This is a genomic window from Streptomyces sp. Q6 (assembly GCF_036967205.1).
Lineage (GTDB): Bacteria > Actinomycetota > Actinomycetes > Streptomycetales > Streptomycetaceae > Streptomyces > Streptomyces citrinus.
Genome location: NZ_CP146022.1, coordinates 2,040,966 through 2,098,636, shown reverse-complemented (window position 1 = coordinate 2,098,636; position 57,671 = coordinate 2,040,966). Strand labels below are relative to the sequence as shown.

47 protein-coding genes and 1 pseudogene (2 of these 48 cut by a window edge) are annotated in these 57,671 nt (G+C 70.2%); 33 read left to right on the top strand and 15 right to left on the bottom strand.

Annotated elements, in window-relative coordinates:
- From V2W30_RS09815 to V2W30_RS09805, 3 genes are all read right to left on the bottom strand, one after another.
- On the bottom strand, nucleotides 1–430 hold the 5' portion of the coding sequence (locus tag V2W30_RS09815) for an ABC transporter substrate-binding protein (RefSeq protein ID WP_338695408.1). 452 nt of this gene lie to the left of the window's left edge; only the first 430 of its 882 coding nucleotides appear in the window; the start codon lies at nucleotides 428–430; its stop codon lies beyond the left edge, outside the window.
- A 114-nt stretch (nucleotides 431–544) separates the two neighbouring features.
- The gene (locus tag V2W30_RS09810) at nucleotides 545–1,201 is read right to left on the bottom strand and encodes an MBL fold metallo-hydrolase (protein WP_338695406.1); all 657 of its coding nucleotides are present in this window, start codon (nucleotides 1,199–1,201) and stop codon (nucleotides 545–547) included.
- Between the two features lie 9 nt (nucleotides 1,202–1,210).
- The gene (locus tag V2W30_RS09805; protein ID WP_338695404.1) at nucleotides 1,211–1,897 is read right to left on the bottom strand and encodes a maleylpyruvate isomerase family mycothiol-dependent enzyme; all 687 of its coding nucleotides are present in this window, start codon (nucleotides 1,895–1,897) and stop codon (nucleotides 1,211–1,213) included.
- Nucleotides 1,898–2,196: 299 nt separating this feature from the next.
- On the opposite strand from V2W30_RS09805, the gene uvrA reads away from it, so the two are divergent.
- On the top strand, nucleotides 2,197–5,280 hold the full coding sequence (gene uvrA / locus V2W30_RS09800; protein ID WP_338695402.1) for an excinuclease ABC subunit UvrA: 3,084 nt from the start codon (nucleotides 2,197–2,199) through the stop codon (nucleotides 5,278–5,280).
- A gap of 81 nt (nucleotides 5,281–5,361) precedes the next feature.
- On the opposite strand, the gene V2W30_RS09795 is transcribed toward uvrA, so the two are convergent.
- Nucleotides 5,362–5,949: a YceI family protein gene (locus V2W30_RS09795; protein ID WP_338695400.1), complete on the bottom strand. Its 588-nt coding sequence runs from the start codon at nucleotides 5,947–5,949 to the stop codon at nucleotides 5,362–5,364.
- A gap of 101 nt (nucleotides 5,950–6,050) precedes the next feature.
- Between V2W30_RS09795 and V2W30_RS09790 the strand changes: the two genes are divergently transcribed.
- A complete protein-coding gene (locus tag V2W30_RS09790) occupies nucleotides 6,051–6,908 on the top strand; it encodes a helix-turn-helix domain-containing protein (RefSeq protein ID WP_338695399.1) in 858 nt (285 codons plus the stop codon).
- A gap of 60 nt (nucleotides 6,909–6,968) precedes the next feature.
- Here V2W30_RS09790 and V2W30_RS09785 read toward each other — a convergent pair whose 3' ends face one another.
- Entirely contained in the window at nucleotides 6,969–7,913 is a 945-nt protein-coding gene (locus tag V2W30_RS09785; protein ID WP_338695398.1) for a carbohydrate kinase, read from the bottom strand.
- Nucleotides 7,914–8,188: 275 nt separating this feature from the next.
- Between V2W30_RS09785 and V2W30_RS09780 the strand changes: the two genes are divergently transcribed.
- The gene (locus V2W30_RS09780; protein ID WP_338695396.1) at nucleotides 8,189–8,620 is read left to right on the top strand and encodes a Rieske (2Fe-2S) protein; all 432 of its coding nucleotides are present in this window, start codon (nucleotides 8,189–8,191) and stop codon (nucleotides 8,618–8,620) included.
- A gap of 83 nt (nucleotides 8,621–8,703) precedes the next feature.
- Here V2W30_RS09780 and V2W30_RS09775 read toward each other — a convergent pair whose 3' ends face one another.
- On the bottom strand, nucleotides 8,704–9,681 hold the full coding sequence (locus tag V2W30_RS09775; RefSeq protein ID WP_338695394.1) for a hypothetical protein: 978 nt from the start codon (nucleotides 9,679–9,681) through the stop codon (nucleotides 8,704–8,706).
- 293 nt (nucleotides 9,682–9,974) lie between these two features.
- Between V2W30_RS09775 and uvrC the strand changes: the two genes are divergently transcribed.
- From uvrC to V2W30_RS09725, 10 genes are all read left to right on the top strand, one after another.
- Nucleotides 9,975–12,056, top strand: coding sequence for an excinuclease ABC subunit UvrC (uvrC, locus tag V2W30_RS09770; protein ID WP_338695392.1), 2,082 nt, complete (start codon nucleotides 9,975–9,977; stop codon nucleotides 12,054–12,056).
- Nucleotides 12,053–13,033 carry an RNase adapter RapZ gene (gene rapZ / locus V2W30_RS09765; RefSeq protein WP_338695390.1) on the top strand — a complete coding sequence of 327 codons (981 nt, stop codon included), beginning with the start codon at nucleotides 12,053–12,055 and terminating at the stop codon, nucleotides 13,031–13,033. Before uvrC ends, rapZ begins: the two co-directional genes overlap by 4 nt.
- Entirely contained in the window at nucleotides 13,030–14,067 is a 1,038-nt protein-coding gene (locus V2W30_RS09760; protein ID WP_338695388.1) for a uridine diphosphate-N-acetylglucosamine-binding protein YvcK, read from the top strand. The genes rapZ and V2W30_RS09760 overlap by 4 nt, the downstream gene beginning before the upstream one ends.
- Nucleotides 14,058–15,059 carry a DNA-binding protein WhiA gene (whiA, locus tag V2W30_RS09755; protein WP_338695386.1) on the top strand — a complete coding sequence of 334 codons (1,002 nt, stop codon included), beginning with the start codon at nucleotides 14,058–14,060 and terminating at the stop codon, nucleotides 15,057–15,059. The genes V2W30_RS09760 and whiA overlap by 10 nt, the downstream gene beginning before the upstream one ends.
- A 285-nt stretch (nucleotides 15,060–15,344) precedes the next feature.
- Nucleotides 15,345–18,263, top strand: coding sequence for a M14 family metallopeptidase (locus V2W30_RS09750; RefSeq protein WP_338695384.1), 2,919 nt, complete (start codon nucleotides 15,345–15,347; stop codon nucleotides 18,261–18,263).
- Between the two features lie 190 nt (nucleotides 18,264–18,453).
- Nucleotides 18,454–19,464 carry a type I glyceraldehyde-3-phosphate dehydrogenase gene (gene gap / locus V2W30_RS09745; protein WP_338695382.1) on the top strand — a complete coding sequence of 337 codons (1,011 nt, stop codon included), beginning with the start codon at nucleotides 18,454–18,456 and terminating at the stop codon, nucleotides 19,462–19,464.
- Between the two features lie 138 nt (nucleotides 19,465–19,602).
- Nucleotides 19,603–20,814 (top strand): phosphoglycerate kinase, encoded by a 1,212-nt coding sequence (locus V2W30_RS09740; RefSeq protein WP_338695381.1) that lies wholly within the window; start codon nucleotides 19,603–19,605, stop codon nucleotides 20,812–20,814.
- Between the two features lie 6 nt (nucleotides 20,815–20,820).
- Nucleotides 20,821–21,609, top strand: a complete 789-nt coding sequence (tpiA, locus tag V2W30_RS09735; RefSeq protein ID WP_338695380.1) for a triose-phosphate isomerase — start codon at nucleotides 20,821–20,823, stop codon at nucleotides 21,607–21,609.
- Nucleotides 21,610–21,745: 136 nt separating this feature from the next.
- A complete protein-coding gene (secG, locus tag V2W30_RS09730) occupies nucleotides 21,746–21,976 on the top strand; it encodes a preprotein translocase subunit SecG (RefSeq protein WP_111666919.1) in 231 nt (76 codons plus the stop codon).
- Between the two features lie 241 nt (nucleotides 21,977–22,217).
- Nucleotides 22,218–22,553, top strand: a complete 336-nt coding sequence (locus V2W30_RS09725) for an RNA polymerase-binding protein RbpA (protein WP_003976875.1) — start codon at nucleotides 22,218–22,220, stop codon at nucleotides 22,551–22,553.
- A 126-nt stretch (nucleotides 22,554–22,679) separates the two neighbouring features.
- Here V2W30_RS09725 and V2W30_RS09720 read toward each other — a convergent pair whose 3' ends face one another.
- Entirely contained in the window at nucleotides 22,680–23,552 is an 873-nt protein-coding gene (locus V2W30_RS09720) for a MurR/RpiR family transcriptional regulator (RefSeq protein WP_338695335.1), read from the bottom strand.
- A 262-nt stretch (nucleotides 23,553–23,814) separates the two neighbouring features.
- On the opposite strand from V2W30_RS09720, the gene V2W30_RS09715 reads away from it, so the two are divergent.
- The 4 genes from V2W30_RS09715 to V2W30_RS41540 all read left to right on the top strand — a co-directional run bounded on the left by V2W30_RS09715 (nucleotide 23,815) and on the right by V2W30_RS41540 (nucleotide 27,812).
- Nucleotides 23,815–24,600, top strand: a complete 786-nt coding sequence (locus V2W30_RS09715) for an N-acetylglucosamine kinase (protein ID WP_338695333.1) — start codon at nucleotides 23,815–23,817, stop codon at nucleotides 24,598–24,600.
- A 76-nt stretch (nucleotides 24,601–24,676) separates the two neighbouring features.
- A complete protein-coding gene (locus tag V2W30_RS09710; protein ID WP_338695331.1) occupies nucleotides 24,677–25,441 on the top strand; it encodes an SIS domain-containing protein in 765 nt (254 codons plus the stop codon).
- A 131-nt stretch (nucleotides 25,442–25,572) separates the two neighbouring features.
- A complete protein-coding gene (pgi, locus tag V2W30_RS09705; RefSeq protein ID WP_338695329.1) occupies nucleotides 25,573–27,240 on the top strand; it encodes a glucose-6-phosphate isomerase in 1,668 nt (555 codons plus the stop codon).
- 89 nt (nucleotides 27,241–27,329) lie between these two features.
- Entirely contained in the window at nucleotides 27,330–27,812 is a 483-nt protein-coding gene (locus V2W30_RS41540; protein WP_425244514.1) for a DUF2087 domain-containing protein, read from the top strand.
- A gap of 48 nt (nucleotides 27,813–27,860) precedes the next feature.
- On the opposite strand, the gene pgl is transcribed toward V2W30_RS41540, so the two are convergent.
- From pgl to tkt, 5 genes are read right to left on the bottom strand one after another with little or no spacing between them, the layout of a single operon-like run.
- Nucleotides 27,861–28,595, bottom strand: a complete 735-nt coding sequence (gene pgl / locus V2W30_RS09695) for a 6-phosphogluconolactonase (RefSeq protein ID WP_338703543.1) — start codon at nucleotides 28,593–28,595, stop codon at nucleotides 27,861–27,863.
- A gap of 41 nt (nucleotides 28,596–28,636) precedes the next feature.
- The gene (gene opcA, locus V2W30_RS09690; protein WP_338695327.1) at nucleotides 28,637–29,707 is read right to left on the bottom strand and encodes a glucose-6-phosphate dehydrogenase assembly protein OpcA; all 1,071 of its coding nucleotides are present in this window, start codon (nucleotides 29,705–29,707) and stop codon (nucleotides 28,637–28,639) included.
- A complete protein-coding gene (zwf, locus tag V2W30_RS09685) occupies nucleotides 29,704–31,239 on the bottom strand; it encodes a glucose-6-phosphate dehydrogenase (RefSeq protein WP_338695325.1) in 1,536 nt (511 codons plus the stop codon). Before zwf ends, opcA begins: the two co-directional genes overlap by 4 nt.
- 4 nt (nucleotides 31,240–31,243) lie before the next feature.
- The gene (tal, locus tag V2W30_RS09680) at nucleotides 31,244–32,362 is read right to left on the bottom strand and encodes a transaldolase (RefSeq protein ID WP_338695323.1); all 1,119 of its coding nucleotides are present in this window, start codon (nucleotides 32,360–32,362) and stop codon (nucleotides 31,244–31,246) included.
- Nucleotides 32,363–32,396: 34 nt separating this feature from the next.
- A complete protein-coding gene (gene tkt, locus V2W30_RS09675) occupies nucleotides 32,397–34,484 on the bottom strand; it encodes a transketolase (protein ID WP_338695321.1) in 2,088 nt (695 codons plus the stop codon).
- A 428-nt stretch (nucleotides 34,485–34,912) separates the two neighbouring features.
- Between tkt and V2W30_RS09670 the strand changes: the two genes are divergently transcribed.
- From V2W30_RS09670 to V2W30_RS09660, 3 genes and pseudogenes are all read left to right on the top strand, one after another.
- Entirely contained in the window at nucleotides 34,913–35,875 is a 963-nt protein-coding gene (locus V2W30_RS09670; protein WP_338703542.1) for a heme o synthase, read from the top strand.
- 113 nt (nucleotides 35,876–35,988) lie between these two features.
- Nucleotides 35,989–36,324: a hypothetical protein gene (locus V2W30_RS09665; RefSeq protein ID WP_338695320.1), complete on the top strand. Its 336-nt coding sequence runs from the start codon at nucleotides 35,989–35,991 to the stop codon at nucleotides 36,322–36,324.
- Between the two features lie 93 nt (nucleotides 36,325–36,417).
- Nucleotides 36,418–37,541, top strand: a pseudogene (locus tag V2W30_RS09660) (amidohydrolase family protein).
- Between the two features lie 52 nt (nucleotides 37,542–37,593).
- Here V2W30_RS09660 and V2W30_RS09655 read toward each other — a convergent pair.
- The 3 genes from V2W30_RS09655 to V2W30_RS09645 all read right to left on the bottom strand — a co-directional run bounded on the left by V2W30_RS09655 (nucleotide 37,594) and on the right by V2W30_RS09645 (nucleotide 40,412).
- Nucleotides 37,594–38,604, bottom strand: coding sequence for a COX15/CtaA family protein (locus tag V2W30_RS09655; RefSeq protein ID WP_338695319.1), 1,011 nt, complete (start codon nucleotides 38,602–38,604; stop codon nucleotides 37,594–37,596).
- Between the two features lie 120 nt (nucleotides 38,605–38,724).
- Entirely contained in the window at nucleotides 38,725–39,492 is a 768-nt protein-coding gene (locus V2W30_RS09650; protein ID WP_338695318.1) for an ABC transporter permease, read from the bottom strand.
- Nucleotides 39,489–40,412 (bottom strand): ABC transporter ATP-binding protein, encoded by a 924-nt coding sequence (locus V2W30_RS09645; protein ID WP_338695316.1) that lies wholly within the window; start codon nucleotides 40,410–40,412, stop codon nucleotides 39,489–39,491. Before V2W30_RS09645 ends, V2W30_RS09650 begins: the two co-directional genes overlap by 4 nt.
- Before the next feature lie 277 nt (nucleotides 40,413–40,689).
- Between V2W30_RS09645 and V2W30_RS09640 the strand changes: the two genes are divergently transcribed.
- From V2W30_RS09640 to V2W30_RS09580, 13 genes are all read left to right on the top strand, one after another.
- On the top strand, nucleotides 40,690–41,610 hold the full coding sequence (locus V2W30_RS09640; RefSeq protein ID WP_338695315.1) for a helix-turn-helix transcriptional regulator: 921 nt from the start codon (nucleotides 40,690–40,692) through the stop codon (nucleotides 41,608–41,610).
- 235 nt (nucleotides 41,611–41,845) lie between these two features.
- Nucleotides 41,846–45,427 carry a S8 family serine peptidase gene (locus V2W30_RS09635; protein ID WP_338695314.1) on the top strand — a complete coding sequence of 1,194 codons (3,582 nt, stop codon included), beginning with the start codon at nucleotides 41,846–41,848 and terminating at the stop codon, nucleotides 45,425–45,427.
- A gap of 96 nt (nucleotides 45,428–45,523) precedes the next feature.
- Nucleotides 45,524–49,093, top strand: a complete 3,570-nt coding sequence (locus V2W30_RS09630; protein ID WP_338695312.1) for a S8 family serine peptidase — start codon at nucleotides 45,524–45,526, stop codon at nucleotides 49,091–49,093.
- 167 nt (nucleotides 49,094–49,260) lie between these two features.
- A protein-coding gene (locus V2W30_RS09625; protein ID WP_338692566.1) for an IS5 family transposase occupies nucleotides 49,261–50,078 on the top strand; the annotation gives its coding sequence in 2 pieces (ribosomal slippage) (nucleotides 49,261–49,603 and nucleotides 49,603–50,078; 819 coding nt in all).
- A gap of 84 nt (nucleotides 50,079–50,162) precedes the next feature.
- Nucleotides 50,163–50,924, top strand: coding sequence for a helix-turn-helix transcriptional regulator (locus V2W30_RS09620; protein WP_338695310.1), 762 nt, complete (start codon nucleotides 50,163–50,165; stop codon nucleotides 50,922–50,924).
- Nucleotides 50,921–52,345, top strand: a complete 1,425-nt coding sequence (gene sufB, locus V2W30_RS09615; RefSeq protein WP_338695308.1) for a Fe-S cluster assembly protein SufB — start codon at nucleotides 50,921–50,923, stop codon at nucleotides 52,343–52,345. The genes V2W30_RS09620 and sufB overlap by 4 nt, the downstream gene beginning before the upstream one ends.
- Nucleotides 52,346–52,402: 57 nt before the next feature.
- Nucleotides 52,403–53,584: a Fe-S cluster assembly protein SufD gene (gene sufD / locus V2W30_RS09610; RefSeq protein WP_338695307.1), complete on the top strand. Its 1,182-nt coding sequence runs from the start codon at nucleotides 52,403–52,405 to the stop codon at nucleotides 53,582–53,584.
- On the top strand, nucleotides 53,584–53,904 hold the full coding sequence (locus V2W30_RS09605; RefSeq protein ID WP_338695306.1) for a non-heme iron oxygenase ferredoxin subunit: 321 nt from the start codon (nucleotides 53,584–53,586) through the stop codon (nucleotides 53,902–53,904). Before sufD ends, V2W30_RS09605 begins: the two co-directional genes overlap by 1 nt.
- A gap of 7 nt (nucleotides 53,905–53,911) precedes the next feature.
- Nucleotides 53,912–54,703, top strand: a complete 792-nt coding sequence (gene sufC, locus V2W30_RS09600) for a Fe-S cluster assembly ATPase SufC (RefSeq protein WP_338695305.1) — start codon at nucleotides 53,912–53,914, stop codon at nucleotides 54,701–54,703.
- Nucleotides 54,700–55,956, top strand: coding sequence for a cysteine desulfurase (locus V2W30_RS09595; RefSeq protein ID WP_338695304.1), 1,257 nt, complete (start codon nucleotides 54,700–54,702; stop codon nucleotides 55,954–55,956). Before sufC ends, V2W30_RS09595 begins: the two co-directional genes overlap by 4 nt.
- A gap of 12 nt (nucleotides 55,957–55,968) precedes the next feature.
- Complete coding sequence (sufU, locus tag V2W30_RS09590; RefSeq protein WP_338695303.1) at nucleotides 55,969–56,427, top strand: Fe-S cluster assembly sulfur transfer protein SufU; 459 nt, start codon at nucleotides 55,969–55,971, stop codon at nucleotides 56,425–56,427.
- Nucleotides 56,424–56,762, top strand: a complete 339-nt coding sequence (locus tag V2W30_RS09585; RefSeq protein ID WP_338695301.1) for a metal-sulfur cluster assembly factor — start codon at nucleotides 56,424–56,426, stop codon at nucleotides 56,760–56,762. Before sufU ends, V2W30_RS09585 begins: the two co-directional genes overlap by 4 nt.
- A 230-nt stretch (nucleotides 56,763–56,992) precedes the next feature.
- On the top strand, nucleotides 56,993–57,671 hold the 5' portion of the coding sequence (locus V2W30_RS09580; RefSeq protein WP_338695299.1) for a DUF3616 domain-containing protein. Its footprint extends 641 nt past the window's final position; the window shows 679 of its 1,320 coding nt (coding positions 1–679); it begins with the start codon at nucleotides 56,993–56,995; the stop codon falls past the right edge of the window.

Here is a 57,671-nt window from a genome sequence, read left to right as displayed (position 1 = left end):
CGTAGTAGCCCGACGAGAACGCGACGGCCTTCTTGCGGGCATCACTGATCGACACCTGGTTGATGTCGAAGTCGAACTTCTTCGCGCCCGGGGCGAACGAGCTGTTGAACGGAACGGTCTGCCACTCCACTTGGGGCCTGGAGTAGCCGAGCCGCTTCGCCACGGCGTACGCGACCGCCGACTCGAACCCCTGGCCGTTGGCCGGGTCGTCGTCCTTGAACCACGGCGCGTAGGCGGGCTTGTCGGTGCCCACGGTGAGCTTGCCGGAGGCCACCGTCGGGAGTTTGCCCGCAGGGCAGGAGGCGGCCGTGGCGGGCTTACCGGAGGCCTTGTTCCCGGAGTTCTCGGGTTCTGGGGCGCAGGCCGCCGCGGCGACCAGGACGAGGGCGGAGCAAACGGCAAGACGCGCGGCGCGGTGGGCGAGATGCATGGCCGGAGACTGACAGCGCTCAGCCCTGTTTGTCGAGGTCAGGACAGCAAGTGTCCGCATGGTGGGAACATGTGTTGCGGCCGTGTGAACAGCGGCCGCCCGCCGCGGCGTCGGTCACCAGCCCCGCGCGCGCCACTCCGGAAGGTGCGGCCGCTCGGCGCCCAGGGACGTGTCGTTGCCGTGTCCCGGATAGACCCACGTCTCGTCCGGCAGCGGCCCGAAGATCTTCGACTCCACGTCGTCGATGAGGCTCGCGAAGGCGTCCGGGTCCTTGCGCGTGTTGCCGACGCCGCCCGGGAAGAGGCAGTCACCGGTGAAGACGTGCGGGTGGCCGTGCGGGTCGTCGTAGACCAGCGCGATGGAGCCGGGCGTGTGGCCGACCAGATGGCGGGCGGTCAGCGAGATCCGGCCGAACTCGATCGTGTCGCCGTCGGCGACGAGCACGTCCGTCGCCACGGGGATGCCCGCGGCGTCGTCGCGCCCCGCGTACGTGCGCGCGCCGGTCGCTCCGACGACCTCGGCGAGCGCCTGCCAGTGGTCCCCGTGCTGGTGCGTGGTGACGACGGCCGTGATGCCGTCGTCGCCGATGAGCCGCAGCAGCGTCTCCGGCTCGTTCGCCGCGTCGATCAGAAGCTGCTGGTCGGTCGCGCGGCACCGCAGCAGATAGGCGTTGTTGTCCATCGGTCCGACCGCGACCTTGGAGATCATCAGGTCCTGCAACTCGTGCACGTCCGCCGGGCCGCCGACCCTCACCGTTCCGCTGTACGTCATGGGCTCAGCCTATAGCGGGGGCAGGGCGGGCAGCAGGCCGCCGTCGACGGTCAGCCCGGTGCCGTCCCGGCGGCCGCAGAGCCAGCCCAGCAGGTCCGCCGCCCGGCCCCGGACCGCGAGGGGCTTGCCGTCGGCTCCGCCCGACGTCCAGCGGCGGTCGGAGTCCGTCGCCAGCGCGAGCGGCGGCACATCCTTGTGCCCGGTGAACCGATCGGCCAGGAAGTCGATCTCCCGGTGGGTGAAGTCCGCGGGGAGGTCCTCCAGCCCGTACCCGATCCCGAGGTCCACGTGGTGCAGCTCCACCTCGGCGAGCCGCCGGAAGGGGATGCGGGAGGCGGCGTCGGTCACGCCGTTGCGCAGCTCCACGGTGCGCGACCAGTCCGCGTCCACGGCCCCGACGCGCTGGAAGCGCTCGGCGCTCTCCCGTACGTCGTCGACCTGCGCGCGCAGCCCGCGCGGGGCGTCCCGTTCGATGTCGGCGTCGCGCGCCTCGCCGCTCACGTACATGGGACGGCCCTCGAGGACGTTGACGAGCGCGTCGGCGTTCCGGGCGAGGTGGGCGAGCACATGGCCGCGGCTCCAGCCCGGAAGCCGTGACGGCTCGGCGACGGCGGCGTTGTCCAGGGTGCTGACCGCGGCGAGGAGCCGGTCGGTCGCTTCGCGTACAGACACCAGGTCGCGCACATGATCACTCATGACGCCGACGATAGCGGCGCCACACGTTCGGGTGAAGGTGGCCGACCTGGCGCCTTAATCGAATGTACGTGCTATAAGCTCGACGGCGGCATCGGGCATTCTTGGTGGTCCGGGTTTGTTACCAACCAGGGAAACCAACCGGCGCTGTCAGTGGCTCCCCCTACTCTTCGAAAGACAGCCATCTCACGACTTCTCCGTCAGGCTTCCCGTCGCTCTCGACGGCGTCGTCTCCGAGAGTCAGACCTCGAGAGGCGGGGGCCCCGCCCCTGTCACTTCTCCCAAGAAAGGTGCGGACCGGCGTGACCGACCGTCTCATCGTCCGTGGCGCGCGCGAGCACAATCTCCGGAATGTCTCGCTCGACCTCCCGCGCGACTCCCTCATCGTCTTCACCGGTCTGTCCGGCTCCGGCAAGTCCTCGCTCGCGTTCGACACGATCTTCGCCGAGGGCCAGCGCCGGTACGTCGAGTCGCTGTCGTCGTACGCCCGCCAGTTCCTCGGCCAGATGGACAAGCCCGACGTCGACTTCATCGAGGGCCTGTCGCCGGCCGTCTCGATCGACCAGAAGTCGACGTCGCGCAACCCGCGCTCCACGGTCGGCACCATCACCGAGGTCTACGACTACCTCCGTCTGCTGTTCGCGCGCATCGGCAAGCCGCACTGCCCCGAGTGCGGCCGCCCCATCGCGCGCCAGTCGCCGCAGGCCATCGTCGACAAGGTCCTGTCGCTGCCCGAGGGCAGCCGCTTCCAGGTCCTGTCGCCGCTAGTGCGCGAGCGCAAGGGCGAGTTCGTCGACCTCTTCAGCGACCTCCAGACCAAGGGCTACTCCCGCGCGCGCGTGGACGGCGAGACGATCCAGCTGTCCGAGCCGCCGACCCTGAAGAAGCAGGAGAAGCACACGATCGAGGTGGTCGTCGACCGTCTCACCGTGAAGGACTCCGCCAAGCGCCGCCTGACCGACTCCGTGGAGACCGCGCTCGGTCTCTCCGGCGGCATGGTCGTGCTCGACTTCGTCGACCTCCCCGAGGACGACCCCGAGCGCGAGCGCATGTACTCGGAGCACCTGTACTGCGCGTACGACGACCTGTCCTTCGAAGAGCTGGAGCCCCGCTCCTTCTCCTTCAACTCGCCCTTCGGCGCCTGCCCCGACTGCACCGGCATCGGTACGCGCATGGAGGTCGACCCCGAGCTGATCGTCCCGGACGAGGACAAGTCGCTCGACGAGGGCGCCATCCACCCGTGGTCGCACGGTCACACCAAGGACTACTTCGGCCGCCTCATCGGCGCGCTCGCGGACGCCCTCGGCTTCCGCACGGACATCCCGTTCGCCGGACTGCCGCAGCGCGCCAAGAAGGCGCTCATCTACGGCCACAAGACGCAGATCGAGGTCCGCTACCGCAACCGCTACGGACGTGAGCGGGTCTACACGACGCCCTTCGAGGGCGCCGTCCCGTTCGTCAAGCGCCGCCACAGCGAGGCCGAGTCGGACGCGAGCCGTGAGCGCTTCGAGGGCTACATGCGCGAGGTGCCCTGCCCCACCTGTGAGGGCACGCGCCTCAAGCCGATCGTCCTCGCCGTCACGGTCATGGGGAAGTCCATCGCCGAGGTCTCGGCCATGTCCATCAGTGACTGCGCCGACTTCCTGGGCGAGCTGACGCTGAACGCGCGCGACAAGAAGATCGCGGAGCGCGTCCTGAAGGAGGTCAACGAGCGACTCAAGTTCCTCGTCGACGTGGGCCTCGACTACCTGTCGCTGAACCGGGCCGCGGGCACCCTCTCCGGCGGCGAGGCCCAGCGCATCCGGCTGGCCACCCAGATCGGCTCCGGCCTCGTCGGCGTCCTGTACGTCCTCGACGAGCCGTCCATCGGCCTGCACCAGCGCGACAACCACCGGCTCATCGAGACCCTCGTACGGCTGCGTGACATGGGCAACACGCTCATCGTGGTCGAGCACGACGAGGACACGATCAAGGTCGCCGACTGGATCGTCGACATCGGCCCCGGCGCGGGCGAGCACGGCGGCAAGGTCGTGCACAGCGGTCCCTTGAAGGAGCTGCTGAGCAACAGCGAGTCGATGACCGGCCAGTACCTGTCGGGCAAGAAGTCCATCCCGATCCCGGACATCCGCCGCCCGGTGGACCCCGGACGCCGCCTCACGGTGCACGGGGCCAAGGAGAACAACCTGCGGGACATCGACGTGTCCTTCCCGCTGGGCGTCCTGACGGCCGTCACCGGCGTCTCCGGATCCGGCAAGTCGACGCTGGTCAACGACATCCTGTACACGCATCTGGCGCGCGAGCTGAACGGGGCGCGTTCGGTCCCGGGCCGGCACACGCGCGTGGAGGGCGACGACCTCGTCGACAAGGTCGTGCACGTCGACCAGTCGCCCATCGGCCGGACCCCCCGGTCGAACCCGGCGACGTACACCGGAGTCTTCGACCACGTCCGCAAGCTGTTCGCCGAGACGACCGAGGCGAAGGTCCGCGGCTACCTGCCGGGGCGGTTCTCCTTCAACGTCAAGGGCGGACGCTGCGAGAACTGCTCGGGCGACGGCACGATCAAGATCGAGATGAACTTCCTGCCGGACGTGTACGTCCCGTGCGAGGTCTGCCACGGCGCGCGCTACAACCGCGAGACGCTGGACGTCCACTACAAGGGCAAGTCCATCGCCGAGGTCCTGGACATGCCGATCGAGGAGGCGCTCGACTTCTTCGAGGCGGTCCCGGCGATCTCCCGCCACCTGCGGACGCTCAACGACGTGGGCCTCGGCTACGTCCGCCTCGGACAGTCCGCACCCACCCTGTCCGGCGGCGAGGCGCAGCGCGTGAAGCTGGCGAGCGAGTTGCAGAAGCGGTCCACGGGCCGCACTGTCTACGTCCTCGACGAGCCGACCACCGGTCTGCACTTCGAGGACATCAGCAAGCTCATCACCGTGCTGTCGGGCCTGGTCGACAAGGGCAACTCGGTCATCGTCATCGAGCACAACCTCGACGTCATCAAGACCGCCGACTGGATCGTCGACATGGGCCCCGAGGGAGGCAACGGCGGCGGCATCGTCGTCGCCGAGGGCACCCCCGAGCAGGTCGCGTCGGAACCGGCCAGCCACACCGGCAAGTTCCTGCGTGACGTCCTCGGCGCCGACCGGGTCAGCGACGCGGCGGTGCCCGCGGCGCGTAGCCGGAAGACCGCGGCGAAGAAGACCGTCGCGGCCACCAAGGCCCCGGCCAAGAAGACGGCCACGGCGAAGTCGACCGGCACGGTGACGAAGACAGCGGTGACGAAGACCGCGGCGAAGAAGACGGCAGCCAAGAAGACCACGGCCGTCAAGAAGACCGCCGTGGCCAAGAAGACCGCTGCGAAGAAGACGACCGGCCGGAAGTCCTGACGCTCCGTACGGTCCGGTCACGCTGAGTAAAATTGATGGCGCCCCACGGGAACTCCCCGTGGGGCGCCGTGCGTTCAACGATCAACCGGCCTGGTCCTGCGGTTCACGAGGCGCCACGAACTGCATGTCCAGTTGAACCTTGACAACATCACCGAGCAGGCCACTGCCGAAATCGAGCCCGAAGTCGCTGCGCCGGATCTCCCCCGTCGCCTCGAACCCGGCATGCCGGCTCCCGTCCACCGGCACATCGACGACCCCGCCGAACTCCACGTCGAGCGTCACCGGACGGGTCACGTCACCGATGGTCAACTCGCCTTCCAGGGACCAGTCATCGGCCGATCCGCTCACGCCCGTCGAGCGGAAGGCCATGGTCGGACGCCGCTCCACATCCAGCAGATCCGCCGAGCGGGTGTGGGCGTCGCGGTCGGCATTGCCCGTGTCGATCGAGGCCAGCGCGATGGTGGCCGTCACCCGTACGTCGGCCAGGGTCTCCCCGACGTACAGGCCGGCGTCCACCTGGGCGAAGCGGCCGCGCACCTTCGCGATCCCCAGGTGCCGGATCGTGAAGTTCACCGCGGAGTGCAGCGGGTCCAGCGTCCAGGCGCCGGGCGCGAGCGGCAGCGCGGCGGTCGAAGTAGTCGTCGCGGTCACAGAGTTGTCGTCAGCCATGCCTTCACCCTGCGCCCTGCGCGGCAGTCGAGGGAGACCGGGCCAAGGCTGGTAGTGACAGGGCCACGATCCGCACACCCCGGCGTTGGTACGTTCGAGGCGTGGCTGACAACGAGTTGGGGACGTATCTGCGCACCTGCCGTGAAGCGGTCGCGCCGACCGAGGTCGGGCTGCCGAGCGGGACCCGACGCCGCACCCCCGGGCTGCGCCGCTCCGAGCTGGCCACGCTCGCCGGTATCAGCGTGGAGTACCTCACCCGGCTCGAACAGGGCCGCGACCGCAACCCCTCGCCCTCGGTGCTCGGCGCCCTGTCCGACGCGCTGCGGCTCACGATGGAGGAGCGGTTGCTGCTGCGCCGCCTCGCCAAGGCGAGCGGACACGACGCGGTGCTCTGTGCCGGGGCCACGGTGCCGTCGCCCACGGTGCGGGCCACCGTCCGCGCGGTGCTCGCCCGCCTGGAGCCGACCCCCGCCGTCCTGGTCAACTGGGTCGGCGACATCCTCGCCCACACCGAGGGGTACCGCCGTTTCGCCGCCGGTCTCGGCATCCTGGACGTGGACCGGCCGAACATCGTGCGCTATCTGTTCACCGACCCCCGGGCCCGCGCGTCCCACCCCGACTGGGACCGGGTCGCCGACGACCAGGTGGCGCGGTTCCGGCAGGGCGCGCCGCTCGTCGATCCCCAAGTCGCCGCCCTGGTCGACGAATTGACCGTCACCGCCGGGGCGCCCTTCACCGACCGGATGGCCGCGGCGCCGGCTCCGCCCCGGCGTGAGGGGCACGATCTGGTGATCCATCCCGAGGCGGGTGCCCTGCGACTGGCGCACGAGGCGCTGGCGCTGCCCGACGCCGACGCGCAGACGATCCTGGTCTACCTGCCCGCCGACGACGCCACGGCGACCGCCCTCGACCGGCTCAACGGGCGCGCGCCCGGAGCCCTCCGCGCGGTCGGCGGCTGACGAGGAACCGCCCTGCCGCGTGGAGCGGCGCGCGGGCGGCAGGCGTCGGGCGGGCGGGAGTCACAGGGTGCCGGCCTCGGAGGCGTACGGAGGTTCCGCGCCCGCCCGTGAGCACGTGATCGCCGCCGCGCGTGCCGCGAAGCGCAGCAACCGCGCCCACCGGTCGCCGCCCAGGCCCGCGACCGCGGCGGGGGAGAGGGCGTCCAGGTGGTCGAGGGCGTGCAGCAGCGCCGCGTTGACGGTGTCTCCGGCGCCGATGGTGTCGACCACGTCGACCGGCTCACCCGGCACCGCGTACGTCCCGCCGTCCTGGGTGAAGACGGAAAGTCCGTCACCGCCGCGCGTGACCACGACGGCGGCCGGGCCCAGGGCCAGCCACTCCTGGGGCGTGCCACCGAGCCACTGGGCGTCCTCCTCGGAGAGCTTCAGCAGAGCGGTCGACGACAGCCAGCTCTTGAAGCGGGCCCGGTAGGCGTCCGCGTCCTGGATCAGACCGGCCCGGATGTTCGGGTCGAGTGCGGTGAACACGCCTCGGGAGGCAGCCGCGCGCATCAGCTCCTCGTAGGCGGTCGCCCCCGGTTCGAGGACCAGGGAGCACGTGCCGAACGACACGGCGCGAGTGCCGCTCGGGAGGGTGTCCGGCGCCGTGAAGAGCCGATCGGCGGTCCCCTCGACGTAGAAGGAGTAGCCCGCCGAGCCGTCGGCCCCGATGGACGCGACGGCCAGCGTCGTCGGTTCGTCGCCCCGCTGGACCACGGAGACGTCCACCCCGGCGGTGCGCAGACCCTCGAGCAGCGCCTCCCCGAATGCGTCCGTCGAGACGCGGGAGCAGAAGGACACGGGGGAGCCGAGTCGGCCGAGCGCCACGGCGGTGTTGTACGGGCCGCCGCCGAGCCGCGGGGCGAGGGCGGCCGGCGCCGCGGACCGCGCCGGATCGGGGGCGGCGTCGGGGCCCGTGGTCTGGGGCACGAGGTCGATCAGGGCCTCCCCTGCGACGACTATCACGGTGATTCCTCTCGGGCGGCGGACGGGTGTCGCTCCGGGCAGGCTAGAGCGTCTCAGCTCGCGGAGCAGCACACCTCCTCGTGCGGGCACGACCTTGCCCCTGGCCGCTGCCCTGCGACCTGGCTCCTGCCCACAGCCCGACAGCTCTTCCCAGGGCCCCCACAAAGTGCCCGGATCCCCGCCGGTATCGTCTGATCTGTCACCCCGCGCCAGCTCAACCCCTCGCTCGCACCACCCGCTCACCTCGCCCGTCCCGCCCCTCCCGTGGAGCTCTCATGTCCGGCACGACCCCTTCCCGCATCTCCCGCCGCACCGCACTGCGGGGCGCCGCCGTCGCGGGGACGGCCGGTCTCGGCCTGACCGCGTGCTCCACCGGTTCCGGCGGGGGCGCCGCCGCGGCGCCCACCGCGCCGGTCGACCTGGGCAAGGCCGACGAGGTGCCGGAGGGCGGCGCGAAGCTCTACAAGGACGAGCACGTGGTCGTCAGCCGGACCGAGGACGGCCGGTACAAGGCGTTCAGCACGATCTGCACGCACGCGGGCTGCCCGATCGGGATGCTGAAGGGCACCGAGTTGACCTGCAACTGCCACGGCAGCAAGTTCGACGCCACGACCGGCAAGGTGCTGCATGCGCCGGCGACCGCGCCGCTGGAGGAGCTGTCGGTGACGGTGGAAGGCGGCAAGATCGTGGCGGGGCCGCAGAAGTAGGCGCGGCGGGGCCGCGGAAGGGGACGGGCCCGGCGGTTCAGGCGCCCCGCAGCGGCGACCGGGAGTGCCGAGCGCCGCCGAACTCACTCCCAGTCCCAGCCGATTCCCAGCAGTCCCGCCCGGACCTGCGGCTCCACCACGTGCACCGTTCGATGGCGGCCGTTGAGCGCGAGCTCCTGCCGGCTGCCGCGAGGCGCCGCGGCCGACTGCTGAGCGAAGCGGTGGCAGCTCACAGGCAGTGCGGCGTCGGCGAACCGGACCTGGAGCGCGTACTGCCCGCCGCCGAAATCGAAGCCGCGGGCGTATTCGGTCGAGGCGCCCGCGGTGCCGTCCTCGAAGCCGTACCGGAACAGCTGCGTGTCCCCGGCCCGCAAGTGCGCGTCGAAGAGCAGTTCCGCCACCAGGACGCCGGTTCCCTCGTCCCAACGCACCCGCCCCGTGCGGCAGTTCTCCACGGCGTCCACCGCCACCTCCGACGGTGAGCAGCCCGGGTCGCCGTGGTGCACGGCCACATAGCGGTCCACCCCGTCGCGGTGCGCGCGGACGATGTGCTGCGAGTCCGTGCCGAGCAGCTCCCTGCGCGCCCCGATCCGGATCCGTTCGTGGTGTCCGACGGTGTGCAGGCCGCCGTCCGGGGGTGAACCCAGCTCCGCGAGGAGCCGTTCGACGACGCTGGAGGCGGCGACGAGCGAGCGGTACGAGCGGGAGGCCGGCCGCCGTGCGGCGGGGCCGCCCACGGGGTCGAGCAGCCGGATCAGCGACTCCTCGGGCAGTTCGAGGATCTCCTCCAGCGCGCGCACGGCCCGCATCGACTCGGCCCGCTGCGGCCGCCGCGCGCCCTGCTGCCAGTAACTCAGGCTCGTCACACCGACCTTGATGCCCTGACGCTCCAGATGGTGCTGCACACGATGGAGCGGGAGCTGCCGCGCGGCGATCGCGGCGCGCAGCGCGACGTGGAACGGGCCGCTGAGCAGTATTGCCTCCAGGGCCGGAGCGGGCGCCACCGCACCCTTCGTGCCGCCGGGGAGCCCTCCACCGACGTGCCGTTCGCCGAGCCGCATCCGGGTCTCCCGCCTCTGCGCGTCGTTGCGCCCGCGCCCGTCCCCGGCCGGCCGCTGTGAGCATTCACACCGCCCTGCCGGGTGTCCGCGCCGGTCGGAACGGGGCGGCCGGTCGGCGTACGGGGGGCGTCCACATCCGTACGACGTCGTTCACCGCTCCAAGTCACCCGGCATTGAAGCGTGTTGACCGGCCTCCGACAAGACTCGATGCCGGCCCGGTCCGCGGGACCTCGCCCGGCCCCAGCGGCGCCGGACACCACGCACTGTCACACCCCGCAAGTAGGGTGTCTGACATGGCCGACCCCTCCAGCTACCGCCCCAAGCCGGGACAGATTCCCGACTCCCCAGGGGTGTACAGGTTCCGCGACGAGCACCGCCGGGTGATCTACGTCGGAAAGGCGAAGAGCCTGCGCCAGCGCCTGGCGAGCTACTTCCAGGACCTGGCGAACCTGCACCCGCGTACGCGCACGATGGTCACCACGGCCGCGTCCGTGGAGTGGACCGTCGTGTCCACCGAGGTGGAGGCGCTCCAGCTGGAGTACTCCTGGATCAAGGAGTACGACCCCCGGTTCAACGTCAAGTACCGCGACGACAAGAGCTACCCGTACCTCGCTGTGACGATGAACGAGGAGTACCCGCGCGTCCAGGTCATGCGCGGCCAGAAGAAGAAGGGCGTGCGCTACTTCGGCCCCTACGGTCACGCGTGGGCGATCCGCGACACCGTGGACCTGCTGCTGCGCGTTTTCCCGGTGCGCACCTGCTCCGCGGGCGTGTTCAAGAACGCGGCGCGCACCGGCCGCCCCTGCCTCCTCGGCTACATCGGCAAGTGCTCGGCCCCCTGTGTGGGGCGTGTCACGCCCGAGGAGCACCGCGAACTGGCGGAGGAGTTCAGCGACTTCATGGCGGGACGTACGGGCACGTACATCCGCCGCCTGGAGAAGGACATGGCCGTGGCCGCCGACGAGATGGAGTACGAGCGGGCGGCCCGCCTCCGTGACGACATCGAGGCCCTGAAGAAGGCCATGGAGAAGAGCGCGGTCGTCCTGGCCGACGCCACGGACGCCGACCTCATCGCCCTCGCGGAGGACGAGCTGGAGGCCGCGGTCCAGATCTTCCACGTACGCGGCGGACGCGTCCGCGGCCAGCGCGGCTGGGTCACCGACAAGGTCGAGGCCGTCACCAGCGGTGACCTGGTCGAACACGCGCTCCAGCAGCTCTACGGGGAGGAGACCGGGGACGCGGTCCCCAAGGAGGTCCTCGTCCCCGCGCTGCCCGATCCGCTGGAGCCCGTCCAGGCGTGGCTCACCGAGCGGCGCGGGGCGAACGTCTCGCTGCGTATCCCGCAGCGCGGCGACAAGAAGGCGCTCATGGAGACGGTCCACAAGAACGCGCAGCAGTCCCTCGTCCTGCACAAGACCAGGCGCGCCTCCGACCTGACCACGCGCTCGCGCGCCCTGGAGGAGATCGCCGAGGCGCTCGACCTCGGCAGCGCCCCCCTGCGCATCGAGTGCTACGACATCTCGCACCTCCAGGGCGACGACGTCGTGGCCTCCATGGTGGTCTTCGAGGACGGCCTCGCCCGCAAGAGCGAGTACCGCCGCTTCCAGATCAAGGGCTTCGAGGGGCAGGACGACGTCCGCTCCATGCACGAGGTGATCACGCGCCGCTTCAAGCGCTACCTCGCCGCCCAGGAGAAGTCGGGCGACTGGTCCGACGAGGAGCCGGAGCTCGGCGAGGACGCGGGCCCCGAGGAGTCGCGGCTCACGGAGGACGACGGGCGTCCGAAGAAGTTCGCGTACCCGCCGCAGCTCGTCGTCGTCGACGGCGGCCAGCCGCAGGTCGCGGCGGCCCAGCGGGCCCTGGACGAGCTGGGCATCGACGACATCGCCGTCTGCGGCCTGGCCAAGCGCCTCGAAGAGGTCTGGGTGCCCGGCGAGGACGACCCGGTGATCCTGCCCCGCACCAGCGAGGGCCTCTACCTCCTGCAACGCGTCCGTGACGAGGCCCACCGCTTCGCGATCACCTACCAGCGCGCCAAGCGGGCCAAGCGCTTCAAGGCCGGCCCGCTGGACGACGTTCCCGGTCTCGGAGACGCGCGCAAACAGGCCCTGATCAAGCACTTCGGTTCGGTGAAGCGGCTACGGTCCGCCACAATTGACCAGATCTGCGAGGTTCCCGGCATAGGCCGTAAGACGGCCGAGACGATTGTCGTGGCCTTCGCCAAGGCGGCCCCTGCCGCACCCGCCGTCAACACGGCGACCGGAGAGATCATGGAAGACGAAGAGCACACCACGGACCACGCGACGGACGCGCGGCCCGCCGAGGAGCCCGCCACCCCGGGCCCCTCGGAAGAACGACGGGGGCAGGAGTCATGAACGAGCACGACCAGGACACCAGTGGCACGGCGGACACCCCCGCCCAACCGGAGCACGGAGCACAGGTGAGTACGGGCACAGGCACCACCAAGGACACCCCGGGCGTCCCCGAGGCCGCCATCCCGGAGCTGGTGATCATCTCCGGGATGTCCGGAGCGGGCCGCTCCACCGCCGCGAAGTGCCTGGAGGACCTCGGCTGGTTCGTCGTCGACAACCTGCCGCCCGCGCTGATCCCCACCATGGTGGAGCTCGGCGCCCGCTCGCAGGGAAATGTGGCGCGGATCGCGGTCGTCGTCGACGTACGCGGCCGGCGCTTCTTCGACAACCTCCGCGAGTCGCTCGCCGATCTGGAGGCCAAGCACGTCACGCGGCGCATCGTCTTCCTGGAGTCCTCCGACGAGGCCCTGGTGCGCCGCTTCGAGTCGGTGCGCCGCCCGCACCCCCTCCAGGGCGACGGCCGGATCGTCGACGGCATCGCCGCCGAGCGGGAGCTCCTGCGCGAGCTGCGCGGAGACGCCGACCTGGTCATCGACACCTCCAGCCTGAACGTCCACGAGCTGCGCGCCAAGATGGACGCCCAGTTCGCGGGCGAGGAGGAGCCCGAGCTGCGGGCCACCGTCATGTCGTTCGGCTTCAAGTACGGCCTGCCGGTCGACGCCGACCTCGTCGTCGACATGCGCTTCCTGCCGAACCCGCACTGGGTCCCGGAGCTGCGCCCCTTCACCGGCCTCAACGAAGAAGTCTCGAACTACGTCTTCTCGCAGCCCGGCGCGAAGGAGTTCCTCGACCGCTACACCGAGCTGCTCCAGCTCATCGCGGCCGGCTACCGCCGCGAGGGCAAGCGCTACGTGACGATCGCGGTCGGCTGTACCGGCGGCAAGCACCGCTCCGTCGCCACGTCGGAGAAGCTCGCCGCGCGCCTGGCCTCGCAGGGCGTGGAGACCGTGGTCGTACACCGGGACATGGGACGGGAATGACGGGACGTACGCTGCGGCTCACGAGCAGGATCGGCCGCAGAAGCTCGACGCCCAGCCGCCGCAGGGGCGCCACGCCCAAGGTCGTCGCCCTCGGCGGCGGCATGGGCCTGTCGGCGTCCCTGGCCGCGCTGCGCCGCATCACCGGCGACCTCACCGCGGTCGTCACCGTCGCCGACGACGGAGGCTCCAGCGGGCGCCTCCGCGACGAGCTGGGCGTCCTGCCGCCCGGCGACCTGCGCAAGGCCCTCGCGGCCCTGTGCGGCGACGACGACTGGGGCCAGACCTGGTCCCGCGTCATCCAGCACCGCTTCCAGTCCAAGGGCGACCTGCACGAGCACGCGGTCGGCAATCTGCTGATCGTCGCCCTGTGGGAACAGCTCGGCGACCACGTCCAAGCCCTCGACCTGGTGGGCAAGCTGCTCGGCGCGCACGGGCGCGTGCTGCCGATGTCCGCGGTCCCGCTGGAGCTCCAGGCCCTGGTCAAGGGCCACGACCCGGAGCGTCCCGACGACGTGGACACGGTCCGCGGCCAGGCCACCGTGGCGCTCACGCCCGGCGAGGTCCAGTCCGTCCACGTGGTCCCGCACGACCCGCCGGCCGTCCCCGAGGCGGTCGCCGCGGTGCTCGACGCGGACTGGGTGGTGCTCGGTCCCGGCTCCTGGTTCTCGTCCGTCATCCCGCACCTCCTGGTGCCGGAACTGCTGGACGCGCTCGTCGAGACGAAGGCCCGCCGGGTCCTCTCGCTCAACCTCGCGCCACAACCCGGAGAAACCGATGGGTTCTCACCGCAGCGTCATTTGGAGGTTTTGGGACGACACGCCCCTAAACTCGCCCTGGACGTGGTGCTGGCCGACGAGGCCGCCGTGCCCGACCGCGAAGAGCTCGTCGACTCCGCCAAGAAGCGTTTCGGCGCCGCGGTCGAGCTGGCGCCGGTAGCCAGGCCCGACGGGACTCCAAGGCACGATCCGGAGCTGTTGGCCGCCGCGTACGACCGTATTTTTCGGATGCATGGAAGGATCGGCCCATGGCGATGACGGCAGCGGTGAAGGACGAGATCTCCCGGCTCCCCGTCACCCGGACCTGCTGCAGGAAGGCCGAGGTCTCGGCGATCCTGCGGTTTGCGGGCGGCCTTCACCTGGTGAGCGGCCGCATCGTGATCGAGGCGGAGCTGGACACCGCGATGGCCGCCCGGCGGCTCAAGCGGGACATTCTCGAGATCTTCGGGCACAGCTCGGAGCTGATCGTGATGGCACCGGGCGGGCTGCGGCGCGGCTCGCGTTTTGTCGTACGAGTGGTGGCGGGCGGCGATCAGCTGGCCCGGCAGACGGGCCTGGTGGACGGCCGCGGCCGCCCGATCCGGGGGCTTCCGCCGCAGGTGGTCTCGGGGGCCACCTGCGACGCCGAGGCGGCCTGGCGCGGCGCGTTCCTGGCGCACGGCTCACTGACGGAGCCGGGGCGCTCCTCCTCGCTCGAGGTGACCTGCCCGGGGCCGGAGGCCGCGCTCGCCCTGGTCGGGGCGGCGCGCAGACTCCAGATCGCGGGCAAGGCGCGCGAGGTGCGCGGTGTGGACCGCGTCGTCGTCCGTGACGGTGACGCGATCGGTGCGCTGCTGACGCGGATGGGCGCCCACGAGTCGGTGCTGGCCTGGGAGGAGCGGCGGATGCGCCGCGAGGTCCGCGCCACCGCGAACCGCCTCGCCAACTTCGACGACGCGAACCTGCGCCGTTCGGCGCGTGCCGCGGTCGCCGCGGGTGCCCGGGTGCAGCGTGCTCTGGAGATCCTCGCCGACGAGGTGCCCGAGCACCTGGCCGCCGCGGGACGGCTGCGCATGGAGCACAAGCAGGCCTCCCTGGAGGAGCTGGGCGCGCTCGCCGACCCGCCGCTGACCAAGGACGCCGTCGCGGGCCGCATCCGCCGCCTGCTGGCCATGGCGGACAAGCGGGCCCAGGACCTCGGCATCCCCGGCACGGAGTCGAACCTCACCGAGGACCTGAGCGAGGAGCTGGCGGACAACATGGCCGTCTGATCCCGCTGGACCGGGCTGGACCGCACTGGTCACGTCCGGTCCGGTCCGGAACGGTTGCAGAGCAGCCGGTGGTGGTGCCCCGCCGAGGGCGTCGCCGCCGGCTTTTCCGTGTGCCCGACGCGGCATTTTCGTATGCCTGTCGGCGTACGTGTCCGCGCGGACGTCCGGACGCATGGCAGAGACTTGAGGCCCCCTTGACTTGACCATGAACTGTCACGAGTCTGGCGCCTGTTCGCTTCTGCGGCTGCGCACCGCGGCCGCGGCAGACAACTGCAAGGGGGGCTCATGAGACGAAGAGCGAGATCGATCCTCGCTGTCGGAGCACTTGTCCTGGGACTGGGAGGGGCGGCACTGGCGCCCGCGGCCCAGGCGGACAGCGGGGGGTCGGCGAAGGACGATCCGGGCGCGGACGCCGTCAAGGTGTTCCGCGCCGACGTGTCGAAGGAGCAGATACCCCTGCTCCTCCAGGCGGGCCAGGACGCGCACGAGCTCAGCGAGCAGGCGCCCGAGAAGGGCACCGCGAAGGTCGAGGTCTACCTCACCGACCGGCAGGCCGACGACCTCCGCGAGGAGGGCGTGAAGCTCACCGAGCACAAGCTGACGGCCAAGGCGCAGGCCCGTGTGAAGGCCGCGGGCGACGGCGTCTTCCGCCCGTACAGCGGCGCGGGCGGCCTCAAGGAGGAGATCCTCCGCACCGGCCAGGAGCACCCCGACCTCACCAAGGTCGTCTCCATCGGCAAGACGCTCCAGGGCAAGGACATCCTCGCGGTCAAGGTCAGCAAGGGCGCCAAGAAGGTCAAGGACGGCGCGAAGCCCTCCGTGCTCTACATGTCCAACCAGCACGCGCGCGAGTGGATCACCCCGGAGATGACCCGCCGCCTGATGCACCACTACATCGACAACTACTCCAAGGACGCCCGCGTCAAGAAGCTCGTGGACTCCACCGAGCTGTGGTTCGTCCTCTCCGCCAACCCGGACGGCTACGACTGGACGTTCGACGCCGCGGGCAACCGCCAGTGGCGCAAGAACATGCGGGACATCAACGGCGACGGCAAGTACACCACCGGCGACGGCGTCGACCTCAACCGCAACTTCGCCTACAAGTGGGGCTACGACGACGAGGGTTCGTCCCCCAGCCCCGCCAGCCAGACCTACCGCGGCGCGAGCCCGAACTCCGAACCCGAGACCAAGGCGCTCGACGCCTTCGAGAAGCGCGTCGGCTTCGACTACGCCATCAACTACCACTCCGCGGCCGAACTGCTGCTCTACGGAGTGGGCTGGCAGGTCGCCACCCCGACCCCGGACGACGTGCTCTACAAGGCGCTCGCCGGCACCCCGGAGAACTCCGCGATCCCCGGCTACCACCCGCAGGTCTCCTCCGAGCTCTACACGACGAACGGCGAGGCGGACGGGCACGCCGCCAACGTGAACGGCGTCGCGATGTTCACGCCGGAGATGAGCACCTGCCAGACCGCGTCGAACGTCGACCCGAACGACGCCTGGAACCCGGCCGACTGCGCGTCGATCTTCACCTTCCCGGACGACGAGAAACTCATCCAGGCCGAGTTCGCGAAGAACATCCCCTTCGCGCTGTCCGTGGCCGAGAGCGCGTCCCACCCCGACCAGCCGTCCTCCTCGGTCGGCCTTCAGGCGCCCGACTTCACGCCGGCGACGTTCACCACCTCGTACGCGCGCGGTGGTGACCAGGAAGTATCCGTCGTCGGCCGTAAGTCGGTACGCGACAAGGAGCTGAACTACCGCATCAATGGCGGGCGTTCGCACGACGAGGAATTGCGCGCATGGAAGGGCGGCGAGACGTACGGAGGCGACGACAACCTCCACTTCGACGCCTATAGAGCGAAGGTCGAGGATGCCGATGTCGGCGACAAGGTAGAGGTGTGGTTCACGGGGCGTACGAAATCCGGAAAGCGCACTTCGAGTGAACACTTCACGTACACCGTTGCCGAGCGCCCGAAGGGCGACACTCTTGTCGTCGCCGAAAACGACGCCACAGGGCAGCAAACAGCCGCCTACGTAGCAGCGCTCAAGGCGGTCGGCCGCACCCCGGTCACCTGGAACGTCGCCGAGCAGGGCGCTCCGGACCCCCTCGCCGTACTGGACCACTTCAAGGCGGTCGTCCACTACACGGGCGCCGAACGCCCCGCACTCGCCACCCAGCTCGCGCTGCGCGACTACCTGAACGAGGGCGGCAAGCTGATCGAGGCGGGCGAGAAGGCGGGCGGCTCGGTCGACATCGGCGACACCACGACGAACGACTTCAGCCAGTACTACCTCGGCGCCTACTCGCGCACCGCGGCACCGGTCGCCACCCGCTTCGACGGCTCCGGCGTCTTCGCCGGGACCACCGCGGCCCTCGGCGACGCCCCCGGCAACCCGCTGAACGGCGCGGGACTGTACGAGGCCACGTCCGCCACCCTGCCGCAGTTCGAGAGCGCGGGAGCGGGCCAGTACGAGGGCGCGGGCATGGCCGCCGCTGTGCACACGGACGACGCCTACAAGCGTCTGACCCGCACCATCGACCTGACCGGGGTCACCGCCGCCGACCAGCCGACTCTGCGTACGCAGCTCCTGTGGGACACCGAACAGGGCTACGACCACGTGATCCTGGAGGCGCACACGGTCGGGGCGGAGGACTGGACGACCCTGCCGGACAAGGACGGCCGCACGACGAACACCGTGCCGACCGAGTGCGAGGCAGGCTTCCTCATCCAGGAGCACCCGGCCCTGAAGCGCTATCTGACGCCCGACGGGGCCGCCTGCAAGAACTTCGGCACCTCCGGTTCCTGGAACAGCCTCACCGGCTCCTCGGACGACTGGAAGACGGTCGCGTACGACCTGAGCGCCTACGCGGGCAAGTCCGTGGAGGTCTCGCTCAGTTACGTGAGCGACCCCGGCACCGGAGGCGAGGGCGTGCGCGCCGACAACGCCTCCGTCGTCGTCGGGGGACAGGTGAGGGAGACCGAGGGCTTCGAGACGTCCCTGGGCGTCTGGACGGTCCCCGGACCGCCGGCGGGCAGCCCGCCGGCCGCGAAGGACTGGGCGCGCGCCGTGGACCTGTTCACCACGTACGGAGCGATCAGCACGCCGGACACCGTTCTCCTGGGATTCGGCCTGGAACATGTCACCCGTCCCGCCGATCGAAATGCGCTCATCGGAAAGGCGTTGCGCTCAATTAGCGACTGACCGACCCCGAAATACCCGGGAAATACGCGGCGGCCCGTACGTTACTGGCGAGTACGGGCCGCTGTGCCCCGTATAGAAGCGCTCGATGTCACCCCAAGCCCTTATGGGAGGTAGGGTCGGAGGCGGTCGGGGACATCCCAATACATCTCGCCGGCGTCGAAAACCGGCGTACCAACGAGGAGATCGGTTCGTGACGATCCGCGTAGGCATCAACGGCTTTGGCCGCATCGGTCGTAACTACTTCCGCGCGCTGCTGGAGCAGGGTGCGGACATCGAGATCGTGGCTGTCAACGACCTTGGTGACACCGCGACCACCGCACACCTCCTGAAGTACGACACCATTCTGGGTCGTCTGAAGGCCGAGGTGTCGCACACCGAGGACACCATCACCGTCGACGGTCACACCATCAAGGTGCTGTCCGAGCGCAACCCTGCCGACATTCCGTGGGGTCAGCTGGGTGTCGACATCGTCATCGAGTCGACCGGCATCTTCACCAAGAAGGCCGACGCCGAGAAGCACATCGCGGGCGGCGCCAAGAAGGTCCTCATCTCGGCTCCGGCCAAGGACGAGGACATCACGATCGTGATGGGCGTCAACCAGGACAAGTACGACGCGGCCAACCACCACGTCATCTCCAACGCGTCCTGCACCACCAACTGCGTGGCGCCGATGGCCAAGGTTCTGGACGAGAACTTCGGCATCGTCAAGGGCCTCATGACGACGGTCCACGCGTACACGAACGACCAGCGCATCCTGGACTTCCCGCACTCGGACCTGCGTCGCGCCCGCGCCGCCGCCGAGAACATCATCCCGACCACGACGGGTGCCGCCAAGGCCACCGCCCTGGTCCTGCCGCAGCTCAAGGGCAAGCTCGACGGCATCGCGATGCGCGTGCCGGTCCCGACCGGTTCGGCCACCGACCTGGTCGTGGAGCTGAACCGCGAGGTCACCAAGGACGAGGTCAACGCCGCGTTCAAGAAGGCCGCCGACGACGGCGACCTGAAGGGCATCCTCTTCTACACCGAGGACCCGATCGTCTCCTCCGACATCGTCAGCGACCCGGCGTCCTGCACCTTCGACTCCTCCCTGACGATGGTTCAGGAAGGCAAGACGGTGAAGATCCTCGGCTGGTACGACAACGAGTGGGGCTACTCCAACCGCCTCGTGGACCTCACGGTCTTCGTCGGCGGTCAGCTCTGAACCTCTAAGGTTCTAGAGCAGCAAGGCACTTAGATGTGAGCGAAGGGTCCGGACCCGCGCGGCGCCGCGCGACAGTCCGGGCCCTTCGCACGTCAGCCTCCCAGCTTCGTACGACCAGTCCTCTCAAGGAGCCGACTCATGAAGACCATTGAGGAACTTCTCGCCGAAAGGGTCGACGGCAAGCGCGTGTTCGTCCGCGCCGACCTCAACGTGCCGCTGGCCGACGGCCTCATCACCGACGACGGCCGCATCCGCGCGGTCCTGCCCACCGTCAAGGCCCTCGCCGAGGCGGGCGCCAAGGTGATCGTGGCCTCCCACCTGGGCCGCCCCAAGGGCGCCCCGGACCCGCAGTTCTCGCTGCTGCCCGCCGCCGAGCGCCTCGCCGAGCTCCTCGGCACGCCGGTCGCGTTCGCCCAGGACACGGTCGGCCCCGCCGCCCACGACGCGGTGAACGGCCTCGAGCCCGGCCAGGTCGCCGTCATCGAGAACCTGCGCTTCAACGCCGGTGAGACGAGCAAGGACGACGTCGAGCGCGGCGAGTTCGCCGACCGGCTCGCGGCCCTCGCGGACGTCTACGTGGGCGACGGTTTCGGTGCGGTGCACCGTAAGCACGCTTCCGTGTACGACCTGGCGAAGAAGCTGCCGCACTACGCCGGCTTCCTCATCGCCACCGAGGTCGGCGTCCTGAAGAAGCTCACCGACGACGTCAAGCGCCCCTACGTGGTCGCGCTCGGCGGCGCCAAGGTCTCCGACAAGCTGGCCGTCATCGACCAGCTGCTCGGCAAGGCCGACCGCCTCCTCATCGGTGGCGGCATGGCGTACACGTTCCTGAAGGCCCAGGGTCACGAGGTCGGCATCTCGCTCCTCCAGGAGGACCAGATCCCGGCCGTCAAGGAGTACATCGAGCGCGCCGAGAAGAACGGTGTGGAACTCGTACTCCCGGTGGACGTCCTGGTCTCGTCGGAGTTCCCCGACCTGAAGACCAAGGCCCCGGCCAACCCCACCACCGTCGCCGCGGACGCCATCCCGGCCGACCAGGAGGGTCTGGACATCGGTCCCGAGACCCGCAAGCTGTACGCCTCGAAGCTCGCCGACGCGCAGACCGTCTTCTGGAACGGCCCGATGGGCGTCTTCGAGCACCCCGACTACGCCGAGGGCACCAAGGCGGTCGCCCAGGCCCTCATCGACTCGCCCGCGTTCACCGTGGTGGGCGGCGGAGACTCCGCCGCGGCGGTCCGTACGCTGGGCTTCGACGAGAAGGCATTCGGCCACATCTCGACCGGTGGCGGCGCCTCCCTCGAGTACCTCGAGGGCAAGACGCTGCCCGGTCTCGCCGCACTGGAGGACTGACCCCGCATGACCGCTCCTGTAGAGGGCCGCACGCCGCTGATGGCGGGCAACTGGAAGATGAACCTCAACCACCTCGAGGCCATCGCGCACGTCCAGAAGCTCGCGTTCGCGCTCGCCGACAAGGACTACGAGGCCGTCGAGGTCGCCGTTCTTCCGCCCTTCACCGACCTGCGCTCCGTGCAGACGCTGGTCGACGGCGACAAGCTCAAGATCAAGTACGGCGCGCAGGACATCTCGGCGCACGACTCCGGCGCGTACACCGGCGAGATCTCCGGCCCGATGCTGGCCAAGCTCAAGTGCACGTACGTCGCGATCGGGCACTCCGAGCGCCGGCAGTACCACGACGAGACCGACGAGGTCGTCAACGCCAAGGTGAAGGCCGCGTACAAGCACGGCCTGACCCCGATCCTGTGCGTCGGCGAGGAGCTGGACGTGCGCGAGGCGGGCAACCACGTCGCGCACACGCTCAGCCAGGTCGAGGGCGGCCTCAAGGACCTGCCCGCCGAGCAGGCCGAGACGATCGTCATCGCCTACGAGCCGGTGTGGGCCATCGGCACCGGCAAGGTGTGCGGCTCGGACGACGCGCAGGAGGTCTGCGCGGCCATCCGTGGCAAGCTCGCCGAGCTGTACTCGCAGGAGGTCGCCGACGCGGTCCGCATCCAGTACGGCGGCTCGGTGAAGTCGGGCAACGTCGCGGAGATCATGGCGAAGCCCGACATCGACGGCGCGCTCATCGGCGGTGCCTCGCTGGACGCCGACGAGTTCGTCAAGATCGTCCGCTTTCACGAGCAGTGATGAGCGGTGATTCCCGAGTGGCGCGACCTGTGAGTATGCGCTAGCGACGATACGTCGTACCCTTGCGGGGCCGGATGGCTTGCTGGCCACCCGGCCCCGTCCATATAAGTCCGAGGAAGTTGGTCCAGCCGTGGTTATGGGGTTCTCGATCGCCCTGATCGTCTTCAGCCTGCTGCTGATGCTCCTTGTGCTGATGCACAAGGGAAAGGGTGGCGGCCTCTCCGACATGTTCGGTGGCGGCATGCAGTCCTCCGTCGGCGGCTCCTCGGTCGCCGAGCGGAACCTGGACCGGATCACGGTCGTGATCGGTCTGCTCTGGTTCGCGTGCATCGTGGTGCTCGGCATTCTGATGAAGATCAACAACTGACCTTCGGGCACCACGCTTCAAGGCTCCCGGGTTCCGACCCGTCACAACTGCACATTGCTCACGTAAGGCCCCATGTAAGGTACGCGCTCAACAACGCGGCCTATCATGGGGCTTGCGTCTAGGGGAGGGGATGTAACTCCAATCACTGGACGCGCGTTGGGCCTTACGTAGACTGAGGCGCTCCGCGGCGAAGCGAGACGCCGACACGCTTCGCGGCACCATTACGCAGGGAGTTACGACCGTGGCAAGTGGCAACGCGATCCGAGGAAGTCGGGTCGGGGCGGGGCCGATGGGCGAGGCCGAGCGCGGCGAGTCCGCGCCGCGCCTGCGCATCTCCTTCTGGTGCTCGAACGGGCACGAGACGCAGCCGAGCTTCGCCTCCGACGCGCAGGTGCCGGAGACCTGGGACTGTCCGCGCTGCGGCTTCCCCGCCGGGCAGGACCGGGACAATCCGCCGGACCCGCCGCGCACCGAGCCCTACAAGACGCATCTCGCGTACGTACGGGAGCGGCGCAGCGACGCGGACGGCGAGGCGATCCTCGCCGAGGCGCTCGCCAAACTGCGGGGCGAGATCTAGGAGTTGAGAACCGGCCGGGTGCCCGGCCGGTTCTTCGTTTTTTCCTCGCCGCGGTCCGTGGTCCGTGGCCGTGGCTTCCGTTGTCGAGTTCGTCGACGACCACGGCCCAGAGCTTTCTCGCCGCGGCTACGAGCGGCGGCGTGGACGCGCCGCGTGCTCCTCGGAGATGTGCGCCGTGAGCGCGATCGACGCCGTCGCCCTGTCGTACGTCAGCTGCGCCACGCGCGCGTAGAGGCAGTCCAGGATCAGCAGCGCCGAGTGGCGCGCGCCGAAGCTGCCGCGCCGGAAACTCGTCTCGGCCGCCGTCCACGTCAGATGCACGGTGGCCGCCTGGGCGACGGGGGAGCGCGGGTCACCGGTGATCGCGATCGTCGTGGCGCCCCGCTCCGCGGCGAGCCGCAGCGGGCCGAGCACCTCGCGGGTGCGGCCCGAGTGGGACAGGGCCACGGCGGTGTCCGCCGGGGTCAGCAGCGCCGCGGACGTCTCCGCCGCGTGCACCTCGGTCCAGCCGCGGGCCGGCATTCCGATACCGAAGAGGCGCGCCTCCGTCTCGCGCGCGAGGACGCCCGAGCCGCCCACTCCGTAGACGTCGATGCGGCGGGCCCTGGCGAGCGCCTGTGCGGCGGACTCCAGGGCAGTGCGGTCCAGTTGGTCGCGGGTGCTGCGCAGCGCCTGGAGGTCCGCCTGGGCGACCACGGAGATGAGGTGCTCCAGGTCGTCGTCCGGGCCGATGTCGGGGCCCAGCGGCCGGTCCTGGCCGACGCCGTCGTCCGTCTCGCCCTGCTCCTTGGCGAGTTCGAGCAGCAGGCGCTGGTAGGAGTCGAGGCCGAGGGCCTGGCAGAACCGGGTGACGGTGGCCTGGGAGGTGCCGGTGCGCCGGCCCAGGTCGGCGGCCGAGGTTCCGGCGATCGCCGGCGGGTCGGCCAGTACGTAGGCGCCCACTTTGCGCAACGAGCCGCTCAAGGTGGGGAGTTCGGAGCGGATCCGGGCTGTGATCATGTTCGGGTCTCCCGGTTCTCTCCGGTCGGGGTGTTGTCCGGAGCTGAATCTACCAATCATGATGCGGTGTGCTTATTGAATCCATCGATCAGTACGTCACTCCGCTCGTCGTCGGTATGGACGCCGGAGGAACCCGGGTGCGGGCCCGCTGCGAGGACGCGGCCGGACGGCTCGTCGGCGTGGGGCACGGCGGTCCCGGCAACGCGCTGAGCGTCGAACAGCCCGCCCTGGTACGGAACCTGGCGCGGGCCGTGGAGGGGCCGTGCCCGCCGGGCTGCGGACCGCCGTGGCCGCTGTCGTCGGCGGGTTCGCGGGCGGGGGCGGCTCCGGAAGCCCCGTCGAGCGGAGCCTGGCGGAGGCGCTCCGCGGACTCGGCATCGAGGCGGCGACCGGTGTGTACGGCGACGCGGAGGTGGCCTGCGCGTCCGGGCCCGGCGCCCCGGCCGACGGGCTCGTGCTGATCGCGGGCACCGGCGCGACCGCGGCGCGGGTGGCCGGGCGGCGCACGGTGCGGGTGGCGGACGGGGACGGCTGGCTGCTCGGCGACGCCGGCAGCGGGTTCTGGCTCGGGCGACAGGCGCTGCGCTGTGCGCTGCGGGCGGTGGACGGCCGGGAGGAGTGGGGGCCGCTGGTGACCCTGGTGCTCGACCGGGTCGTGCCGGGAAGGGCGGATCCCTCGCTCGGCTGGGACGGCCGGCACCGCCTCAAGCAGGAGGTCGCCGGCTGGGCGTACACGCGGCGGCCGCTCGTGCTGGCCGAGTTGAGCCCGCTCGTGGTGGCGGCGGCGCTGCGCGGGGACGCTCGCGCGAGCGGCCTCCTCGACGAGGCGGCTCGTCGACTGACGGACACGGTGCGGGCGCTGGAGCCCGTCCCCGGCGAGCCGCTGATCGTCACGGGCGGCCTGGTCGGCCCCGACGGGCCGTTGCTGGAGCGGCTGCGCGGGGGCGTGGCGTCGCTGGGCCTGTCCTGCGCCGCGGTGGCGGACGGCACCGCCGGAGCGGTGGCGCTGGCCCGTCTGCTGATCGGCGTATCGACGGAGAGCTCTTGACGGTGTCCCGCATCTGGTTCAACCTTTCATTTCGTACGGCACTTACTGAATGAATCAACCGAAGAAGCGGGGGATCATGGCCGAACCACGGATCAGCGCGGGCGAGTTGGCGGACCGGGTGCGCGAGCGCGTCGAGAGCGCCGTCGACACCAACAAGGAGGGCGTCGCCGCGGCGGCCCGGCTCATCGCCGACTGCGTGGCCGCCGACGGCGTCGTGCACGCCTTCGGGACCGGCCACTCGCAGGCCACCGCCCTGGAGATCTCCGGACGCGCCGGCGGCCTCATCCCCACCACCAAGATCGCCCTGAACGACCTGGTGCTGCGCGGCGGTGAGGACCGCGCGGTGCTCGACGACCCGCTCCTGGAGCGGCGGCCCGGACTCGCCGCCCGCCTCTACGAGCTGAGCACGCCCCGGCCGCAGGACCTGTTCGTGATCATCTCGAACTCGGGCGTCAACAACTCGATCGTCGACATGGCCCTTCTGGTCAAGGAGAAGGGGCATCCGCTGATCGCCCTCACCTCGCTGGAGCACACCCGCTCCGTCCCCGCCCTCCATGCGAGCGGCAGCCGCCTCGTGGACCACGCGGACGCCGTCCTCGACAACTGCGCGCCTACGGGGGACGCGCTGCTGCCCCTGCCCGACGGCGGCAAGCTGTGCGGCGTGTCCACCATCACCTCGGCGCTGCTCGTGCAGATGGTCGTGGCCGAGGCCGTCGCCCTGCTGCTCGCGCAGGGGTACGAGCCGCCCGTGTACGTCTCCGCGAACCTGCCCGGTGGCTTCGAGCGCAACGGACGCCTGGAGGACCACTACACGGGGCGCCTGCACCGCGGCGGACACTGACGGGCGGGGCGGGCCCCGACCCGGTTCCGGACGGACGGACAGACCTCTCATACCGGCCGCTGATCAATTAGGTTGGTCGAAGCAGCGGGGCAAGGTACGTACGCACGTACGAGAGAGAGCTGAAGTCCGACATGAACGCGTTCGAAGCAGGTGCGGGCAACCGCGCGCGGCTCACCCAGACGCCCGAATGGCAGGCGCTGGCCGAGCACCGGGAGCAGCTCGGCGACGTACAGCTGCGCGAGCTGTTCGCCGCGGACCCGGCGCGCGGCTCCGGCTGGACCCTCCAGGTCGGCGACCTGCACATCGACTACTCCAAGCACCTGGTCACGGACGAGACGGTGCGCCTGCTGCGCGAGCTGGCCGCCGCGACCGACGTCTTCGGGCTGCGGGACGCCATGTTCCGCGGCGAGAAGATCAACACGACCGAGGACCGGGCCGTCCTGCACACCGCGCTGCGCGCCCCGCGCGACGCCGTGATCGAGGTCGACGGCGAGAACGTCGTGCGGGGCGTGCACGCCGTGCTCGACAAGATGGGCGCCTTCGCCGACAAGGTGCGCTCCGGCGAGTGGACCGGGCACACCGGCAAGCGCATCAAGAACGTCGTCAACATCGGCATCGGCGGCTCCGACCTCGGCCCCGCGATGGCCTACGAGGTGCTGCGCTCCTTCACCGACCGCGACCTCACCGTCCGCTTCGTGTCGAACGTCGACGGGGCCGATCTGCACGAGGCCGTACGGGATCTGGACCCGGCCGAGACGCTGTTCATCATCGCCTCGAAGACCTTCACGACCATCGAGACGATCACCAACGCGACGTCCGCCCGCAACTGGCTCCTCACCGAGCTGAGGGCCGAACAGGACGCCGTCGCCAAGCACTTCGTGGCGCTGTCGACCAACAGCGAGAAGGTGTCGGAGTTCGGCATCGACACGGCCAACATGTTCGAGTTCTGGGACTGGGTCGGCGGACGTTATTCGTATGACTCCGCGATCGGACTCTCCCTCATGATCGCCATCGGCCCGGCCGCCTTCCGCGAGATGCTCGACGGGTTCCACCTCGTCGACGAGCACTTCCGCACCGCGCCCGCGGAGTCCAACGTGCCGCTCCTGATGGGCCTGTTGGGGATCTGGTACGGCAACTTCCACGACGCCCAGTCCCACGCCGTGCTGCCGTACAGCCACTACTTGTCGAAGTTCACCGCCTACTTGCAGCAGCTCGACATGGAGTCGAACGGCAAGTACGTGCAGCGCGACGGCGAGGAAGTCGCCTGGCAGACCGGCCCCGTGGTGTGGGGCACGCCGGGCACCAACGGCCAGCACGCCTACTACCAACTGATCCACCAGGGCACCAAGCTCATCCCCGCCGACTTCATCGGCTTCGCCGAGCCGGTCGCCGATCTCCAGGCCGGGCTCGTCGCCCAGCACGACCTGCTCATGGCCAACTTCTTCGCCCAGACCCAGGCGCTGGCCTTCGGCAAGACGCCCGACGAGGTGCGTGCCGAGGGGGTGCCCGAGGAACTGGTGCCGCACAAGACGTTCAAGGGCAACCACCCCACGACGACGATCCTCGCCAAGAAGCTCACGCCGTCCGTCCTCGGCCAGTTGGTCGCCCTCTACGAGCACAAGGTGTTCGTCCAGGGCGCCGTCTGGAACATCGACTCCTTCGACCAGTGGGGCGTCGAACTCGGCAAGGTCCTCGCCAAGCGCGTCGAACCGGCCCTCACCGAAGGCGCGGACGTCCCCGGGCTCGACGCGTCCACCACGGCCCTGGTCGCCAAGTACCGCGAACTGCGCGGCCGTTGACCGACGGAGACTTTCCTCGTTATTCGGGTGCGGGGGAGCCTTCCGGCGGGCGAGACTGCCCGTCCATGACCTAGCCGGGAGGCCTCCCCGTGGACCAGCTCATGTCGGCGCTCGCCGATCCAGAACGACTCAGGCTCTACGCGCGCATCGTGCTCGACGACCTGCCACCGCGCGAGGCCGACTCCCCGGTGGCCCGCAAGCATCTGGGAAGGCTGGTCGCCGCCGGCCTCGTCGAGCGGCTCGACGACGGCTCGCTGCGCGCGGGGCCCGAGGTGTTCCGGCGCCATCGCACCCCCGAACCCAGTACGGGGGTTCCGCGCCACCTCACCGGGTTCTTCGCGCGCGGACGCCTCACCACGATCCCGGTACGCCCCGCGGTCCGGCACGAACTGCTCGTGCACCTCACGGACACCCTGTTCGCCAGCGGCCGCACCTACAGCGAGCACGAGGTGAACGAGGCACTGCTCACCGTCCACGACGACACGGCGGCGCTGCGCCGCTACTGCGTCATCGACGGCCTTCTCGTACGGGAGAAGGACGGCTCGGACTACCGGGTGCCGCAGCACGCGTAAGGCCCCACCTCCTCGGGAGGCGGGGCCTTACGCGTGTACGGGTCGGAGCTACGCGACGGCCGGGGGGTACAGCTCCGGGGGGAGCTGGGACGCCGCGGCCGTGTCGAGCAGCCACAGGGTGCGTGAACGGCCGTACGCGCCCGCCGCGGGGGCCTGGATCTCGCCCGCGCCCGACAGCGCGATCGCGGCGGCCTTCGCCTTGTCCTCGCCCGCCGCGAGCAGCCACACCTCACGCGCGGCACGGATCGCCGGGAGCGTGAGCGTGACCCGGGTGGGCGGGGGCTTCGGGGCGCCGTGCACACCGACGACCGTCCGCTCGGTCTCGCGGACCGCCGGCAGCTCGGGGAAGAGCGACGCGACGTGCGTGTCCGGTCCCACGCCGAGCATCAGGACGTCGAACGTCGGCACGGGACCGTGGTCCTCGGGGCCCGCCGCGTTCGCCAGTTCCGCCGCGTACGCCTCGGCCGCGGCGTCCGCCTCGTAGGGGCCGTCCGACGCGGGCATGGGGTGCACGCGCGCGGGGTCGAGCGGCACGGCGTCGAGCAGCGCCTCCTTGGCCTGCGTGTAGTTGCGCTCGGGGTCGCCGTCCGGCAGGAACCGCTCGTCGCCCCACCACAGGTCCAGATGGGCCCAGTCGATGGCGTCCCGAGCGGGGGCGGCGGCGAGGGCCGCGAGCAGCCCGTTGCCGTTGCGGCCGCCGGTGAGCACGACGGAGGCGAAGCCGCGGGCGGCCTGGGCGTCGACGATCTTGGTGATCAGTCGCGCCGCGGCCGCCTGCGCCATCAGCTCCTTGTCGCGGTGGACGACGAGTTGGGGTGCTGCACTCACTTCGCTGCTGCTTTCTTGGCCGGGGCCTTCTTGGCCGGGGCCTTCTTCGCGGGCGCCTTCTTGGCCGCCGTCTTCTTGACCGGGGCGGCAGCCGTCTTCGTGGCCGCCTCCTCGGGCTCGGGGACCGTCTTCTGGTCCTCCGGCTCGCCGAGCCGGTCCACGCCGAACCTCAGCGCGGCCGCGTACGTGTCGTCCGGGTCCAGGCGGCGCAGTTCCTCCGCGATCAGCTCGGACGTCTCGCGGCGCTTGAGCGCGACCGCGCGGTCCGGCTGTCCCTGGATGGAGAGCGTCGCGAGGGTGCCGTCGGCCCGGTCGAGGACGATCGGGCCGCAGGTGGACTCCAGGCGTACGCCGGTCAGGCCGGGACCCGACGACAGGGTGCGCTTGACGGGCACGTCGAGGCGGTCGGCGAGCCACATCGCGAGGAGCTCGCAGCTCGGGTTGAACTCCTCGCCCTCCACCTCGACGGACGTGACGTCGCAGGTCACCTGGTCGAGCGCGGCCGCGAGCATGGAACGCCAGGGCGTGATCCGGGTCCACGACAGGTCCGTGTCGCCGGGGGAGTAGGACGCCGCGCGGGCCTCCAGTTCGTGGACCGGCTGCGCGGCCGCGTACGTGTCCGTGACGCGGCGCTGGCCCAGAGCCCCCAGGGGGTCCTGCGCGGGATCCAGCGGGGCGTCCACGGGCCACCAGACCACCGTCGGGGCGTCCGGCAGCAGGAGCGGCAGGACGACGGACTGGGCGTGGTTGACGACCTCGCCGTACAGGCGCAGGACGACGGTCTCGCCGGTGCCCGCGTCGGCGCCGACCCGGACCTCCGCGTCGAGCCGCGACTTCGTGCGGTCGCGCGGCGAACGCGAGACGCGCTTGATGACGACCAGCTTGCGCGAGGGGTGCTCGCGCGACGCCTCGTTGGCCGCCTTGAGGGCGTCGTAGGCGTTCTCCTCGTCGGTCACGATGACGAGGGTCAGCACCATGCCGACCGCGGGGGTGCCGATCGCCCGGCGCCCCTTCACGAGCGCTTTGTTGATCTTGCTGGACGTGGTGTCCGTAAGGTCGATCTTCATGGGCGCCGCCAGCTCCGTCCGTCTCGTGCGAGCATTTCGTCCGCCTCGGCGGGCCCCCACGTGCCGGACGGGTACTGCGCGGGCTTCCCGTGCGTGTCCCAGTGCTTCTCGATCGGGTCGAGGATGTTCCAGGACAGTTCGACCTCCTCCGTGCGCGGGAAGAGGTTCGAGTCGCCCAGCAGCACGTCCAGGATCAGCCGCTCGTACGCCTCCGGGCTGGACTCGGTGAACGACTCGCCGTAGGCGAAGTCCATCGAGACGTCCCGGATCTCCATCGACGTGCCCGGCACCTTCGAGCCGAAGCGGACCGTGATGCCCTCGTCCGGCTGGACGCGGATCACGATCGCGTTCTGGCCCAGCTCCTCCGTCGCCGTGTGGTCGAACGGGGAGTGCGGGGCGCGCTGGAAGACCACGGCGATCTCGGTGACGCGGCGGCCCAGGCGCTTGCCGGTGCGCAGGTAGAAGGGGACGCCCGCCCAACGGCGGTTGTCCACCTCCAGCTTGACGGCCGCGTAGGTGTCGGTCTTCGACTTCGGGTCGATGCCGTCTTCCTGGAGATAGCCCACGGCCTTCTCGCCGCCCTGCCATCCGGCCGCGTACTGACCGCGCACCGTGTCCCGGCCCAGATCCTTCGGCAGCCTGACCGCGCCGAGCACCTTGGCCTTCTCGGCGACGAGCGCGTCCGCGTCGAAGGAGGCGGGCTCCTCCATCGCGGTGAGCGCCATCAGCTGGAGGAGGTGGTTCTGGATCACGTCACGGGCGGCGCCGATGCCGTCGTAGTAGCCGGCCCGTCCGCCGATGCCGATGTCCTCGGCCATCGTGATCTGCACGTGGTCCACGTAGGACCGGTTCCAGATCGGCTCGAACATCTGGTTCGCGAAGCGCAGCGCCAGGATGTTCTGGACCGTCTCCTTGCCGAGGTAGTGGTCGATCCGGAACACCTGGTCCGGGTCGAACACCTCGTGCACGATCGCGTTCAGCTCCTTGGCCGAGGCGAGGTCGTGACCGAACGGCTTCTCGATGACGGCACGCCGCCACGAGCCATCGGGCGCGTCCGCCAGGCCGTGCTTCTTGAGCTGCTGCACGACCTGCGGGAAGAACTTGGGCGGTACGGAGAGGTAGAACGCGAAGTTGCCGCCCGTGCCCTGCGACTTGTCGAGGTCCTGGATCGTCGTCTTCAGGGTCTCGAACGCGTCGTCGTCGTCGAAGTTGCCCTGGACGAAGCGCATGCCCTGGATGAGCTGCTGCCAGACCTCTTCGCGGAACGGTGTACGGGCGTGCTGCTTGACCGCGTCGTGCACTTCCTGGGCGAAGTCCTCGTCCTGCCATTCGCGGCGGGCGAACCCGATCAGGGAGAAGCCCGGGGGGAGCAGGCCCCGGTTGGCGAGGTCGTAAACGGCAGGCATGAGCTTTTTACGGGACAAATCGCCCGTGACGCCGAAGATCACCAGACCCGACGGCCCCGCGATGCGCGGGAGCCGTCGGTCTGCGGCGTCACGGAGCGGATTGCGGTTCGCTCCGTGTGCGGTCAAGGGATCAGCCCTCCGAAGGGGCGAGGCGCTTGAGCTCCGCCTCGGTCGACTTGAGCAGGTCGTTCCAGGCGGCCTCGAACTTCTCGACGCCCTCGTCCTCGAGGAGCTGCACGACCTCGTCGTACGAGATGCCGAGCTTCTCGACGGCCTCGATCTCCCTGCGGGACTGGTCGTAGGTGCCCGCGATGGTGTTGCCGGTGATCTGGCCGTGGTCGGCCGACGCCTCCAGCGTGGCCTCCGGCATGGTGTTCACCGTGCCCGGGGCGACCAGGTCGTCGACGTACAGCGTGTCCTTGTACGCCTTGTCCTTGACGCCGGTCGAGGCCCACAGCGGACGCTGCTTGTTGGCCTGCGCCTTGTCGAGGGCGGCCCAGCGGTCACCGCCGAAGACCTCCTCGAACGCCTCGTACGCGAGCCGGGCGTTGGCCAGACCGGCCTTGCCGCGCGCGGCCTTGGCCTCGTCCGTGCCGAGGGCGTCGATCCGCTTGTCGATCTCGGTGTCCACGCGGGACACGAAGAAGGACGCGACCGAGTGGATCTTCGAGAGGTCCAGGCCGGCGGCCTTCGCCTTCTCCAGACCGGCGAGGTAGGCGTCCATGACCTCGCGGTAGCGCTCCAGCGAGAAGATCAGCGTGACGTTGACGCTGATGCCCTTGCCGATGACCTCGGTGATGGCCGGCAGACCGGCCTTCGTCGCCGGGATCTTGATGAGCGTGTTCGGCCGGTCCACCAGCCACGCCAGCTGCTTGGCCTCGGCGACCGTGGCCGCCGTGTTGTGGGCGAGCCGCGGGTCGACCTCGATCGACACCCGGCCGTCCTGGCCGCCGGTCGCGTCGAAGACCGGGCGCAGGATGTCGGCGGCGTCACGGACGTCCGCCGTCGTGATCATGCGGATGGCTTCCTCGACGGTCACCTTGCGGGCCGCGAGGTCGGCGAGCTGCTGGTCGTAACCGTCGCCCTCCGAGATCGCCTTCTGGAAGATCGAGGGGTTGGTGGTGACGCCCACGACGTGCTGCTGGTCGATCAGTTCGGCCAGATTGCCGGACGTGATCCGCTTGCGCGACAGGTCGTCCAGCCAGATCGCGACGCCCTCCTCGGAGAGGCGCTTCAGTGCGTCTGTCATGGAAAATGCATCTCCTACTTGTCGTGTACGGGCGTCAGCGCTGTGCCGCGGCGAGGGATTCCCGCGCCTTGGCGGCCACGTTCTCGGCAGTGAAGCCGAACTCGCGGAAGAGGACCTTGCCGTCGGCCGAAGCACCGAAGTGCTCCAGGGAAACGATGCGGCCCGCGTCCCCGACGTACTTGTGCCACGTCAGTCCGATACCGGCCTCGACCGCGACCCGCGCCTTCACCGACGGCGGCAGGACGCTGTCCCGGTACCCCTGGTCCTGCTCCTCGAACCACTCGACCGACGGCATCGACACGACACGGGTGGCGACACCCTCGGCCTCCAGGGTCTCGCGCGCCTCGACGGCGAGCTGCACCTCGGAGCCCGTGGCGATCAGGATCAGGTCCGGCGTCGCCTTGGAGGCCTCGACGAGGACGTAGCCGCCCTTGACGGTGTCCTCGTTCGCCTCGTACGTCGGCACGCCCTGACGGGTCAGGACGAGACCGTGCGGGGCGCTCTTGCCGTAGTCCTTCTTGCCGCGCTTGAGGATCTCGCGCCAGGCGATGGCGGTCTCGTTGGCGTCGGCGGGACGCACGACGTTGAGTCCGGGGATCGCGCGCAGTGAGGCGAGGTGCTCGACCGGCTGGTGGGTCGGACCGTCCTCACCGAGACCCACGGAGTCGTGCGTCCATACATAGGTGACAGGAAGGTGCATGAGGGCCGACAGGCGCACGGCGTTGCGCATGTAGTCGGAGAACACCAGGAAGGTGCCTCCGTAGATCCGCGTGTGGCCGTGCAGCGCGATGCCGTTCATCTCCGCGGCCATGGAGTGCTCGCGGATACCGAAGTGGATCGTGCGGCCGTACGGGTCGGCCTCCGGGAGCGGGTTGCCCTTCGGGAGGAACGACGACGTCTTGTCGATCGTCGTGTTGTTCGAGCCCGCGAGGTCGGCGGAGCCGCCCCACAGCTCGGGGATCACGGAACCGAGGGCCTGGAGGACCTTGCCGGACGCGGCACGCGTGGCGACACCCTTGCCGGTCTCGAAGGCGGGGAGCTTCTCCTCCCAGCCGGCCGGCAGCTCGCCCGCGTTGATGCGGTCGAACTCGGCGGCGCGCTCCGGGTTGGCGGTCCGCCACTCCTGGAACGACTTCTCCCACTCGGCCTTGGCCTGGGCGCCGCGGTCGAGGGCCTTGCGGGTGTGGCCGATGACCTCGTCGGAGACCTCGAAGCTCTTCTCCGGGTCGAAGCCGAGGACGCGCTTGGTGGCGGCCACTTCGTCGTCGCCGAGCGCCGAGCCGTGCGCGGCCTCGGTGTTCTGCGCGTTCGGGGCGGGCCAGGCGATGATCGAGCGCATCGCGATGAAGGACGGCTTGTCCGTGACCTTCTTGGCGGCCTCGATGGCGTTGTAGATCGCCTCGTGGTCCAGGTCGCCGTCCGGCTTCGGAGCCACGCGCTGGACGTGCCAGCCGTACGCCTCGTAGCGCTTGCAGGTGTCCTCGGAGACCGCGGTCTCCGTGTCGCCCTCGATCGAGATGTGGTTGTCGTCCCACAGCAGGACCAGGTTGCCGAGCTGCTGGTGCCCGGCCAGGGAGGACGCCTCGGAGGAGATGCCCTCCTGGAGGCAGCCGTCACCGGCGATGGCGTAGACGAAGTGGTCGAACGGGGAGGTGCCCGGGGCGGCCTCCGGGTCGAACAGGCCGCGCTCGTAGCGGGCGGCCATCGCCATGCCCACGGCGTTGGCGACGCCCTGGCCGAGCGGCCCGGTCGTCGTCTCGACACCGGTCGTGTGGCCGTACTCCGGGTGGCCCGGAGTCTTGGAGCCCCACGTACGGAACGCCTTCAGGTCGTCCAGCTCCAGGCCGAAGCCGGCCAGGTAGAGCTGGATGTAGAGGGTCAGGGACGAGTGCCCCGCGGACAGGACGAAACGGTCCCGCCCGACCCAGTCGGCGTCCGCCGGGTCGTGGCGCATCACCTTCTGGAAGAGGGTGTACGCGGCCGGGGCCAGGCTCATCGCCGTACCGGGATGGCCGTTGCCGACCTTCTGTACGGCGTCGGCGGCCAGGACGCGAGCGGTGTCAACGGCCCGCTGGTCCACATCGGTCCACTCGAGGTCTGTGATGGTCGGCTTGGTGCTCACCCTGAGTCAGGGCTCCTCTCCACATGGGTAATGCCGGTGATGTCGGTCTCACCGGCCGTTGTCGAGCCTACCCCTGCTGGAACGTGCATTTTTTCGAGTCATTCCAGACTGCCGGGACTCTGTGGAATCCGCCTCCTGACAGGGATCGGCCCCGTTCGTCACGTGAATACGGAGCCGCTCATCTGGGGGCTCATCCGGCGGCGCGAAAGCTCATCTGGAGGACACCCGGTGCGGTCCTCGTGGGGCCGTTCGGGAGGCTCTCCGGATTGCGCGCATTGCGTCCTTCGCGGCATGCCTGCCAACACGACCCCACCCCCACGAAGGGCGAGGTATAGGCAACGTCTACAGTGGCGTGGTACGCGCGAGCCTTTACCGGGACTTCACATCAAGTGGTCCGCATCGGGGGCTCGCTGGAGTCTCTGTCAGGGGTGTGCGTGACGGCCGTCGAATCCCGTCCAGCGGGAGCGCTCGGGACGAGCAGCACGAGCAGTAGCCGGGGCCGGAGGCCGTTCGGAGCTCGAGTCAAGGCATTCGTGGCGCTGACCAAGCCACGGATCATCGAACTGCTGCTCATCACCACCGTTCCGGTGATGTTCCTCGCCGAGCAGGGCGTGCCGGATCTGAAGCTGGTGCTCATCACCTGCGTCGGCGGCTATCTGTCGGCAGGCGGCGCCAACGCGCTCAACATGTGGTGGGACCGCGACATCGACGCTCTGATGGAGCGCACGTCGCAGCGTCCCGTGGTCACCGGCATGGTCAGCCCGAACGAGTGCCTGGCCTTCGGTATCTCGCTCGCGGTCGTCTCGACGCTGCTGTTCGGCTTCGCGGTCAACTGGCTGTCGGCCTGGCTCTCCCTGGGAGCACTGCTCTTCTATGTGGTCGTCTACACGATGATCCTGAAGCGGCGGACGTCGCAGAACATCGTGTGGGGCGGCATCGCCGGCTGTCTGCCGGTCCTCATCGGCTGGTCGTCGGTCACGAACTCCATGTCGTGGGCCCCGGTCATCCTCTTCCTCGTCATGTTCTTCTGGACGCCGCCGCACTACTGGCCGCTGTCCATGAAGGTGAAGGACGACTACGCGCGCGTGGGCGTTCCCATGCTTCCGGTCATCGCCTCCAACAAGGTGGTGGCCAAGCAGATCGTGATCTACAGCTGGGTCATGGTCGTGGTCTCGCTGCTGCTGACGCCGCTCGGCTACACCGGCTGGTTCTACACGGCGGTGGCGCTCGTCGCGGGCGGTTTCTGGCTGTGGGAGGCCCACGGTCTCCAGAACCGCGCCAAGGCCGAGGTCACGGGCGGAAAGCTCAAGGAGATGCGCCTGTTCCACTGGTCCATCACCTACGTGTCGCTGCTCTTCGTCGCGGTCGCGGTGGATCCCTTCCTGCGCTGACCCGCGCCGGTCCCTCGCGACCGTCTCCCGCTCCTCCGATGGGTGGGGTGCGTGGCCCAGGCCACGTATCCCACCCATCGCTTGTTTCGCTACCCGTCGGTAGCATCCTGTTCATGGCAGAGACTCAGACGGTTGAGGCGCCCGCTCGGGCGACGAAGGACGAGCGCCGGGCGGCCAAGCTGGCCAAGCGCATCGGCGCGTTCGCCACGGCACACGGCGGCGCCGAGGGACAGCTCGCGTACATCGGGGAGCACGGCACCCGCATCGTGCTCGTCGGCGAGGACGGCGGCTGGGGAGACCTGGTGGCCGACACCTACGAGGTCGCGCAGAAGGCGGTCGAGAAGGCCGGCATCACCGTCCACGAGGACTTCGACGGCGAGTTCGCGGCGAAGGTCGAGACGGGCCCGTACGAGTGGAAGCGCATGGCGGGCATCCAGATCGGTGGCTGAATCGCGCGTTTGTGCGCTCTTCGGTTGAGCAACACCAGGGGCTCGTTCACCCGTTAGGACTGTAGGAGCACGGTCCATACACGGGAGCCCCGGATGATCGAAACGCCGTCCCTCGTGGACCAGTACTGCCACGGGGTGCTGCGTACGGAGCTGGGCCTCGGCACGTTCGAGGCCCACCTCGGCCGGAGCGAGGGACCGCCCGCGCCCGGCACCACCTTCTTCGACACCCAGACCGGCTTCGCGATCCGCCGCTGGTGCCCGCCGCTGCTCGGTCTGGAACCCCACTGCCCGCCCGCCCGCTATCTCGCCAGGCGCCGTGAACTCGGCGTCCTGGAAGCGGGGCGCAGACTGCTGCGCGGGAGCGGCATCACCACCTATCTGGTGGACACGGGCCTGCCCGACGACCTGACGGGGCCCGCGGAAATGGCCACGGCCGCGGAGGCCGAGGCCCACGAGATCATCCGCCTCGAACTGCTGGCCGAACAGGTCGCGGACACCTCGGGCACGGTCGAGTCCTTCCTCGCGAACCTCGCCGAGTCGGTGCACGCGGCCGCCGCCGGAGCCGTCGCCTTCACCTCCGTCGCGGGGGTACGCCACGGACTCGCGCTGGCGCCGCAGCCCCCGGGCCCGGTGAGGTGCGGGGCGCGGCGGGCCGCTGGCTCGCGGCGCGCTCGGTCGGCGGGCCGCTGACGGATCCGGTCCTGCTGCGCCATGTGCTGTGGATCGCCGTGGCCTCGGGCCGCCCGCTCCAGCTGCACGCGGGGCTCGGCGAACCGGGCCTGCGGATCGACCGCACCGACCCGGTGCTCCTCGCCGACTTCGCCCGTGCCACGGCGGGCCTGGGCACCGACCTGATCCTGCTGCACGGCTACCCGTACCACCGGCAGGCCGCCCATCTGACCGGGATCTTCCCGCACGTCTACGCCGACCTGGGGCCCGCCCTGGCGAGGACGGGGGCGCGGGCCCCCGCCGTCCTGGCGGAGATCCTCGAACTCGCCCCGTTCGGGAAACTGCTCTTCTCCAGCGGCGCGCGAGGACTGCCCGAACTGCACGTGGTGGGCGCGCGGCTGTTCCGTGAGGCGCTCGGACGGGTGCTCGGCGGATGGGTGGCCGAGGGCGCGTGGTCGCTGGGCGACGCGCAGCGGGTGGCGAGCATGATCGCCTCGGGGACGGCGCGCCGGGTGTACGGGGTGGAGGCCGCGGGCGCGGCCGGCTGACCGGTTCTGGGGCGAGGCCCCGGTCTCCCTCAGCCGGACCGCGGCGCCGGTGTCAGCGGCCCGCGCCCACCGGCTCCTGCGTCGAAGGACCCGGCAGGCCGACCGAGAGCGCGGGGCGCTCGCGCAGCGACAGCACCACGCGCAGGACGCCGATCCACACCAGCGCCGAGCCCAGCATGTGCAGACCCACCAGGACCTCGGGGAGGTCGGTGAAGTACTGGACGTAGCCGATGACGCCCTGGGCGAGCAGGATCAGGAACAGGTCACGGGTGCGGTGCAGGGGGCCCTTGGGGGCGTCGACCGCCTTCAGGACGAACCACAGCGCGAAGGTCAGCGTGATCACGATCCAGGCCAGCACCGCGTGCAGCTTGGTCACCGTCTCCCAGTCGAGCGGCATGCGCTTGACGTCACTGGAGTCACCGGCGTGCGGTCCGGCGCCGGTCACGACGGTGCCGACGGCGATGAGCAGCCCGGACGCCGCGACCAGGAACCACACCAGCTGCTTGACCGCCGCGCCGACCAGCGGACGCGGCGGGGTGTCGCCTTCCCGGGTGCGCTGCCACATCAGCACGGCGACCGTGAGGAGCGCGGTGGTCAGGATGAAGTGGGCCGCGACCGTGTACGGGTTCAGACCCACCAGGACGACGATGCCGCCGAGCACCGCGTTGCCCATGACGATCCAGAACTGGGCCCAGCCGAGCCGGGTCAGCGGGCGCCGCCACGGCTTCTGCGAACGGGCGGCGATGATCGCCCAGCCGACGGCCGCGCACAGCACGTACGTGAGCATCCGGTTGCCGAACTCGATGGCGCCGTGGACGCCCATCTCGCTCGTCGCGGTCAGCGACTGGTCGGTGCACTTGGGCCAGGTCGGGCAGCCGAGGCCCGACCCGGTCAGGCGCACCGCGCCACCGGTGACGACGATGACCACGGTCATCACGACGGCGGACATGGCCGCGCGCTGAACGGTCCGCTGAGCGGGAGTCCAGCGGGCGGCGATGAAGGCGAGCGGGTTGCGCAGCGCCTGCGCGGCGTCGGCGAGGGTCAGCTTTGGCACGGGGCCCATCGTAGGCCGCCGCTTGTGCACGGCTTCACGAGGGGGACGTAACTGGGCCTTTTGTGACGCGGGTTACGCCCTCTCGGCCGCTGCCGGCTCCGATCGGTGCGGGTGGCGCCGGCCGCCCGGCTACTCCCAGCGGAAGAAGCGGCCCGCCGCGCCCAGGCCGAGGACCGCCCACACCGCGAGGATGCCGAGGTCGCCCCAGGGCATCGAGGCACCGTGCTGGAGGACGTCCCGCAGGCCGTCGGAGAGCGCCGAGATGGGGAGCAGGCCGAGCACCGACTGGGCGGCGTCGGGGAACTTGTCGAGCGGCACGATGACACCGCCGCCGACGAGCAGGAGCAGGAACACCAGGTTGGCGGCGGCGAGCGTGGCCTCCGCCTTGAGCGTGCCGGCCATCAGCAGGCCGAGACCCGAGAAGGCGGCGGTGCCGAGGACGAGGAGCAGGAGGACGGCGAACGGGTTGCCGTGCGGCGACCAGCCGAGGGCGAAGGCGATCACCGTGAGCAGGACGACCTGGAGGACCTCCGTGACCAGGACGGAGAGCGTCTTCGCCGTCATCAGTCCCCAGCGGGGAAGAGGGGAGGCGGCCAGGCGCTTGAGGACGCCGTACCGGCGCTCGAACCCCGTCGCGATGGCCTGGCCGGTGAACGCGGTCGACATCACGGCGAGGGCGAGGATGCCGGGGGCCAGGAAGTCGACCGCCTCGCCCTCGCCCGTGTCGACGATGTCGACGGACGAGAACAGGACCAGCAGGAGGGTCGGGATGATGACGGTGAGCAGAAGCTGTTCGCCGTTGCGGAGCAGCATCTTCGTCTCGATGGCCGCCTGCGCGGCGATCATGCGGGGGAGCGGGGCGGCTCCGGGGTTCGGTGCGTACGTGCCCGCGCTCATCCGCGCAGCTCCTTGCCGGTCAGTTCCAGGAATACGTCTTCGAGGGTGTGGCGCTCGACGGAGATCCTGTCCGGCATCACGCCGTGCTGGGCGCACCAGGAGGTGACCGTCGCCAGGAGCTGGGGGTCGACCTTGCCGGACACGCGGTAGGAGCCGGGGGTGAGCTCGGCGGCCGCGGAGTCGGCGGGCAGGGCCTTGAGGAGCGAGGCCACGTCCAGGCCGGGGCGGCCGGAGAAGCGCAGGGTGTTCTCGGCGCCGCCGCGGCACAGCTGCTCCGGGGAGCCCTGGGCGATGACCTTGCCCGCGTCGACGATCGCGACGTCGTCGGAGAGCTGCTCGGCCTCGTCCATGTGGTGCGTGGTCAGGATGACCGAGACGCCGTCCGTCCGCAGGTCGCGGACCAGGTCCCAGGTGGCGCGGCGGGCCTGCGGGTCGAGGCCCGCGGTCGGCTCGTCCAGGAAGACCAGCTCGGGCCGGCCGACCACGGCCATCGCGAGGGCGAGCCGCTGCTGCTGGCCGCCGGACAGTCGCCGGTAGGTGGTGCGGCCGCAGCTGCCGAGGCCCAGGCGCTCGATCAGGGCGTCCACGTCGAGCGGGTGGGCGTGCAGCTTGGCGACGTGGCGGAGCATCTCGTCGGCGCGGGCGCCGGAGTAGACGCCGCCGGACTGGAGCATCACGCCGACGCGGGGGCGCAGCGCGGACGCCTGCTTGACCGGGTCGAGGCCGAGGACGCGGACCGTGCCCGAGTCCGGCCTGCGGTAGCCCTCGCAGGTCTCGATGGTGGTGGTCTTGCCCGCGCCGTTGGGGCCGAGGACGGCCGTGATGCCGGGGGCGGCGGTGAGGTCGAGACCGTCGACCGCGGTTTTGTCTCCGTACCGCTTCACCAGTGAGGCGATGTGGACGACGGGCTCGCTTTCCATGGTGGGCAAGTCTAGGGACGCCTCGGCGGTACCCGGCGCGCGGGGCGGGAGCGGGGGCGGGCCGCGGCTGTGGTGGGGAGGGGGGCCACGGGGGTGTCGCGGAGGTGGCGGGGTTGCGACATGTCGTCGAGTCGCCAGCAGGTGCCCGGGGTGCGTCCTGAGGGGGAGACGGCCCCGGTGGTGCCGGGTCCGGGCGGGGTGGAGGGGTGCGGCGGGGCTGTCGCGGCGGGGTCGAGCGGCCCCTGACAGGGGCGGTGCGGTGGGTGAGACTGCCCGCATGCCCGATCTTGGACGACTGGTGAGGTCCGCCGAGGAGACGGACCGCGGCGCGTGCGGTGACGCGTGCCGCGACGCATGTCGTGACGCGTGCGCGCGGCCTGCCCGCCCGGCGGAGACCGGGGGCGTCGCCGGAGCCGACGTCCGCCAGGAGCGGTTGCGGGCGGTGTTCCGTCGGTTGGGGGACGAGCTGCGGTGCGCCGAGTCGGCGCTGGCCGAGCTGGTGGAGGAGGGAGCCGCGGGGGACGGGCCGGTGCGGGTGGAGACCGTCGAGGGGCGGGCGGCGCAGGCGCAGCGGCTCCTGCGGCTGGAGACCGGGGCGCGTCGTACGTTCCAGGCGTTCCTGACGGGCTTCAACACGGTCACGCCGGTCCCTCACACGCTGACGGACCAGTCGGGACGGACCGCTCCGGCGGACCCGGGCGGCTCCGACGGCGGACAGGCGTCGCGGCCGACCGCTCCGCCGGGCGTGACCTATCAGCTGCTCGTCGACCGCGACTTTCTCGCCGAGCCCGCGGCGGTGACCGCCCTGGAGGAACGGACGGGGCGCGGGGAGCAGGTGCGGGTCGTGGACAACCCGCTGATCAAGTTGGCCGTCGCCGACGGGGACGTCGCCATGGTCCAGGTCAGCCCCGAGCGGGCGGTGCTGCTGCGTCCGCCGCTGGTGATGCTCGCGACGGAGCTGTTCGCCGCGGTGTGGCGGCACTCCCGGCCGTATCTGCGGGAAGGCGTGGAGCTGAGTCCGGTCGACCGGCAGATCCTGCAGCTGATGCTCTCCGGTCTGACGGACGCGGCCACGGCCAAACAGCTGGGCACCTCGCCGCGCACCGTTCAGCGCAGACTGCGCGCGCTGATGGATCTGACCTCGGTCACCTCCCGCCTCCAACTCGGCTGGTACGCCATGCGCAACAACTGGGTCTGAGCGCCGAGGCGGGCACCGCCAGGAGTACGGCCGGACGCCCCCGGGGATTCCCGCTCCCCCCGGGGCCGTTCGGCCGTTTCGCCGCGTCGGCGACCGCTCGTACCGCCGCCGCGGTCGTCGTGACGAGTCTTCGTCATGTCGACAACTCGCCACCCCGGAACGCCCTGGAGCGGGGGATCACGCTCACATACTTCAGCTGATTCAGCAGTGATCCCCCTTCTGTGGAGGAGAGTTCGTGTTGAGGCAATCCCCCGCTCGGCGGCACAGATCCCTCGTCGTCCTGCTCTCCGGTGCCATGACCTGGTCGATCCTGGGTGCCGTCCCCGTCCTGGCGGCGACCCCGCCCGAGCCGACCGCCCTGGCACTGAAGGCGGACGCCAAGGTCGAGCGGCAGCTCGCCACCGAGGACGAGGCCACGTTCTGGGTCCAGTTGGACTCGCAGGCCGACACCACCAAGGCGAAGCAGGCGACGAAGAAGGCCGACCGGGGCCGCGCGCTGATCGAGGCGAAGACCGCGTACGCCGACACGACACAGGCGGGGCTGAAGGGACTGCTCAAGCGGCACCACGCCCCGTACAAGAGTTTCTGGATCAGCAACACCCTGAAGGTGACCGGTGACAAGGCCCTCGCCGAGAAGATCGCGGCCCGGCCCGAGGTCGCCTCGATCGAGGCCGACACCGTGATCCGGCTGCCGGACACCGAGCAGGGCACGACCGAGGCCACGGCCGACGGCGTCGAGTGGAACGTCGACGCGATCAACGCCACCAAGGTGTGGAACGAGCTGGGCGTACGCGGTGACGGCGTCGTCGTCGCCAACATCGACACCGGCGTCGAGTACCAGCACCCGGCGCTGATGCGCGCCTACCGCGGGCTGAAGGCCGACGGCAGTGACGACCAGAACTACAACTGGTTCGACGCCACCGCGACCTGCCAGGGGAACACGCCCTGCGACGACGTCGGCCACGGCACCCACACCATGGGCACGATGGTCGGCGACGACGGTTCGGCCCACAGGACAGGGGTCGCGCCCGGCGCCAAGTGGATCGCCGCGAAGGCCTGCGCGCCCGCCGGGTGCAGCCAGGAAGCGCTGCTCGCCGCCGGGCAGTGGGTGCTCGCCCCGACGGACAGCAACGGTCAGAACCCGCGCCCCGACCTCGCGCCCGACGTGGTGAACAACTCCTGGGGCAACAGCGTCGTCGACACCTGGTACTCGGCGACGGTGCAGTCCTGGCGGGACGCGGGGATCTTCCCGGCGTTCTCGAACGGCAACGACGGCTCCGACTGCGACACCGCGGGCTCCCCGGGCGCCTACACCAACACCTACGCGTCGGGCGCCTATGACATCAACGGCGACATCGCCGAGTTCTCCTCCCGGGGCCCCGGCGCGGACGGCAGGACCAAGCCGAACATCGCGGCGCCCGGCGTGGACATCCGCTCCTCCGTGCCCGGCGGCGGGTACGACGTGTACTCCGGTACGTCGATGGCCTCCCCGCACACCGCCGCGACCGTCGCCCTGATGTGGTCGGCGTCGTCCGCGATCCGCGGGGACGTGGCGGCCACCGAGGCGATCCTGAACCGCACCGCCGTCGACACCGACGACACCACGTGCGGCGGCACGGCCGCCAACAACAACGTCTGGGGCGAGGGCAGGCTCGACGCGTACGCCGCCGTCAGCGCCACGCCGCGCGGTCCGCTCGGCGCCGTCACCGGCACGGTCACCAGCGACGGGCAGCCGCTCGCCGGCGCGACCGTGGAGCTCGAAGGACCGATGTACGCGACGGTCACCACCGGCGCCGACGGCGCGTACACGCTGCCGAAGATGATGGTCGGCGACTACGCCGTCACCGTCTCCAAGTTCGGCTACCTGTCGGAGAAGTCCACCGTCACGGTCACGGAGGGCGGGAGCGCGACCCGGGACGCCACCCTCGCGGTGGCGCCCAAGGGCACGGTGTCCGGCACCGTGCGCACCGCGGCGGGACCGGAGGCGGGCGCGAGGATCGAGGTGGCGGGCACCCCGGTCACCGCCACCTCCGGAGCCGACGGCGGCTACCGCCTCGAACTGCCCGCCGGTACGCACCAGTTGACGATCACCCCGGTGTCGCGGTGCGCGGCGGTCAGCGCGTTCCCCCTCGTGGTCGAGGAGGGCACGCACGACAAGGACCTCACCGTCCCCAGCCGCACCGACAAGTTCGGCACCACCTGCCGCGAGGTGCGCGGCTCCGCGTTCCCCACCGGTACCACCGAGTTGAACTACAGCAGCAACTACTCGGGCAGCGCCGGCATCACCTTCCCGTTCCCGGTGACGCTGTACGGGACCACGTACCGCAAGGCCTCCGCCTACGTCGAGGGCTATCTCGACTTCGGCACCAACAGCGATGTCAACGCCAACCGCACCCTGCCCTCCACCGGGACCCCCAACGCCTCCCTCTACCCCTTCTGGGACAACCTCCAGCTTGCGTCCGCCGACGGCGGCGTCTACTGGTCGACGCGCGGCACCGCCCCGCACCGCGAGATCGTCGTCGAGTGGCGCAACATGGTGCCCAGCAACGCGCTGAGCCAGCGGGCCACGTTCTCCGTCGTGATCAGCGAGGACGGCGCATACTCCTACCACTACCGGAACCTGACGGGTGGTCAGTACGCGCTCGGCCTCGGCGCCACCATCGGCGCGGAGAACGCCACCGGCACCGACGCGCTGCAGTACTCGTACAACGAGGCCTCCCTCGTCGAGGGCCAGACCCTGGACTTCCGGCCCGAGCACAGTGCCGCCGTCTCCGGCAAGGTGACCGACGCCAACGACGGCAAGGCGCTGTCCGGCGCCACCGTCTCCGTCCGCCGCGGCGGCACCGAGGTCGCCACCGGCACCACCGGCGCCGACGGCACCTATCTGGTGCAGGTCCCGGCGACCGCCGAGGCCGACTACGCCGTCACGGTCTCCGCCCCGCACTACACGCCCGCGACCCGCACCGCGACGCTGGCGGCGCGCTCGACGTCCCGCGCCGACACCGCCCTGGCCACCGGCCTCGTCACCGTCGCGCCGAGTACGGCGATCAAGGTGACGATCCCGGCGGACCAGACCCGCGAGCGGACCGTGACCGTCGCCGACTCCGGCTCGGGGACGGACTACACGGTCACGGAGGCGAGCGGCGCCGCATGGCTGCGCGCCACCCCGGCCACCGGCCACCTGGACAAGGGCGGGCAGCAGACCGTGAAGCTCACCCTCGACACGGCGGGCATCACGCCCGGCACCGTGCTGAGCGGCTCCGTCGTGGTCGCCTCCGACAGCGGGCGCGCACCCGAGGTGAAGGTGCCGGTCACGGTGGTCGTCCCCGCGTACCAGACGGCGATCGACGCCGGTGCGGCCACCGGCTCCGTGACCGACTCGCTGGGCGACACCTGGGGCCCCGACCGGGCGTACACGGAGGGCTCCTACGGCTATGTCGGGAAGCCGACCGCGGTCAGGACCAAGTCGGCCGTGGGCGCGACCACCGACCCGCAGCGCTACACCACCGCCACCAAGGGAGCCCTGGAGTACCGCTTCGACAACCTGCCCGACGGCGTCTACCAGATCGACCTGGGCTTCGCGGAGATCGCCGGTGCGGCGCCGGGCGACCGCGTCTTCGACGTGATGGCCGAGGACACCGAGAGGATCGCGAACCTCGACATCGCCACCGAGGCGGGCGGCCCACTGCGCGCCCTCGACAAGACGTTCACCGTCGCCGTCACCGACGGCCGGCTGAACCTGCGCCTGGTCGCGCACGCCGACAAGACGCTGGTCAACGCCGTGCGCGTGACGCAGCGCCCGGACCTCAGCAGCTGACTGTGCCCTGCCGTCCCTGCCGTCTTCACCACCACAGGACATGAGGAACTCGCGTTGAACAGATACAGGAACAGATGTCGGTCGCGGCGGAGCGGGATGCTCGCGGTGGCGCTCGCCGCCGCTCTGGGCGCACCCCTGCTGGGGGCGGCCCCGGCCGTCGCCGACCCCACGCCGACCGGGCCGGCACAGCGGCTGGCGGCCAAGGCCGACGCCAAGGTCCAGCGGCAGCTCGCCACCCAGGACCAGGCGACCTTCTGGGTCCAGCTCGACTCCGAGGCCGACACCACCGAGGCCGAGCAGGCCACGACCAAGGCCGCGCGCGGCCGCGCCGTCATCAAGGCGAAGACCGCGTACGCCGACAAGAGCCAGGCGGGCCTGAAGGCGCTGCTGAAGAAGGCCGACGCCTCCTACCGGTCCTTCTGGATCAGCAACACCGTCATGGTCACCGGCGACCGGGCCCTCGCGCGGAAGATAGCCGCCCGCGACGACGTCGCCGCCATCCAGTCCGACGACCCGATCGAGATGCCCGACCCGATCGCCTCCGTGCAGGAGGCCACGGTCAACGGTTTCGACTGGAACATCGACGCGATCAACGCCCCCAAGGTCTGGAGCGAGTTCGGCGACCGCGGAGAGGGCGTCGTCATCGGCAGCATCGACACCGGTGTCGACTGGAACCACCCGGCGCTGCTGTCCAGCTACCGGGGGCTCAAGGCCGACGGCGGCGTCGACCACTCCCACAACTGGTTCGACCCGACCGGCTTCTGCGCCGAGCGGACCACCGGCCCCTGCGACGACGTCGGGCACGGCACCCACACCATGGGCACGATGGTCGGCGACGACGGCCAGGGCAATCAGATCGGGGTGGCGCCCGGCGCGACCTGGATCGCCGCCAAGGCCTGCACCACCACGGACTGCACCCGGTCCGCGCTCCTCGCGGCCGGGCAGTGGATGCTCGCCCCGACGGACAGCGACGGCGCCGACCCGCGCCCGGACCTGGCCCCCGACGTGATCAACAACTCGTGGGGCGCCGCCGTCCTCGACCCCTGGTACTCCTCCATGGTGCAGGCGTGGCGCGACGCGGGGATCTTCCCGGCGTTCTCGAACGGCAACACCGGCCCCGGCTGCGACACCGCGGGATCCCCGGGCGCGTACGCGAACACCTACGCGTCCGGCGCCTTCGGCGTCACCGGCAGGATCGCCGACTTCTCCTCGCGCGGTACCGGCGAGAACGGCGTCGTCAAGCCGAACATCGCGGCCCCCGGCGTGAACATCCGCTCCGCGGCCCCCGGCGGTGGCTACGTCCCCAAGTCGGGTACGTCGATGGCCTCGCCGCACACCGCGGCGACCGTGGCCCTGGTGTGGTCGGCGGCCCCGTCGCTGCGCGGTGACATCGCCGCCACCGAGGCGGTCCTCGATCAGAGCGCGGTCGACGTCGACGCCACCGGCTGCGGCGGCACCGCCGCGGACAACAACGTCTACGGCGAAGGCCGCCTGGACGCGTACGCCGCCGTGAGCGCCGCGCCCCGCGGCGCGCTCGGCAAGCTGACCGGTACCGTGACCGCCGCCTCCGGCGACCCGGTCGCCGACGCCGAGGTGCGCCTGAACGGCAAGGTCAAGGTGATGGCCCGGACGGACAAGAACGGCACGTACACGCTGCCGCGCGTCACGGCGGGCGACTACAAGGTCGCCGTGACGAGGTTCGGGTTCCTCGACGGCGAGACGACCGCCACGGTCACCGAGAACACGACCACCACCGCGGACCTCACGCTGACGAAGGCGCCCACCGGCACCCTCACCGGCAGGATCACCTCCGCGTCCGGCCCCGAGGCCGACGTCGACATCGTGCTGCCCGGGACCCCGGCGAGGACCACGACGGCCGCCGACGGCACGTACGCGCTGACCCTGCCCACCGGCGACTACCAGGTGAACCTGACGCCCCGGAACAAGTGCGCCGAGAGCTCCGCCCTCGCCCTGACCATGACCACGAGCGACCGCACCGAGAACATCGCCCTCGCCGACCGCACGGACGCCTCCGGCACCACGTGCCGCCAGGTCGACGAGGCGTTCCCGACCGGCGACACCAAGGTCGGCATCACCGGGCCCTACGGCGGCTACAGCACGCAGGACCTGCCGTTCCCGGTGGCCCTGTACGGGCGTACCTACGACAAGGCGTCGATCTCCCTCGACGGTTCCCTGATCTTCGGCTACCTCACCCTGACCGCCGCCAACACCCGGCTGCCCACGACCGCGACCCCCAACGGCGCGCTCTACCCGTTCTGGGACGACCTGCGGATGGACGCCGACTCGGGCATCTACACCGCGGTACGCGGCACCGCCCCGCACCGCACGTACGTCGTCGAGTGGCGCGACATGCAGATCAGCAAGACCCCGGAGCGGCGCCTGAGCTTCGCCGCCGAGATCAGTGAGGACGGCACCTACACCTTCCACTACAAGGGCCTCGACGCGGGCGGCGTCGACGACGAGCTGGGCGCGGGCGCCACGGTCGGCGCCGAGAACCACACCGGCACCGACGCGTTCCTGTACGCGTTCAAGCAGCGGTCGCTGCGCGAGGGCATGGCGATCCGGTTCCGTCCCGAGCGGCACGCCGTCGTCAACGGCAGCGTGACGGATGCCAACGACGGCAAGCCGATCACCGGGTCGAGCGTCACCGTCACCCGTGACGGCACCCAGATCGCCAAGATCACCCCGCGCGCCGACGGCGCGTACCTGGGCCAGATCCCGGTCCCCGACCCGGGCGAGTACCAGGTGACCATCTCCGCCCCGCACTACGAGACCGTCACCCGCACCGCCACGCTCGACGGCCTCGGCGTCCTGCACACCGACGCGGCCCTGAAGACCGGCGTCGTGACGACGGACCACACCGACGGCTGGACGGTGGTGATCCCGCAGGGCCAGACCCGCACCCGCACCCTCACCCTGACCGACACCGGCTCCGCCGCCGACTACACGGTCAAGGAGAAGACCGGCCTGGCCTGGGTGACGGCCGCCCCCGCCGCCGGACGGCTGGGCGCGGGCGCGCGGCAGCAGGTCACGCTGACCTTCGACACGTCGAAGGCGACCGCGGGCACGGTGCTGCGCGGCACCGTGGTCGTGGCCTCGGAGAGCGGCCGCGCGCCGACCACCGAGATCCCGGTCACGGTCGTCGTCCCGGCGTACCGGACGGCGGTCGACGTGGGTTCCTCGGACGCCACGCCGTACGTCGACCACCTCGGCGACACCTGGACGGCCGACCGGCCCTGGACGTCCGGCTCCTACGGCTTCGTGGGCGACGCGACGACCGTACCGACGACGCCCAAGACCATCACGGGGACCGACGACCAGAAGCCCCTGCGCACCGCCCGCCAGAGCGCCACGGAGTACCGCTTCGACCAGCTGCCCAGCGGCGTCTACCAGGTCGAGCTGAGTTTCGCGGAGCTCAGCGGCGTCAAGCCCGGTCACCGCGTCTTCGACGTGACGGCGGAGGGCGCGCAGAAGGTCTCCAACGTCGACATCGCGCTGGAGACCGGCGGCAGCTACCGGGCCCTGACCAAGACGTTCACCGTCAAGGTCACGGACGGGCAGCTGAACCTGGGCCTCTCGTCGGTCACCGGCGAGACGCTCCTCAACACGGTCCGGGTGACGCACCGCCCCGACCTGACCGCCTGATCCGACCGGCCCTCCTGGGGCCCGCACCCGCCGACCGGCCGGGGTGGGCCCCTCCGTCGTGGCGGCGCGATCGATCGATCAAAGATCGTTCCCGCAGGTCACGCCGTGTTTGTACTTAGGCATGCCTAAGACCGTGTCCTACGTGGTGAGGCGTCGTTAACCTCGGTATGGGGCGGGGTACGTGGAGTTGGATTGTTCCAGACGGGCTGTGGGAGATCGCGAAGCCGCTGATCCCGCCCTCGAGGGTGCGGCCGCAAGGCGGCGGAACGCAGGACACGCCTGATGAGACGCTGTTCGCGGCCATCATCTACGTCCTGGTCAGCGGCTGCGCCTGGCGCCAACTGCCGCCCTGCTTCGGGATATCGAAGTCGACCGCTCACCGCCGGTTCCTGATCTGGTCGAGAGCCGGTGTCTGGGGCCGCCTGCACGAAGCAGTGCTACACCGCCTCGACGACGCCGGCCTCATCGACGTCACCCGCGTCGTCCTCGACACCGCCCATGTCAGGGCCAAAAAGGGGGCGAACACACAGGTCCGAGCCCTGTGGACCGGGGCAAGCCGGGTTCCAAGATGCACGTCCTGTCGGACGCGAACGGACTGCCCCTCCTCGTCGGCATCTCGGCCGGCAACACCCACGACAGCGAAGGTCTCAAGCCGATGATCGAGGGTCACCAAACGAGACACGACCCCCACCGCGGCCGACACTTCAAGCCTCAACGCCTGCACGCCGACAAAGCCTACGACCGCGCCGACCTGCGGAAATGGTTACGCGGCAAACGCATCGGAGTACGGATCGCGCGCAAAGGCATCGAGTCCAGCGAACGATTAGGGCGACGCCGCTGGGTCATCGAGCGGACCATGTCCTGGCTGTCCGGCTACCGACGTCTCAGCCCTCGCTACGAACGCAATCCCCGCAACTACCTGGCCTTTCTCGGGCTCGCTGCAGCCATCTGCTGCTACAAGCGTCTCATTCGACTCACCACGTAGGACACGGTCTAAGTGATGCACGGCACCGCAGGGCGATCACCAGCCCGCTTGTCAGGGTCTGAGGAATTACGCAACAATGGCGTTGTGAAAAACGTCGGCGAGGCTCAGGAGTCCCCCGTCGGGGCTCCTCAGGAAGAGCTCGCGACCGGGGAGCGCTCGACGCGCAACCGGGTCGCGCGCTCGATCCTGGACCACGGCCCGTCCACCGTCGCCGACCTCGCCACCCGTCTCGGGCTCACCCAGGCCGCCGTCCGCCGTCATCTGGACGCCCTGGCCGCCGACGACGTCGTGGAGCCGAGGGAACAGCGCGTCTACGGGGCCCGCACCCGCGGCCGCCCCGCCAAGGTGTTCGCGCTGACCGACTGCGGCCGGGACGCCTTCGACCAGTCCTACGACAAGCTCGCCGCGGACGCGCTCCGCTGGATCGCCGAGCAGGCCGGCGGGGACGAGGCGCTCGTGGCGTTCGCCCGCGCCCGGATCGCCGCCCAGGCCGCCCCGTACAAGGCGGCCGTCGACTCCGTGGCCCCCGAGGAGCGCGCGCAGGCCCTGGCCAGGGCCCTGAGCGCGGACGGGTACGCTGCTACGGCGCGCAGCGCGCCCCTCCCGCAACAGGGCGAGCAGCTCTGCCAGCACCACTGTCCGGTCGCTCATGTGGCGGAGCAGTTCCCGCAGCTTTGCGAGGCGGAGACGGAAATGTTCTCCCACCTGCTCGGTACGCATGTGCAGCGACTGGCGACCATCGCTCATGGCGACGGCGTCTGCACGACGTTCATCCCCAAGAGCAGCCACACCCCCAAGACCATCACCAACGCATCTGCAAGCACCGCCGGGAGGAACCCCGCATGACACTCCCCATCGAGGAGACTGCCCACCCCGAGCTCGAGGGTCTGGGCAAGTACGAATACGGCTGGGCTGACTCCGACGCGGCCGGTGCCTCTGCCAAGCGCGGCATCAACGAGGACGTCGTCAAGGACATCTCCTCGAAGAAGTCCGAGCCGGAGTGGATGACCAAGCTCCGCCTCAAGGGCCTGAAGCTGTTCGGCAAGAAGCCCATGCCGAACTGGGGCTCGGACCTGTCGGGCATCGACTTCGACAACATCAAGTACTTCGTGCGCTCCACGGAGAAGCAGGCGGAGTCCTGGGAGGACCTGCCCGAGGACATCAAGAACACGTACGACAAGCTCGGCATCCCCGAGGCGGAGAAGCAGCGCCTCGTCGCCGGTGTCGCGGCCCAGTACGAGTCCGAGGTCGTCTACCACCAGATCCGCGAGGACCTGGAGGAGCAGGGCGTCATCTTCCTCGACACCGACACCGCGCTGAAGGAGCACCCGGAGCTCTTCAAGGAGTACTTCGGGACCGTCATCCCGGCCGGCGACAACAAGTTCGCCGCGCTGAACACCGCCGTGTGGTCGGGCGGCTCCTTCATCTACGTGCCGAAGGGCGTGCACGTCGAGATCCCGCTCCAGGCCTACTTCCGTATCAACACGGAGAACATGGGCCAGTTCGAGCGGACGCTGATCATCGTCGACGAGGACGCCTACGTCCACTACGTCGAGGGTTGTACGGCCCCGATCTACAAGTCGGACTCGCTGCACTCCGCGGTCGTCGAGATCATCGTCAAGAAGGGCGCCCGCTGCCGTTACACGACCATCCAGAACTGGTCGAACAACGTCTACAACCTGGTCACCAAGCGCGCCGTGGCGTACGAGGGCGCGACCATGGAGTGGATCGACGGCAACATCGGCTCCAAGGTCACCATGAAGTACCCGGCCGTCTACCTGATGGGCGAGCACGCCAAGGGCGAGACGCTGTCCATCGCCTTCGCGGGCGAGGGCCAGCACCAGGACGCCGGCTCCAAGATGGTCCACATGGCGCCGAACACGTCGTCCAACATCGTCTCGAAGTCCGTGGCGCGCGGCGGCGGTCGTACGTCGTACCGCGGTCTCGTCGAGATCGGTGAGGGCGCCCACGGCTCGAAGTCGAACGTGCTGTGCGACGCGCTGCTCGTCGACACCATCTCCCGCTCCGACACGTACCCGTACGTCGACGTCCGCGAGGACGACGTCTCCATGGGTCACGAGGCGACCGTCTCCAAGGTCTCCGAGGACCAGCTCTTCTACCTGATGAGCCGCGGCCTGAGCGAGTTCGAGGCCATGGCGATGATCGTGCGCGGCTTCGTCGAGCCGATCGCCAAGGAGCTGCCCATGGAATACGCCCTCGAGCTCAACCGGCTGATCGAGCTGCAGATGGAGGGCTCGGTCGGCTGACGCCGCCCGAACCGTCCATCAGCCCCCTTACGTAAGAAAGAGAGCGCTACGACAGCCATGGCTGAGGCTCAGAACATCCCGGCCGGATCCACGACCGCCGGAACCATCGCGGTGGCCGCAGAGTCGACCGTCGCCACGCGCATGAGCGCGCCGCCCTCCTACGACGTGCAGGACTTCCCGGTCCCGCACGGCCGTGAGGAGGAGTGGCGGTTCACGCCGCTGGAGCGGCTGCGCGGTCTGCACGACGGCACCGCCGTCGCCACCGGCACCGGCGTGAAGGTCGACGTCCAGGCGCCGGCCGGCGTCACCGTCGAGACCGTCGGCCGGGACGACGCCCGCATCGGCAAGGCGGGCAAGCCCGTGGACCGCGTCGCCGCCCAGGCGTACTCGGTCTTCGAGAAGGCGTCCGTCGTCTCCGTGCCCAAGGAGACCGTGCTCAGCGAGCCGATCCGGATCGCCGTGCACGGCGAGGGCGGCGTCGCCTACGGCCACCAGGTCATCGAGCTCGGCGCCTTCGCCGAGGCCGTCGTCGTCATCGACCACACCGGTGACGCGGTGCTCGCCGCCAACGTCGACTACCTGCTCGGCGACGGCGCGAAGCTGACCGTCGTCTCCGTCCAGGACTGGGACGACAAGGCCGTCCACGTCGCGCAGCACAACGCGCTCGTCGGCCGGGACGCCTCCTTCAAGTCCGTCGTCGTCACCTTCGGCGGTGACGTCGTCCGCCTGCACCCGCGCGTCCAGTACGCGGCCACCGGCGGCGAGGCCGAGCTGATCGGCCTCTACTTCACCGACGCGGGCCAGCATCAGGAGCACCGCCTCCTGGTCGACCACAACCAGCCGCACTGCAAGTCGAACGTCGTCTACAAGGGCGCTCTCCAGGGCCAGGACGCGCACGCCGTGTGGATCGGTGACGTCCTCATCGAGGCCGCCGCCGAGGGCACGGACACGTACGAGCTGAACCGGAACCTGGTTCTCACCGACGGCGCCCGCGTCGACTCCGTGCCGAACCTGGAGATCGAGACCGGCGAGATCGTCGGCGCCGGTCACGCCTCCGCGACCGGCCGCTTCGACGACGAGCAGCTCTTCTACCTGATGGCCCGCGGCATCCCCGCGGACGAGGCCCGTCGCCTCGTCGTGCGCGGCTTCTTCGCCGAGCTGGTCCAGCAGATCGGTGTCCCGGACATCGAGGAGCGGCTGCTCGAGAAGATCGCGACCGAGCTGGAGGCTTCGGTCTGATGTCGGCCTTCGTACGCGTCTGCGGCCTCGGCGAGCTGGAGGAGGACACCCCGAAGCGGGTGGAACTCGACGGCACGCCGGTCTCGGTCGTCCGCACCGAGGGCGAGGTGTTCGCGATCAACGACATCTGCTCGCACGCGAACGTCTCGCTCTCCGAGGGCGAGGTGGAGGACTGCCAGATCGAGTGCTGGCTGCACGGCTCCGCGTTCGACCTCCGCACCGGCAAGCCGTCCGGCCTTCCCGCGACGCGCCCCGTCCCCGTATACCCCGTAAAGATCGAAGGGGACGACGTGCTCGTCTCCCTTTCCCAGGAGTCCTGAGGCACCCATGGCAACGCTTGAAATCCGAGACCTGCACGTCACCGTCGAGGCCGACAACGCCACGAAGGAGATCCTCAAGGGCGTCGACCTCACCGTGAAGCAGGGCGAGACGCACGCCATCATGGGCCCCAACGGCTCCGGCAAGTCGACTCTCGCCTACTCCATCGCGGGTCACCCCAAGTACACGATCACGCAGGGCACCGTCACCCTCGACGGCGAGGACGTCCTCGAGATGTCCGTCGACGAGCGCGCCCGCGCCGGCCTCTTCCTGGCCATGCAGTACCCGGTCGAGGTCCCCGGCGTCTCGGTCTCCAACTTCCTGCGCTCGTCGGCCACCGCGATCCGCGGCGAGGCCCCCAAGCTGCGCACCTGGGTGAAGGAGGTCAAGTCCGCGATGGAGACCCTCCAGATGGACCCGGCCTTCGCCGAGCGCAACGTGAACGAGGGCTTCTCCGGCGGTGAGAAGAAGCGCCACGAGATCCTCCAGATGGAGCTCCTCAAGCCGAAGGTCGCGATCCTCGACGAGACCGACTCCGGCCTCGACGTCGACGCCCTGCGCCAGGTCTCGGACGGCGTCAACCGCGTCCGTGAGACCGGTGAGGTCGGCACCCTGCTGATCACGCACTACACGCGCATCCTGCGCTACATCAAGCCGGACTTCGTGCACGTCTTCTCGGCGGGCAAGATCGTCGAGTCCGGTGGCCCCGAGCTGGCCGACACCCTCGAGGCCGAGGGCTACGAGAAGTACACGAAGGGTGGCCCCGTGAACGGAGTGAACTCAGGAGGTGCAGTCGCGTGACACAGCTGCCGGGCCTCCTCGACACCGAGGCGATCCGCAAGGACTTCCCGATCCTCGACCGGGTGCTCCACGACGGCAAGAAGCTCGTCTACCTGGACAACGCGGCGACGTCACAGACGCCGCGCCAGGTCCTCGACGCCGTCGACGAGTACTACACACAGCACAACGCCAACGTCCACCGCGGCGTGCACGTGCTCGCCGAGGAGGCCACGGCGCTGTACGAGGGCGCGCGCGACAAGGTCGCCGCGTTCATCAACGCGCCGAGCCGCGACGAGGTCATCTTCACCAAGAACGCCTCGGAGTCGCTCAACCTCGTTGCCAACATGCTGGGCTGGGCCGACGAGCCGTACAAGGTCGATCACGAGACCGAGATCGTCATCACGGAGATGGAGCACCACTCCAACATCGTTCCGTGGCAGCTGCTCTCGCAGCGCACCGGTGCGAAGCTGAAGTGGTTCGGCCTCACCGATGACGGCCGGCTCGACCTGAGCAACATCAACGAGGTCATCACCGAGAAGACGAAGATCGTTTCGTTCGTTCTCGTGTCGAACATCCTCGGCACCCACAACCCGGTCGAGGCCATCGTGCGCCGCGCCCAGGAGGTCGGGGCCCTGGTCCTGATCGACGCCTCGCAGGCCGCGCCGCACATGCCGCTCGACGTGCAGGCGCTCCAGGCCGACTTCGTGGCCTTCACCGGCCACAAGATGTGCGGTCCGACCGGCATCGGCGTGCTGTGGGGCCGCCAGGAGCTGCTCGAGGACCTGCCGCCGTTCCTCGGCGGTGGCGAGATGATCGAGACCGTGTCGATGCACTCGTCGACGTACGCTCCCGCGCCGCACAAGTTCGAGGCCGGCACGCCGCCGATCTCGCAGGCGATCGCGCTCGGAGCGGCGATCGACTACCTGAACTCGATCGGCATGGAGAACATCCACCGCCACGAGCAGGTGCTCACCGAGTACGCGGTGAAGCGGCTCCAGGAGGTACCCGACCTCAAGATCATCGGCCCCACCACGGCCGAGGACCGGGGCGCCGCGATCTCCTTCACGCTCGGTGACATCCACCCGCACGACGTGGGCCAGGTCCTCGACGAGCTGGGCATCGCCGTCCGGGTCGGCCACCACTGCGCGCGGCCCGTCTGCCTGCGGTACGGAATTCCTGCGACCACGCGAGCGTCGTTCTATCTGTACTCCACGCCCGGCGAGATCGACGCTCTGGTCGACGGCCTGGAGCACGTTCGGAACTTCTTCGGGTAGAGGGCTGGGACTGTGAAGCTGGATTCCATGTACCAGGAAGTCATCCTGGACCACTACAAGCACCCGCACGGGCGCGGTCTCCGGGACGGCGACGCCGAGGTGCACCACGTCAACCCGACGTGCGGCGACGAGATCACGCTGCGCGTCAAGTACGACGGCGAGACGATCGAGGACGTCAGCTACGAGGGCCAGGGCTGCTCCATCAGCCAGGCATCGGCCTCCGTCCTGAACGATCTGCTGGTCGGCAAGGAGCTGTCCGACGCGCGGCAGATCCAGGAGACCTTCCTGGAGCTGATGCAGTCCAAGGGCCAGATCGAGCCGGACGACTCGATGGAGGAGATCCTGGAGGACGCGGTCGCGTTCGCCGGTGTCTCCAAGTACCCGGCCCGAGTGAAGTGCGCCCTCCTGAGCTGGATGGCGTGGAAGGACGCGACGGCCCAGGCCTTCGCGGAGGAGGCGAAGAGCGCATGAGCGAGAACACCGCTGTCGAGATGAAGCCGGCCTCCGAGGAGGAGGTCCGCGAGGCGCTGTACGACGTCGTCGACCCCGAGCTGGGCATCGACGTCGTCAACCTGGGGCTCATCTACGGCATCCACATCGACGACGCGAACATCGCGACGATCGACATGACGCTGACGTCCGCGGCCTGCCCGCTGACCGACGTCATCGAGGACCAGGCGAAGTCCGCCACTGACGGCATCGTCAACGAGCTGCGGATCAACTGGGTCTGGATGCCGCCGTGGGGCCCGGACAAGATCACGGACGACGGGCGCGAGCAGCTGCGCGCGCTCGGCTTCAACGTCTGAGGGTTCCACCCGACAGTTCCGGCCGAACGGCCCCGCCTCCCGGAGGCGGGGCCGTTCGTCGTCCGATGCTGTTCAGCCGCCGTACGTACGGCCGTCACCGCGGATTGGCGCAGGAGGAAGAGGGTTCCGGTCGACACCGTGTCGACGAAAGGTACCCAGTGCCGCATCACATTCCGCGCTCACGCCGAACGGCCGTTGCTGTCGCGTGCGGGCTTCTTACGCTGGCCGCCATGGGCAGCAACCACCCGGCCGGCGCGGCGGCCTCGGCGACGCCGACGATCGCGCTCTCGACCGGATACCTGAGCGGTGCCGTCGGGGGCGTGGACGATCCGACCGTGACCGTGAACATCGCACAGAGCGGGGCCGACGCCTCCCGGCTCACCGTCGCGGCGAGCGCCAGCAGCAGGACCGCGGTCGCCCAGCCGGTCGACGTCACCGTCAGCGGCACCGGCGCGAGCCGTACGGTCTCGGTCGCCGCGCGCGGACGGGGCTACACCGATCTCACCCTGAAGGTCACCGGAGTCGGCGGGACGTCCGCGACCACGACGCTGCACTACGCCGCCTCCGGCGCCGTGCAGAACGCCGTCGACGCGCGGTACTTCACCGGGTCCAGCGACGCCTCCGCCGCCGTCGACGTCGGTGACGGCTACGTCGTCGTCGCCGACGACGAGTCCAACGTGCTGCGCCTGTACGACCGGTCCAGGTCCGGCGCCCCGGTGCGCACCTGGGACTTCAGCGCGCAGCTCGGCGTCAGCAAGGAGGTGGACATCGAGGGCGCCGCACGCGTCGGCGACCTCATCTACTGGACCGGCTCCCTCGGCAACAACAAGGACGGCGAGTACAAGGCGCCGCGCAACACGGTCTTCACCACCTCGGTGAGCGCCACCGGCTCCGCCACCCAGCTGTCGT

What these genes read in the sequence shown, in the direction of transcription:
- V2W30_RS09645 (WP_338695316.1), bottom strand. Translation starts at nt 40,412, where the DNA reads ATGGAAAGCGAGCCCGTCGTCCACATCGCCTCACTGGTGAAGCGGTAC.
- uvrC (WP_338695392.1), top strand. Translation starts at nt 9,975, where the DNA reads ATGGCCGACCCCTCCAGCTACCGCCCCAAGCCGGGACAGATTCCCGAC.
- V2W30_RS09775 (WP_338695394.1), bottom strand. Translation starts at nt 9,681, where the DNA reads ATGCGGCTCGGCGAACGGCACGTCGGTGGAGGGCTCCCCGGCGGCACG.
- opcA (WP_338695327.1), bottom strand. Translation starts at nt 29,707, where the DNA reads ATGAAGATCGACCTTACGGACACCACGTCCAGCAAGATCAACAAAGCG.
- V2W30_RS09630 (WP_338695312.1), top strand. Translation starts at nt 45,524, where the DNA reads ATGCTCGCGGTGGCGCTCGCCGCCGCTCTGGGCGCACCCCTGCTGGGG.
- V2W30_RS09655 (WP_338695319.1), bottom strand. Translation starts at nt 38,604, where the DNA reads ATGGGCCCCGTGCCAAAGCTGACCCTCGCCGACGCCGCGCAGGCGCTG.
- V2W30_RS09760 (WP_338695388.1), top strand. Translation starts at nt 13,030, where the DNA reads ATGACGGGACGTACGCTGCGGCTCACGAGCAGGATCGGCCGCAGAAGC.
- whiA (WP_338695386.1), top strand. Translation starts at nt 14,058, where the DNA reads ATGGCGATGACGGCAGCGGTGAAGGACGAGATCTCCCGGCTCCCCGTC.
- pgl (WP_338703543.1), bottom strand. Translation starts at nt 28,595, where the DNA reads ATGGCGCAGGCGGCCGCGGCGCGACTGATCACCAAGATCGTCGACGCC.
- V2W30_RS09710 (WP_338695331.1), top strand. Translation starts at nt 24,677, where the DNA reads ATGGCCGAACCACGGATCAGCGCGGGCGAGTTGGCGGACCGGGTGCGC.
- V2W30_RS09720 (WP_338695335.1), bottom strand. Translation starts at nt 23,552, where the DNA reads ATGATCACAGCCCGGATCCGCTCCGAACTCCCCACCTTGAGCGGCTCG.
- V2W30_RS09805 (WP_338695404.1), bottom strand. Translation starts at nt 1,897, where the DNA reads ATGAGTGATCATGTGCGCGACCTGGTGTCTGTACGCGAAGCGACCGAC.
- V2W30_RS09740 (WP_338695381.1), top strand. Translation starts at nt 19,603, where the DNA reads ATGAAGACCATTGAGGAACTTCTCGCCGAAAGGGTCGACGGCAAGCGC.
- V2W30_RS09665 (WP_338695320.1), top strand. Translation starts at nt 35,989, where the DNA reads ATGGCAGAGACTCAGACGGTTGAGGCGCCCGCTCGGGCGACGAAGGAC.
- V2W30_RS09780 (WP_338695396.1), top strand. Translation starts at nt 8,189, where the DNA reads ATGTCCGGCACGACCCCTTCCCGCATCTCCCGCCGCACCGCACTGCGG.
- rapZ (WP_338695390.1), top strand. Translation starts at nt 12,053, where the DNA reads ATGAACGAGCACGACCAGGACACCAGTGGCACGGCGGACACCCCCGCC.
- tpiA (WP_338695380.1), top strand. Translation starts at nt 20,821, where the DNA reads ATGACCGCTCCTGTAGAGGGCCGCACGCCGCTGATGGCGGGCAACTGG.
- pgi (WP_338695329.1), top strand. Translation starts at nt 25,573, where the DNA reads ATGAACGCGTTCGAAGCAGGTGCGGGCAACCGCGCGCGGCTCACCCAG.
- V2W30_RS09810 (WP_338695406.1), bottom strand. Translation starts at nt 1,201, where the DNA reads ATGACGTACAGCGGAACGGTGAGGGTCGGCGGCCCGGCGGACGTGCAC.
- sufC (WP_338695305.1), top strand. Translation starts at nt 53,912, where the DNA reads ATGGCAACGCTTGAAATCCGAGACCTGCACGTCACCGTCGAGGCCGAC.
- sufD (WP_338695307.1), top strand. Translation starts at nt 52,403, where the DNA reads ATGGCTGAGGCTCAGAACATCCCGGCCGGATCCACGACCGCCGGAACC.
- V2W30_RS09585 (WP_338695301.1), top strand. Translation starts at nt 56,424, where the DNA reads ATGAGCGAGAACACCGCTGTCGAGATGAAGCCGGCCTCCGAGGAGGAG.
- V2W30_RS09650 (WP_338695318.1), bottom strand. Translation starts at nt 39,492, where the DNA reads ATGAGCGCGGGCACGTACGCACCGAACCCCGGAGCCGCCCCGCTCCCC.
- V2W30_RS09640 (WP_338695315.1), top strand. Translation starts at nt 40,690, where the DNA reads ATGCCCGATCTTGGACGACTGGTGAGGTCCGCCGAGGAGACGGACCGC.
- tal (WP_338695323.1), bottom strand. Translation starts at nt 32,362, where the DNA reads ATGACAGACGCACTGAAGCGCCTCTCCGAGGAGGGCGTCGCGATCTGG.
- V2W30_RS09795 (WP_338695400.1), bottom strand. Translation starts at nt 5,949, where the DNA reads ATGGCTGACGACAACTCTGTGACCGCGACGACTACTTCGACCGCCGCG.
- V2W30_RS09605 (WP_338695306.1), top strand. Translation starts at nt 53,584, where the DNA reads ATGTCGGCCTTCGTACGCGTCTGCGGCCTCGGCGAGCTGGAGGAGGAC.
- secG (WP_111666919.1), top strand. Translation starts at nt 21,746, where the DNA reads ATGGGGTTCTCGATCGCCCTGATCGTCTTCAGCCTGCTGCTGATGCTC.
- V2W30_RS09750 (WP_338695384.1), top strand. Translation starts at nt 15,345, where the DNA reads ATGAGACGAAGAGCGAGATCGATCCTCGCTGTCGGAGCACTTGTCCTG.
- sufB (WP_338695308.1), top strand. Translation starts at nt 50,921, where the DNA reads ATGACACTCCCCATCGAGGAGACTGCCCACCCCGAGCTCGAGGGTCTG.